The organism is Paenibacillus sp. FSL R5-0623 (genome assembly GCF_037974265.1).
GTDB lineage: Bacteria > Bacillota > Bacilli > Paenibacillales > Paenibacillaceae > Paenibacillus.
Map to the genome: position 1 here is coordinate 3,690,976 of NZ_CP150233.1, position 57,671 is coordinate 3,748,646.

Here is a 57,671-nt window from a genome sequence, read left to right on the forward strand (position 1 = left end):
AGATCAGCTCACACTAGAACAATTCGAGTAGGTTCGGGAGGCGTTATGCTACCTAATCATAGTCCTTTGAAAGTAATGGAGAACTTTACGCTTCTCGAAGGATTGTATCCAGGGCGAGTTGACCTCGGGATTGGCCGAGCATCTGGTACGGATGCCAGAACGATGTGGGCATTATTAAGATCCCAGGCATTAATGGAGGTTAATGATTTTCCAGAGCAACTAGATACTCTGCTTTCCTTCTTTGCCCGTAACTTTAAAGAAAACCACCCATTTAGTCACATCCATCCTCCCGGAGATCGTTCAATGGTTCCAGATATGTTTATGCTGGGATCTAGTGAGGGTGGGTTACAATTTGCTTTGGAAAAAGGATTAGGATTTGTATTTGCAGCTCATTTGGCACCTCAACGGGCTATTCCCATGTTAAAAGCCTACCGTTCTAATTTTAAACCTTCATCTTATTTAGCTGAGCCCCAAAGTATGTTAGCGATGATCGTTATTACAGCTGAGACGGCAGAAGAGGCTAAATATATCGCAGGACCAGCGGAATTAATGTGGGCACAGATGAGCACAGGGACAATAAATCTTACTTTCCCTACACCGGAAGAAGCTAAAAGTCACAAATACACGCCTCATGAAGAGCTGGCTAGGGAACGTAACAAGGATCGCTTTGTCATTGGAAGTGTTGGACAGGTTGCGGAGCAACTTAGACAAATGGCGAAAGCAAGTTTAGTGGATGAAATCATGATTGCTGACTTCTATCCAAATCAAGAGAGTCGGAAGAAAGGGCATAAATTATTGGCTAAGGAATTAGGTGTTCTACAAGGAAAGTAACTGAACTCGTGAAAAGGAGATCATTCAATTATGGAAGAAAGAAAGCAGATCTTTATCCCATGAAAAAAGAGTTTTGGAGATTGTTGAAGGACTTTGGGACTCGTATGAAGATGATGCCTTTATACGTGATAAGGAACGTGGGGTATTTTATGACCCGCGTAAAATGCATCCGCTAGATTATACCGGGAATTACTTTTCCGTGGAGGGTCCCTTAAACATCAGTCGATCGAGGCAAGGAAGACCAGTGGTCTTTCAAGCGGGCACTTCACCGGAGTTCATGGATATTGCTGCACAGCATGCCGAAGTCATCATGGCACCAGGACATGATTTGGAATATCTCAAGGCATTCACTAATGAACTTAAACGTAAAGTTCAAAATCAAGGGCGTTCACCATATGACCTGATGATGATGCCTTCTCACAACCCGATCGTTGGTAGAACGGAACAAGAAGCCCTGGAAAAGCTAAGGGAAATTGAATCATGGATGCCTAAAGGTTATCGAATGCCGAAACCTGGAATGATAGGATCGGCAGAGCAGGTTGCCGAACAAATCGAACATTGGTATCGAGAAGGCATCATGGATATCTTGCTGATTAGACAAGATCAACCTGCAGGATTTAAGGACTTTATCCAATTGGTTGTTCCCATCTTGCAAGATAGAGGCATATTCCGTAAGGAATATGAGGACGACACACTTCGGGGAAATTTAGGTCTACCTTACCCAGAAAATAAATACACGAAGTAATAATATAAAAATTCGTTTAACAAGAGGAAAACAGATCAAAATGGCTAACAGAGTATGTGAAATATTAGATATTAAAAAGCCAATTATACAAGGACCCATGTCTTGGGTTACTAATGCCGAATTGGTTGCAGCAATAAGCAATGCGGTTGGATTAGTATTTCTAGGTCCAAATGCCGGTCAGGTTGATACAACTCGCTCACCTGAAAGAAGTGCGGAAAGAATGAGAACTGAAATACAAAAAAACAAATCTTTAACGAATAAGCCATTTGGAATTCCATTGATCGTGAATCGTGATTTAGCTTACACATGGCCACTTATAGAAACAGTTATTGACGAGAAAGTTCCTGTTGTTCTGGTGAATGATACACTGGATGAAAGAATCTTTAAACCATTAAAAGAAAACAATATGGAATTACACCAATTAAAGCGATTAGAACTGTAAAAGCAGTCATCAATGATTAAATGCAAGATTTTAAATAATTGCCTTGATAGACTTACCCTCACCAAGCAACCGATCATATGATCGGTTGCTTGGTTTATTATTAGTTAGAAAAACTCGATATGAAATAACTCTGACCTACTACGAACCAATCGGACCCTCTCGATCCCATATAAAATGTTTCATTGACTATTCAAAAAGAGAAGAGTAGATTTGGCTTTATGTAAAAAGGAAATAGTACAATATTAATCATATGTGAATTTCATCCATCATTATCGGAACTACATATAGGAAAGAGGCCCGTGCTATGCGCTTTATCCGAATATTAAATGACATCAGACTTAAAAGTAAGCTATCATTGATCTTTATAACCGTGGCCGTACTCCCACTTTTAATAAGTGGCATCTATCTAACAAGCAAGCTGAAAGAAGTCATGATCCTGAATGCCGCTGAACAAGCAGCTAATGACGTAGAGCGTGTTCAGAAAAGGACCGAGGAGGTGATCAATGCAGCCTTAGATATTTCCTATCAACTCTCCAATGATAACCAAATGAAATCTATAGCAAGCCGCAACTATGAAAGTTATAACGAAGTCATTCAAAGCTATCGTCAATACACAGGCATTCGGGATTATATGCGGCTTTATAAAGAGATAAAATCCATTCGGTTATATACGGCCAATCCGACAATGCTCAATAACTGGGAATTTATGCAGCCAGATGACCGAACGCAACAATCCGATTGGTACAGATCCGCATTGAGTCAAAAGGGGCTAGCAGGTTGGGGCTATATTGAAGATGAGCGTGATCAAAAAAAATATCTAAGTCTGGTGCGAAAAATTAACCTTGATGAGTTGAGAAATGAGAGTGTGTTGGTGATTAATGTGAATTCTGATTTGCTAAATTCTATTCTATCGCAAGAGACATTCTCAACGATGATCGTCGACAACAACAATAATATCGTGGCAGCCAACCGGCCCAATCTTTACGGTAAAAACCTTGCCTCTGTGCATGCTGGGAGCAATATGTTGTCTCAAACGGAGGGCAGCTACGAAGCTGTTATGGATGGGAAAAATTCGAAGGTGGTTATAGCAAACATAACTCCACAGAATAGTTGGAACGGACTACGTATCATTTCCGTTTTTACGGTGTCTGAAATTCTACATGATGCAAACGCTATCATTCGCTTGGCTACATTTGTTATAGGTGGATGTCTAATCATCGCAGTTTTGCTTGTTTATGTTTCGGCATCATTTATTGCGAGAAGACTGCTTCGACTTAGTAAGCACATGTCCCGAGTAGGTACGGTGTCCTGGGATACTTATCTTGACCTCGATGGAAAAGATGAAATCGGCCAACTCTCCAGACAATTCAATGATCTGGTTCATCGAATCAGTGAACTAATGTTAGAAGTGGAAGAAAGTAACCAGCAGAAACAGACACTATTGCAAAAACAAAATGATATTAAATTTAAGATGTTAGCGAGCCAGGTCAATCCCCACTTTTTGTTTAATACACTTGAGTCCATTCGAATGGAAGCACATCTTCGCGGGGAAGAGGGCTTGGCCCAAGCTGTGTGGCAGCTTAGCGTGTTGATCCGAAATAGTTTAGAGGTCGGAAGTCGCCAGATCCCACTTTCAGATGAGTTAAACATGGTTCGGTGTTACTTGGAACTTCAAAAATTCCGGTACGAAGACCGACTTCAATACATTATGGAAATCGACCCAACAAGCGAACACATTGAAATTCCCCCACTTATCATTCAACCTTTGGTTGAGAACTCGATACTCCATGGGTTGGATCGCAAAGAGGGTCCAACGTTGATCACTGTTCGAACGAAGGTTAACGATCAGGGGACGTTATTTGTAGAAATCCATGATGATGGTGCGGGTATTCCTCCAAAGAAAATGAATGAGATAAAAAAACAGTTAATGAACTCCGATGAAGCCGGGGATCGTATTGGGCTACGTAACGTGAACGACCGATTAGAACTTACCTACGGTATACGTTCAAGGCTTTCAATTGAAAGCAAAGAGGGCAGAGGCACCTGCATCACATTTTGTATTCCGAAGGAGGGAGGGGAACCTGATGTTCTCCGTGATCATTGTTGATGATGAACCCAAACTACGTTTGGGGTTGCAAACGTTAATACCTTGGAGGGAATTGGGATTTGAAGTGATTGGAACGGCAGCTGGTGGAAATGAGGCTCTCCGAATATTCGAAGAAACGATTCCCGACGTATTGTTGGTTGATATACGTATGCCAGGCATGGACGGATTGGAACTCCTTCAGCAGATCCGTCACCGTGGCTGGATCAGTCATGTCATTATACTCAGTGGTTACGCCGATTTTGAGTACGCGCGGCAAGCTCTTCAATTCGGTGTTGAAGCATATCTACTCAAACCTGTAAACAAGGAAGAACTTTCAGCATCATTTCGAAAGATTCATGAACAGCTCTCAAACGTGCAGAAAAAAAATATGTTACAAAAAACGAATACACCGGAATGGATACTTTATTCTCTACTAACCGGTAATCATGCTTCAGAGGATTCCACTTTGAGTAAGTGGTCAGACTCATTTGAAATCAGCTGGACTACGTATCAGGTCGTTTTAATCGGGTTCTCAGGTTCAGATCCAGAAGAAAGCGAACAAATTCAGAATTTCAAAAATGTAGTCAGCAGAACCTACGCTTCGGAACGTCAAGGGTTCGTTTTATATTTTGCACCATACATTGTTTTATTGCTAAGTAACTCTCCTGTTAGCGAATTGGGATGGACCGAGCTTCACAAGAATCTCCAGCTCTTATCAGGTGAGCTTCGATTTGAGATGGACGTAGCAGTAGGGCAGCCCGTGCGGTCTCTTGAGGAAGTTGTTCATTCGTTTAGAACAGCAAAATCCCTTTTGGAGCGTAGTTTTTTCTATGACAGAGGAAGGCTTCTCACTGAGGAAACACCAGAAAGCTATCGACAGGAAACTGTCCATTCTTCAGTATTATCTATGTCAAATAAAGAGGAAGAAGCTTTCAGGTTGCATTATCTGGTCGATGTTGGGCATGCAAGTGCAATCTCGTCATTTTTGAACGAAATAGCATTACAACAAGTAGCTAATCAGGCTGATGAAAAGGAGATCCGTGACCGTTTCTTCTATCTTGCTAATGAAACAGTTCGAAAAATTCATTCCCGTGTCTGGTCTTTAAGCGATTATCCAGGAGACCCGGCCCAATTCCTTGCTGAAGTATATCATTCCCGATATATTCAGGATCTCGTCGACCGTATTTCTGTTGTTATGGAGAGGCTCGCTCGATGCGCAGATTACAATAGTAAAGACAATGAAATGAAGCGATTGCTGGATTATATAGATCGGCACTATGGGGATAACCTAAGATTAGAAATGCTTGCCATATTGTTTAACTACAGTAGTTCCTATCTGGGCCAACTCTTCAAAAGTTACACAGGGGAATATTTCAACGCCTATCTTGATCGGATACGGATTCAGAAAGCGAAAGAATTACTGGCTCAGGATATGAAGGTTTACGAAGTTGCTGAAAGGGTAGGATATTCAAACGTCAATTATTTCTACACCAAATTCAAGAAGTTAGAAGGGGAGTCGCCTTCTTTTTATCAAAAAAAAGAATAACCTTAAACCATGCTCCTCTACTAACGGAAGTAACGAACAGTAGGGGAGTTTTTTAATTCCCTTATGAAAAGAAATGTATTTTCTGAAAATACAAAGGATTTTAGAATGAAATGATTTAAGATTTGTGATATGTCCGAGAGCCTCCTCAGCCAATATAGTTGATACGAAAGGAGGGACCATCACAATTGAAAGCGATAACAGGAATGTAATGAACGGAGGGGAGGCATAAAATGAAGACTAAATCAGGTTCAATGATAAGGTATGCAGCGTCAAATAAAACCTATTTAATGTTAGGATCGGCCTTTTTCTTTTTGGGCATTATCATGTCGAGTTTCACTCATTCCAGGGTGGAAGCAGCCATTACGGTACCCGGATTTGTTGTTGAACCTAATCAAACACAAGCATTAATAGTAACATTTAAAGATGCTCAGCTAGAAGGCTACGGGATTGAGAAACGGGACGGGACAACTGCCAAAACAATGGACAAGTTATATGGTGGCAAAGGTTACATTTCTTATTTTTTCGAAGAGGATAATTCAGCTAAAGGAAGCGCTGCGTTCAAGGTTGAAGCACCGGAAGATGGCCTGTATGAGTTGAGCTTGGGATATTACATTCCTGAAGGGAATGGGGACAAAACGACCTCTATTCAAGTGAATGGTTCAGGTGCTGGTGAATTGACGCTAAATGCTCCCAACCCAGGGCAGGTCCGCGCTGAAAAAAAGGTGACAAAAGTGCTTCTGAACCAAGGCAGCAACTCCATCCAAATCTTACGGGGGTGGGGATACTATGGTATTGAGTATATCAAGCTCAAACGTGTAGATCCCAATATATCCAAACAGCAAATAAAGATGCATACCTTGAGTAATTCCAAAGCAACTCCGCAAACGAAAGCACTCTTAGATTTTATGACCAGTCAGTATGGAAAGAAAATAATTTCAGGACAGCAAACACTGGAAGATGCGAAGTGGATCTACAAGCAGACAGGAAAATCCCCTGCGCTGGTTTCCAGTGATTTGATGGATTATTCTCCATCCCGTGTTGAAAATGGAAGCACCTCAAACGAGGTGGAGAAGATGATTGAATGGTATGAACGTGGAGGAATAGTATCATTAAGCTGGCATTGGAATGCGCCGAAGGGAATAGGCGGCAACGAACCGGGCCACGAATGGTGGCGAGGTTTTAATACCGAGTTCACGACCTTCGATGTAGAATATGCCCTGAATCATCCGGGATCGGAAGATTACAAGCTTTTAATTCGAGACATTGATGCGATCGCTGTTCAGTTGAAGCGATTACAGGATCATAACATTCCCGTACTTTGGAGACCACTGCACGAAGCAGAGGGCGGCTGGTTTTGGTGGGGAGCCAAAGGTCCTGAACCTGCCAAAAAATTATATAGACTAATGTACCAACGTTTGACCGATCACCATCAGTTAAACAATCTCATTTGGGTTTGGAACTCTGTGAAGGAGGAGTGGTACCCGGGCGATGATATAGTCGACATTGTGAGTGTCGACGTTTACAATCCAGCGGGCGATCATAGCCCGAACATTGCCAAGTATGATGAACTCTTGTTTTTGGGCAAGCACAAAAAGCTTGTAGCGCTTGCAGAAAACGGCCCTATTCCGGATCCTGATCTGCTGAAGACTTACGGCGCACATTGGAGCTTTTTTAATACCTGGACTGGAGATTATCTACGCGACGGAAAAACGAATACAAAGGAATATTTGAAAAAGGTATACAATCATGAAAACGTTCTTACGCTAGATGAACTTCCCAAAGGATTGTATGAAAGTCCCTAAATTGAGAAGCGATACATTTTAGTATGGAACAGAAACAATCTAATTTAACAGGAGTGAATCATGTAATGGCTATTTATATAAACGAGTCACAGCATATTTTTCATCTGCAATCCCGCGTAACCAGTTATGTTATTCAAATCATAGACGGCTATCCGTTACTGGTATATTGGGGACAAAGATTGTCCGAGAAAGGAAACCTTGAAAAACTTGTACCAGGTCTGGAAAAAACGGAGCTAGGCTCCATGCCTCATGAATATCCGCAATATGGAACAGGTGACTTCAGATCGCCTGCCTATCAAGTTCTACTTGAAGACGGGAGCCGCATTACAGAGCTAAGCTTCAAAGGGTACTCAACCGGCGCTGGTAAACCAGCACTTGATGGTCTGCCGTATGTGTATACGGAAACAGACCATGAAGCAGATACCTTGGAGCTGGAACTGGAGGATGCGTATGCAGGAATCACCGTTCTTCTGAAATATTGCATCTTCAGGGATGGAGCTATTACCAGGTCAGTTCATTTTAAGAACAACGGTCAACGCACGATCAAACTTTTACGTGCGCTTAGTGCCAATGTTGATTTGTATGGCAAGAGCCATTATGAATTGTTATACCTTGCGGGTCATTGGGCACGTGAGGCGCATCTTCAACGCAGGCCCCTGGGCCCCGGAGGTACTAGTCTCGGGAGCAGACGTGGAATGAGTAGTCATCAGCACAATCCTTTTGCGGCTGTCGTTAGCCCGGGAGCCGATGAGGATCATGGGGAGGTTTTTGCAGTAAATCTGGTGTATAGCGGTAATTTTCATGCCGAAGCTGAAGTGGATGCTTTTGGTGTCGTTCGTTTGGGCATTGGCCTGAATCCATTTGATTTTGGTTGGCTGCTTCCTCCTGGCCAATCCTTCCAAACTCCTGAGGCTGTATTGGTATATTCAAATGAAGGGATCGGAGGCATGTCCCGAATCTATCATCGACTCTACCGGAACCGTTTATGCCGCGGCGTGCATAGGGACAAGGAGCGACCGATTCTCGTGAACAATTGGGAGGCAACTTATTTTAATTTCACTGCAGAAAAGATTGAAGCGATTGCCGAGGCAGGCTCTCAACTGGGGATTGAACTGTTGGTGCTTGATGACGGCTGGTTTGGCAAACGTGACAGCGACAATAGTTCGCTCGGAGACTGGGTTGAAGATCGGAGAAAGCTTCCTAACGGCTTGCGTGATTTGGCAGAGCGGATTGAACGCCAAGGCTTGCAATTCGGATTGTGGTTTGAACCTGAAATGATCTCACCCGACAGTGATCTGTACCGGAAGCACCCCGACTGGTGCCTGCACGTTGAAGGCCGTCGCCGGACGGAAGCCCGCTGGCAATTGGTATTGGATCTTTCACGGCCGGAAGTCCGTGATTATTTGTATGATGCACTGGCTGAAATCTTCACCAACGTACCTGTTTCTTATGTAAAATGGGACATGAACCGCGCGTTGACCGAAATTGGTTCCGCAACGGCTTTACCCGAGAATCAACAGGAGATTGCACATCGGTACGTGCTTGGGCTCTATGAACTTTTGAATAAACTGACGACTGCATTTCCGGAAATTTTATTCGAAAGTTGTTCCAGCGGTGGAGGTCGGTTTGATCCCGGAATGCTGTACTACATGCCGCAGACTTGGACAAGTGACAACACGGATGCCGTGGAACGCTTAAAAATACAATACGGGACCAGTTTGGTATATCCCGTCAGTACCATCGGAGCTCATGTCTCCGCGGTGCCGAACCATCAAGTCCACCGTGATACCTCACTTAAATTCAGAGGTGACGTTGCGATGTCGGGGAACTTTGGCTATGAACTTGATCTGACCAAATTCACGGATGCCGAAAAAATCCAGGTGAAAGAACAGGTTGCCATGTACAAAGAACATCGTTCTCTCATACAACAGGGTGATCTATTTAGACTTCGGAGTCCTTTTCAAGGCAATGAAACATCCTGGATGTTCGTTTCGGACAATCGATGCGAAGCTATTGTATTTTACTTTCGAGTTTTAGCCAAGCCCACTCCTGCTGCTGATGTACTTCAGCTCAAAGGATTGGATCATTCGTATACTTATGAAGTGACTGGAGAGAGTGGACACATGGGAACTTTCGGCGGGGATCGTTTAATGCAAGCAGGCTTGATGATCCCTCCCCTTACAGGAGATTATACCAGTGCATGGTTCAAGTTGAGCGCTACTTAATAAATATGACGATAATAAAAATTCTCTGCATTGGTTTAATGCAGAGGATTTTTATTATACCAACTTATGAAAACAAAATTGTTTTTTCTGAAAACAGTATAGATTATTGAATGAAATCCTACTAGATCTCCGATATGTCGCCAATATAATAATCGTTTTATGATGAGAGAGGAAAGGGGGGAATGAAATGAAAGCGATAACAGAAGAGAGAAGGTTCCGCACACGCAAACAAAAAAATTCGCAAAAGTGGAAAGTCTTTAAGAATCAAAAATATCTGTACATGATGTCATTTCCGTTTGTGATTTGGGTGTTTGTATTTCAGTATTTGCCTCTGTGGGGATGGACGATGGCATTTCAAAACTACAGACCAGGCAAAGGTTTTTTCGATCAAAAATGGGTTGGATTCGATCATTTCCAAGCACTGTTTCAGGATGAGCATTTCTATTTGGTGCTAAGAAATACGCTGGCAATGAGCCTTATGGGACTTGTGGCTGGGTTCGTGTTTCCTGTATTGTTCGCAGTGGTTCTAAACGAGGTACGGGTTCAGTTTATGAAGCGTTTCGTACAGACTGTTTCTTACCTGCCTCACTTCGTGTCTTGGGTCGTGGCCGCCGGGATCGTCATCAAAATGCTGTCAACCGACGGAGGCGCGATAAACGACTTGCTCTTGGGGCTGAATTTGATTGACCAACCGATACAATTTATGGCCAAGGGTCAACTGTTCTGGGGAATAGTGACCGGAGCCGATGTTTGGAAGGAGACAGGGTGGAACGCCATTATCTATTTGGCTGCCATTTCGGGGATTGGTCCTGAACTGTATGAGGCCGCAAGGGTAGACGGCGCCAGTCGTATGAGACAAATATGGCATATTACACTCCCTGGCATCAGGCCAACAATCATCGTACTGTTTATTATGTCGATTGGCCACCTCGTAGGAATCGGATTTGAAAAGCAATTCTTGCTTGGTAATCACATGGTTAGCGATTATTCCGAAGTGTTGGATCTGTATGCGTTGAACTACGGTTTATCCATGGGGAGATATTCTTTCGGTACCGCTATTAGTATCTTTAACTCGGTCATCAGCGTGATTTTGCTGTTCGTCGTGAATGGACTCTTTAAAAAATTCGCTAACGAAAGCATTATGTAAGGAGGAGGAACAGACATGGAAGCATCCGAGCCGACAACTTCTTCCGTCACACCCAAACGACCGAAGATAGGCGCAAAATCTCCCCAAGACTTGATATTTGACACCTTTGTTTATGTTTTCATCGGAGTCGTTACGATCGCGACGCTATATCCCTTTTTGAATGTGCTCGCCATTTCATTCAACGATTCCGTAGATACTGTTCGAGGCGGTATTTCTATTTTCCCTAGACAATTCACTCTTGAAAATTATAAGCTCATCTTTAGTTATGAGGGGTTGATCACGGGATTCAAAATATCGGTGCTTCGAACTCTAATAGGAACCCTGGCAGGTCTGGTAAGCGGTTCGATGGTTGCTTATACACTTGCTCGTAGAGAGTTTCAGGGAAGACGATTTGTTTCCGTATTTCTGGCGATCACAATGTATGTATCGGGCGGTTTGATTCCTAGTTTTATCTTGATCAAGAATCTGGATCTGATCAATACGTTCGCAGTTTATATTTTGCCAGGACTCGTAAGCGCCTTCAATATATTCATCATCCGTTCGTTCATTGATGGAATTCCTTATGCTCTGCAAGAATCGGCCAAGCTTGATGGGGCAAACGATTTCACCATTTACTGGCGTGTCATACTACCGCTCACCAAGCCTGCACTTGCAACCGTAGCCTTGTTCCTTGCTGTCGGCCAATGGAATTCCTGGTTTGATACGTACCTTTATAATGGTTCCAATGACTCCCTGACCACCTTGCAGTATGAGCTCATGAAAGTGCTTCAGAGTACCACCACAAACTCGAACAATATACGTGGGGAAAACATGTCTCAATTGATGTCACAAGTGTCTCCTGACGCTGTCAAAATGGCGATTACCATCATCGCAACTGTGCCTATTCTCATTGTGTACCCATTCTTGCAAAAGTACTTTGTAAAAGGCATGACACTAGGTGCGGTCAAAAGCTGATGAGACTCTAACCGTAAATGACTTTGTATCCTTAAATTATCTGAGACATGGGGAGTGTTGTTTTTATGAGAAAGCGAACCCGAAAAACAGCAGTAACACTACTTTCAGCTGGTCTGTTGCTCAGTCAACTCGCAGCCTGCAGTGGAAGTGGTGGCGGAGAATCAGCAAGTGAAAACGGCTCGAGTCCTATCAAGCTTACTTATTTTTCAGAAGATGGAAGTCCTAACTGGAACAATATGAATGACCGTATAGGAAAAGTCATCACAGAGAAAACAGGTGTCGTTTTGGATGCTGAATTCGCGGTGGGGGACCCTGTGCAAAAGGTATCCATCATGGCTGCCACCGGTGAAGTTCCCGATCTCATAGCTGCTAAGGCGGATCTTGGCAAGCTAGTGGATGTAGGTGCAGTTCTTGATCTGACGGACTTGATTGAAGAACATGCCCCTAATATTAAAAAGATGCTTGGCGATAAGATTGTTCGTGCCAAATATAGCTTGGAGGATCAAGCCATCTATGCCATTCCGACTTGGTCTGCTATCGATGAACGTAAATTCAAAGCCGACGGCGGCTTCCAACTTCAACATCGTGTTGTAAAAGAAGCTGGTTATCCTGAAATTCGTACGGTAAAGGACTATGAGAAGGTCCTTACAGACTATATAGCTAAACACCCAACAGATGATAACGGCAACAAAAATATCGGACTAACCATTAATGCGGATGACTGGCATATGTATCAGGTGACGAACATGGGATTTTTTACGACAGGTGCACCGGATGATGGAGAATACTATGTGGATCAAGAAACTTTTGATGTAACCTATCATTTCCGCCGTTCAGAGGAAAGAGAATATTTCCGTTGGTTGAACCATATGAACGATATAGGTTTATTGGATAAGGAAAGTTTTGTCCAAAAGACGGATCAATTCAAATCCAAGGTTTCATCTGGACGTGTGCTTGGGCTAATCGATCCTGCATGGGACTATGGAGATGCTCAACAGGCATTGAAGGCATCTGGGAAATTTGACCAGACTTACGGTCATTATCCAGTCACGTTGTCTAAGGATTATAAGGATACAAATTTCTGGTCCGCTGGTTTTGACGGAGGATACGGTATTGCAATCTCCAGCGAATGCAAGGATCCTGTAGCTGCGATTAAATTTTTGGATTACCTGGCTTCTGAAGAAGGACAGATTCTGATGAACTGGGGGATCGAGGGACAAGATTACGTTGTAGAGAATGGAAAAAGAACTGTACCGAAGGATGTTCAAGAAAAGATGGACAAAGAAGGTAGTGCTTACATGAAGGAATCGGGTCTCGGCCTGTATTGGAACCTATCGGTTCATTATGGTGACGGAATTAAGGACTCAACAGGCAATTATTATACGAAAACGAACAGTGACCTTTTAACGGCGACTTACAGTGCACCCGAAAAAGATGCTTTGGCTGCTTACAAAGTCGAGCATTGGAGAGATCTTTTCCCGAAAGAAGAAGAGTTTCCTGAAAGAAAAGCCGGGGCAGTTTACAATATTGCCTTGCCAAGCGATAGCCAGGCGACAATATTAATGGCCAAAATGAAGGATATCACATGGAAACGAATTCCCGAAGCTGTAATGGCCAAACCGGAAAATTTTGATAAAGTCTGGGATGAGTACATGGCTGAATTGGAAAAGGCTGGAGTGGAAGAGATGGAAGAGGCTTTTGGTCAATATGTGAAAGACCGTGTTAAACTGTGGAGCGGTCAATAAGCATTCAATTGAGAATAGACAGAAAGGCAGGATACGATGAAATCGATACCTTGCAATCCTAATGCATCGGAAGAAGTACGTTCTGTGCTCAACTATTTCCACGAGATTCAAGGGAGTGGCATCATTACGGGACAGCACACCCAAACCATGGTGCAAGAGGAATTAAACTACATCTATCAAGTAACAGGGAAGCGGCCGGCACTATGCGGATTCGAGCTTCTTGGGTATTCTCCAAACATTAATTATGACGATAGTGGCGAAGAGTGTTTGCTGGAAATCGCTGAAAACCAGGATACGCTGCAAAAAGCCTGGGAGTGGACGGAGAACAACAGAGGCTTGCTTACGTTCACATGGCATTGGTTTTCACCGCTTGGCGGACGGGATAAAAGCTTCTATTCGGAGCATACAAATTTTAACGTAAGTAAAGCGATTACGGAAGGAACCAAAGAATATGAAGCGCTCTTGTCCGATATGGACCATATGGCCAATATCCTCCGGGAATTTTGCGACAAACGTATTCCGATCTTGTGGAGACCATTTCATGAAGCGGAAGGCACTTGGTTCTGGTGGGGCAGTCAAGGCCCGGAAATCGCAAAACAATTGTACCGTATCATGTATGAGAGGTATACCCATTACCATAATCTAAATAATTTAATTTGGGTGTGGAACTCACCGTTGGTCGAAGGTTACGTTGGGGATGACGTGGTTGACATTATTTCCAGGGATATGTATCCCCCAGCTCACCAACATACTGATTTACGGAAGGAATATGATGAACTGGTTGGTGTTACACGAACTCCAAAACTTGCTGCTATCGGGGAGATTGGTCCGATTCCGAGTATTAGAAGCTTGTCCACCTCGCGCATCCCGTGGCTGTGGTTTATGACATGGTCTCAGGATTTTGGTAGGACGGAGAAGTTTACGACAAATGAGGAGCTGCGCAGCGCCTATCACTGTGACTATGCTATAACATTGGACAAGCTACCAAAGCTATATTAAATATTCAAAAACACCTCTTGGCAGCCGATCAGGCGTGAAACGAAGGAAAAGGAACGCATGTTTGAGTGTGTGTCGTGAGACTAACGAAAAATAAGGGCGGAGTATATCCGTCCTTATTTTATTTTTACGGCTTTAGAAGGTCATATGATGCCCGATCATGTCCACATGCTGGTAGCGATTCCAACGAAGAGTGCAGTCTCAATAAAAGATAATCCGTTCAAGGCAGGTCTCTGTCCTGGATTGTAGGGTGATGTTGCAATGCCAGAGAATATAGTTGATAAGCATTATCATTCATGATATATTGTTCACTAGTAAACTAAATATAAGAGTTTATTTAGAAAAACCCTATTATTTAAATGATATTTTTGTTTATAGGTAAATAAGGAGCGATCAAAGAATGATCTCAAAAGATCGAACAAAACAGTTGCTTTATGACCAATTTATTCGTTTTTTACATGTGTATGAGAACCACAAGGATACAGAAATCGAGCATTTCCTAAGTATCGCCCAGCGAGAAAGCATCGAGAAAATCCCTCAGCATTTGACCGCGGTTCATATGATAGATTGCATAGGCAAGCATGAGCCTATTAACAACACGGGTATTGCTGAGGCGATGAATTTGTCCAAAGCAAGTATCACCAAAATTGGAAACAAACTGCTCGAGGAAGGATTCGTCAAACGTACGAAAATGAACGACAACAAAAAGGAGAGCTATTTCCGGTTGTCACCGCAAGGCAAAAAAATCTTTGAACTGCATGAACGTCTGCATATACATGAGGCTGAGCGCTTCTATCGTACTCTCGACAAATACTCGGAAACGGAGCTGAAAATAATCCATCAATTTCTTCAAGACAGCAGTATGAATATTGAATCCAGATAGAACAAAGGAGAGTGAAGCATTTGAGTCTGGCGGAATTGATCAGGGAGCGCAGGAGTATTCGTAAATGTAACTCTACGCCGGTGGACCAGGAGTTAATTGTAGCATTACTGCGTAAGGCTATAAGGCTTCAACCATCTGTTGAGTCTGGCTCGTGGCGTGTAGTATATGCCGGAACTCCAGAAGCTCGCAAACGGTTGGTGGACTGCATGCTGGAACAGATGTCACAAAGCAAGCTCGGCAAGTTGATTCCAGGGAAACTTCTGGATGTTTTTAAAAAGAGATTTACCGATATTCCTGCCCACGTCATTGTTATGTCGACTGTAGGACCGAATCGTCTGACCAATGACCGCAATTATGCGGCTGCCAGCGGGGTGATGCAGAGCTTCCAACTGTTGGGCTGGGAACGAGGGTTAGGAATGTTATGGGATACAGAGTCCATGATTCAGCATGAAGCGTTCTTCAATGGAATTGGCTTACGTGAGGATGAAAGATTTGTTGGTATTCTTCATATAGGATATTACGACAAAGCGCCAAGAAGTCGGAAAAGAACACCAGCCGAGCAGAAATGGACCGTATTGCGAGGACAGTCTACATAGAAGAGGAGGATATAAAATGAAATTGTCAGATCTGGAAGGAGTCATGGGCGGTCCGAGTGAGTTTTTGGAACAACCGGTATCGCACGACCTCATCCTTGAATTGCTTAATCATGCCGTATGGGCGCCAAATGATGGACTCCGAGAGCCGTGGCGATTTATCTTTGCCGATAACCGGTATGGGGACTTCATGCAGGGATTACAGGAGCCTGCCCCTGCATATCTTCTGGTCTTGGTGAAAGAAGAGGCGGATCAATATAAGCGGGAAGAGGACTTTGCAGCTGTCTGCTGCCTAATTCAGAATTTCCGCTTGCTGGCTCATGAGCAAAGTCTGGGTGTGCGCTGTACCTTGCATGACTGGATGTACGATTCGAGCCGTACTGAAATGTTTGGTGTACTGAATAACGAGCGCATTGCTGCGGTTCTGGAATTGGGATACGGTGCAAATCAGTGGAAAGGAAATACGGAGTTGCCTGAGACTCAACTTCATTTTGAACTGCTGTAGAGTGGAGATCAATTTTTATTGCACCAAAACATCATAACTGATTGAGCTTGCTTTCAGGCTCCTCACCATTTTCTACACGTTTTATATTCTTTATAAAGAAATCATATCTTGTTTTATGAAATTTCCGACCATCAGGCATTCCCGCTGTATGGGGAGTAAGTACCACATTACCCAGATTCCGGAGTTCACTATCAATAGGAAGCGGTTCAGATTCAAACACATCGAGGCATGCGCCTGAAATATCCCCGTTTTTTAATGCATCAATCAAGTCTCTTTCATTGACAATGCCGCCGCGGGCTGTATTGATAAAAAGAGCGGTATTTTTCATTTTTTTGAATGTCGCTTTGTTAATCAGCTGTTTGGTTTGTTCATTCAAGGGTACATGTACACTAACTATGTCCGATGTGCTTACAAGAGTATCAAAATCCGTCTTTTTCACAAAATCGTCCGATTGTACAGTGGCATTTCTCGCATACGCCAGTACATTCATATCAAAAACCCTGCAAAACGCAGCAACTTTTTTTCCAATAGCACCCAAACCGATAATTCCAATCGTTTTGCCCTTTAACTCATTCCCTGTATAGTCCAATTGATTTTCATCCATCTTATTTTTCATGAAAGTATCAAGAGACGGTATGTTTTTATAATAAGACAATAACAGTGCCATGACGTGCTCGGCCACTGCCTGTGCATTCACTCCTGCAGCATTGGCCACCCAAATGCCGCGCTGTGTACAGGCAGGGACATCCACATTATCAAATCCTGCACCCGTCTGTACCAATTTTAATTTTTTTGCGTTAGAAAGCAGGCTGTGATCCACTTTAATATGTTCAGGAATGATTACCTGGCAATCTTCAATATGATGCAGCATTTCTTTTCCGGGCGGAACAATTACAACGTTCCAGTCTTGCGGAAAACTCCCTGCAATATTGGATTTTGAGGTCTCGCTAAAATAGCCAACGATGAGAATCTTCATTGCTAAACCACCTTTCATAAGCTATACCATTTTTCAAATAAAACCGTTGATGCTCGTCATTCTATCCTTTTAATACAATTTTATCAAGAAAATTTCATTACGTTCTATTGAACCGGAATGGAAAAGAATCTCGATAAACAATATACTAGCTATATAGTTTTTTTGTTGAGGAGAATATCAAATGGATGAAATCGATGAGTCAAAACAAATTGTATTACAAATCGGCGGTGCATTAAAAAAGTATAGAAAAGAAAAAAACATGACCTTAGACGACTTATCAGAATTAACGGGTGTAAGCAAACTTACTCTGGGGAATATCGAACGTGGTGAAACAAATCCAACTTTGGCCATCATATGGAAAATTTCAAAAGGAATATCTTTACCGCTATTGGCTTTGTTCACATCAGAGAAACCCGTTAGTTTGTATCGAGCAGGGGAGGGACTGCGGTTTTCTAATGATGAAAAAAATTGGATCATTGAACCCGTCTTTAAAAGCAACGATATTGAAATGTGTCGGGCATACTTACAGCCAAATAGCTCGTATTATCCTGAAGGTCATCATGTGAATACAACTGAAATTGCCACAGTAATGACGGGTTCCATTGAGTTACAAGTCAATGGAGAGATGTACACATTGAATCAATATGATACGATCAGTTTTCGTGCAGATTATCCCCACGCTTATACCAATCATACGAATAACGAAACAGTGCTCCATATATCCTTAAAGTATGGCTTCTAAAAGCCGAAAATCCACTTATTAAATGCAACTCCGAATTCCATGACGGGAATTCAGAGTTGTATTTTTTTAATCAATTTTAGTATATTATAAAATAATTATTGTTTATAAAAGTATATTATAATATACTTTTATTATTCGCGCGGATGTTATAGTAAAGTTTTTCAGCCAACAAGAAGCAAATATAAGACGTAAGAATTCAGGAAGGAGAAATGAAGAATGCCGAATAAACAAAATAAAAAATTCGTGCCATCCTCTGTAGCGCTGATCATTCTCGGCATTATTGTTATTGCAGCTAATTTACGTACTCCCTTAACCTCAGTTGGTCCTTTAGTAGGTTTTATAAGGGATGACGTTCATATTTCAAATACATTAGCAGGCCTGATCACAACGGTACCCTTGCTTGCCTTTGCTGTGTTATCACCTCTTGTACCAAAATTAGGACGGAGGTATGGGGTTGAGCGTATCATTTTGATTGCCCTAATCTTTCTGACTGTTGGTATTGTAATACGATCTTTATCTGGCGCAGTTAATCTGTTTATTGGAACAGCGATTCTTGGATTCGCCATTGCCATATGTAATGTATTATTGCCAAGTATAATCAAAAGGGATTTCCCAAATAACATTGGTTCCATGACAGGAGTTTACTCCATTTCAATGAATTTATGTGGAGCAATCGCATCGGGAATCAGTGTACCGCTAGCCATGAACGCAGGGCTAAAATGGCAGGGAGCATTGGGAATATGGGGGATTCTCAGCTTTGTATCTATCCTCTGTTGGTTACCCCAATTAAGAACTCAAACGAAGCAAACAGCCACGACAAGTCAACAAATGGTAAGCAACGATGTGAATGTTTGGCGATCCCCGCTTGCTTGGCAAGTAACCTTGTTCATGGGTATACAGTCTATGGTTTTCTATGTATTGATCGCATGGTTGCCTGAAATTTTAAAGCAGCAAGGAATTGACTCTAACCAATCTGGATGGTACCTCTCGATCATGCAGTTAGCGATGCTTCCATTTACCTTTATTATCCCTGTTATTGCCGGGCGTATGTCTAACCAACGTTTGTTAGTGGTTATCACAACCATTTTACTTTTGACGGGGACGCTCGGACTTCTTTACGGAAGTTCTAATGTCATTCTGTTGTGGATCGTCATACTCGGAATTGGTGGAGGCTTCGCCTTTAGTTTAGCCATGATGTTTTTCGGGTTACGGACTGAAAATGCGCATCAAGCAGCAGAACTATCTGGCATGGCCCAATCGATCGGATATCTTCTTGCCGCAATCGGTCCAGCCCTTATAGGATATCTGCATGATGCAACAAATAGTTGGCACCTGCCACTTTTCATTCTTCTTGGGGTTTCCGTGTTACTATTTATAGTTGGTATAGGAGCAGCAAGTAATCGTGTTGTAGGTAGTCGAAATGATTACGAATTGCCACGGAAAGGATGATAACTATGTGTGACAAAATTATGGTGACCATTGATAATACCATGAAATAAGATATAAAAGGTACCTGCCTTAAGACAGGTACCATCTCTAAAGAAATCAAGTATACATTACCTGCCGGGAATTTCATTCAGCGAGTGTTCTTGTTCTTCCAGCAGTCGTTTCAGTTTTTGGCGCTGCCGTTTTTCTTTCTGACGGCGCTCTCTGTCCTCAGCTTGCAGAGCCTTGAGCAGGGAGAAACACATACCAATAAGAACAACAGCGAACGGCAGTGCGGCCACAATGGAGGCCGTCTGTAGACCGTTCAACCCCCCGCTGATCAGTAGCACTACCGCGATGGCGGACTGCATGATTCCCCAGGTTAATTTCACTCTCGTACTCGGGTCCAGCTTGCCATCTGAAGACAGCATACCCAGCACAAAGGTAGCCGAATCAGCCGACGTAATAAAGAAGGTCATGATCAGAAGTGTAGCGATGAATGCTATGATCGTACCCAAAGGCAGCTGCTCAAGTGTAAGGAATAAAGCGGTTGTTGTATCTTCTTTGACGGCCTCCGCCAAATGGGCGGCATTAAACAATTCGAGGTGAAGTCCTGTTCCGCCAAAGACGGAGAACCAGATAAATCCGAACAGACTTGGAAAAACCATGACGTAAATTACAAACTCCTTTATGGTTCTTCCTCGGGATACCCTTGCGATAAAAGTACCGACAAAGGGAGCCCATGCGATCCACCATGCCCAGTAAAATAACGTCCATGCTCCAATCCAGGTTTCTTTGGAGAACGGTGTCAGTCTCAAACTCATGTTAATAATATTCTGCATGTAACTGCCCAAGGTTGTCGTGAATGTGTCAAATATAAAAGAAGTCGGTCCAGTCACCAATACAAACACCATCAATAGCACAGCTATAACGAGATTGGTGTTGCTCAGAATCTTAATACCTTTATCCAGACCAGAGGTTGCCGAGATCAAAAACAGTACGGTTACAATTGAGATAATGACAATCTGGGACAGCGTCGAGTTTGGAATACCGAATAAGTAATTCAGACCCCCACCGATCTGAAGCGCACCCAATCCAAGAGAGGTTGCAACACCGAAGATCGTTGCAATGACTGCAAGAATATCAATGATCTTACCAAGCCAGCCTGCAGCAAGACGTTCACCGATCAGCGGAATAAAGGTGGAACTGATCAGTCCTTTGTAGCCTTTCCGGAACTGGAAGTAAGCGAGCGCCAAGCCGATGACGGTATAGATAGCCCAAGGATGAAGCCCCCAGTGGAAAAAGGAATAACGCATTGAAAGTCTTGCTGCTTGCGTTGTTTCGGGTACCGCGCCCTCCGGTGCAGATAAATAGTGGGACAGCGGTTCAGCAACTCCCCAGAAAACCAGCCCAATGCCCATACCAGCGCTAAACAGCATGGACAGCCAGGAAACCGTAGAATATTCCGGCTCATCATCGTCATCCCCCAGCCTAATACCGCCAAATCGGCTGAACGCCAGATAGAAAGCAAAGATCAGGAAGAACAGTGTCGCTAGCAAATAAAACCAGCCAAAATTCTGAATAGAGAAGTTGTAGGCAACATTAGCCACATCCGCCAGCTGAGCAGGAGCGACGGCTCCCCATATTGCAAACAGTACAACGATGATAATTGTGATTGTAAATACCATGATGAGACCTCCATTATGTAAGCTTCAGCCAACTGTTCCTTAGTATGTGCTAGTCCGACTTGTAATATTTCGGAAAGCTAGCTGTTGATAATTTAAAACAAACCGCCGTGTAATGAAACACCCGTCGGTTTATTCGTTCCCTTTTTAGATATGATAGGGTGATAGGGATGAGAAGACTTGAGTCTGGTAAGTCAGTAAACAACGAATTATTTTCTGATATTGTGAGGTATGAACACGAAACGATAAGCGGAACGACTATAATAAACTCGAATGTTGGTTCACCAATATTTTGGAGCTGTAACCTGCAACATATTATATTTGATACCTGCGATCTTACAAATGCGAATTTTCCTCCTGCGATATGAGAGGGATGACATTGGAGAATGCTACGTTTATCGACTGTACTTTTTATAAATGTAGATTCAATGACCGGGTTTTACAAGCGGCGAATATCGTCAATTGTTCCTTTACCGGCAAGCTAGTGGATAATACGTTTGAGGGAATTGGCAACCAAAAGCTAATCGCCAATTTTGAAAACTGCAACCTTGACGGTGTTCGTTTTGTCAGTTGTGATCTGACGCAATGTATTCCGCCAAAATCCAAAAACCATGTGTATGTTGAACAGGTATCCGCACGTGTGAAAAATGCTCTGACGAAGATAGACGATGACCCTAATCTATCTGAAGATGATCGGAAAGTACTGGTACGGAGTCTGCGCAGGCTTGGGCCTATGGAACAATATATTTTTAACACAACGCATATGAAGAAATTATATGGTGATGTTTTTGTTGAACGATTTTTCAGTAGTCTGGATTGTAACATTGCGTAAACCTAAACAACAGAAATTATATAGGATAACAACGGGAACAGTATATATGTATAGAGTAGCCTTTTCCTTGAATCTAGAAACTTGACGTAGAGTAGATGAAGTGTTGTATAAATTATCGCAATAAGGGGAGCGTAGAAGAAAAAAAGGTGGAAGATAAATGTACCGATTATTCATTTTGATACCCTGTTTTTTTCTGTTGCTTGGAACAACTTTTAGTGCCTGGGGAGCAGAGATTACCGGTTCTTCTCTCATAAAAGATCTTCAAAAAGGCGGATACATCCTTTATATCCGACATGGAGATGCAACTGTAGGGGAAGATCAACAAAACTTTAGTTTAACAGATTGCACTACGCAGAGGAATTTAAGTGTTTTGGGAAAGGAACAAGCTGATAAGTATGGCGATGCTATCCGTAAATTAAACATTCCCGTCCAAATACCTTTAGAAGCAAGTCCATTATGTAGAACCCTCCAAACGGCTCAGATTGCTTTTGGTACACAACATATAAAAGTAAATGAATTCTGGTTAAACATATATAATCTCGGTCAAAACCCGAGCACTGAAAAAATAAATAGTACATTGCAAGCATTTACAAATGAAATTGAACAAATACCTCCAACTCATGTTAACAGAGTAATTATAGCTCACTCTTTTCCTCCTGGGATAGGATTAGGAGAACTCGCGAGTATGGAGACCGTAATTCTAAAACCACTGGGAGATCAAAAAGGGTATGAGGTTATTGGGAAATTGACATTAGAAGATCTTTTACAACTAGCCGGATAGCCGGAATGTCAAACTAAATTGAAGATTGTAATTCATGAGGCAAAATTTAAAAAAATGGATTGAAGTGAAAAGAAGGGGGCCGCTTTTGGTGACAAAAGTTGCCCTTCTTTGATTTTCTCTTGAATTTAGCTTATTTCCCGCTGGCCTTATCCAAATCAGTTTGCCCAATATATGGAATCAAGTAATTCGAAATCGATGAAGTATCATCAATGGAGGTACGCATTGCAATGTAACCGTCGGGACGAATCAATATGAGTTCTTTATTTGTTACATCGTAAATTCGATAGGCATTACCTGCTGTGTCTATTAAACCTTCCGCCGCCCCCTCCATGTTGGATGGCAGGATACAATGCATATGGAGTTCGTTGTTGGTGAAGTTCATTAGCGAAGGATCGATGCTGTTTGCAAAAGCCAAAAGCGTCCAGTGTGGGCCTCGCAATAGGTCAAAGAGACTTCCTGCAAATCCCGTGCCTTGCAGGCCCCTAGCATTAGGAGCACGATCCCCAGGAAATGAACGGGTAGCATTTGTTCGAGCAGGATGACGGGTAAGCGAACTTGAGCGATAGGAAATGAGTAGCCCACTCGTCAGATCGTCGGATATGGTGCTCAAAGTTTGGGACAACCCTCCGCCTTCAGTCGCCGTTCCTATGACCACTCCCATCTTCTTCGTGCTGTCCTCAAGAACAGATTGAGCCACAGGGCGGCGCTCCTCATCGTACGTGTCGAGTAAGGCGGTGTCCGCTCCCCGCATCACAGCCCCCAGCTTCCAGCCGAGATTGTACGCGTCCTGCATCCCCGTATTCATGCCTTGACTACCGGCCGGCGAATGAACATGAGCAGCATCGCCGGCAAGGAAGACCCGGCCGTTGCGGTAACATTCGACCATACGAACGTTGACCCGATAGATGGACAGCCAGGAAGCATCCATGAGCCGAACACGTCCGGCCCCGGCGCGACGGTCAAACATGGCTTGATACGCCTCTAGCGACGGCTGCTCTGGTTCTTCGATGTCTTCCGGAATTGTAGCCTGCAGTTGCCAAATATCGGATTTTGGCAGCGGCGTCACCCCGACCATCCCCTCCGAAGAAGTCCAGATATGGATACGGTCACGATCTAACCCTTCCAATCGTACATCGCCAAGATACCATCGCTCATGATCGTGTGTTTCCCCAACCAACGGTAAGTGAACAAATTTGCGGATATTGCTTTTGCCTCCGTCAGCGCCGACTACATAACGAGCGCGAATTTGCTCTTCTCCTTGTGGTGAATTCACGGTTATCGTTACACCATCCTCATCCTGAACAAGCCTTATGGCTTCCATGCCCAACTCAACTTGACCGCCAAGCACTGCATATCGGTCGCGCAATGCTTTTTCCACATCATATTGAGCAATCCAAACCGGATCACGATAGGGTGTTTCAAGTTCGGGGCTGACTGCAACGGTAATAGCCGGCTTGTCCACACTCCTGCCATCTGCGGTATAATAACGAACAGGCAAATCCACAACACCTGTGTCCATAATGTAACGAACGGCCTCCAAATCATCAACAACCTCAAGGGAGCGGGGCTGGATTGCTTTGGCGCGAGAAGCAACGTTAAATAAGGAGCTTCGTTCAATAATACGATGGTCCACGTTTCGACGGGCAAGGTCACAGGCAAGTGTAAGCCCTGTTGGTCCGGCCCCAACAATGAGAACATCAACAAAAGAATGCACGGTTTTCATGAATAGAATCCTCCTTGTTCATTGATTTGATATGCTACATTTGTTATACTACACCGTGCAGTGTAGTTTGTAAACAGAACAGAACTCCAATCAATTTCTGCTGGTATACCTATAAGGGGGCAACGTAAGAATGGATCATACGGAAAACAAGAAAATACGCAAAGGTTCTTCAGACAAAAGAGCTAAAATTATGGCGGCAGCACGAGACCTGTTTCTTTCCGATGGGTTTGATCGATCCAGCGTCGATGCGGTCGCAGCTAAAGCGGGAGTTTCCAAACGGACAGTTTATGATTATTATGGCGACAAACAGAATCTACTGCTTGCCGTTGTTGAAGAATCCAGTTTGGCGGTTCTGGACATGATTGAGCAAGGGATTTCAGATCACCTCTTGGAATTCGAGGATCTGAAGCAGGCGCTCATCTTATTTTGCGAACAAATCGTAGCTTCTGCGAACGGTTCGTCCGATTACATGGCTTTGATCCGTCTGGTTATGGTGGAAGCCGCCAACCTGCCAGACTCGTTTTTTGAAAGGCTGGATAACGCAACTGAAAAGGGGATTATCAGGAGGTTTACAGAGTTTGGACAAACCGGATTGCTCCATGTGCCCGATCCTGAAATGGCTACAAAGCACTTCGCTGCATTAACGTTTTTATTGGTATTTAATCAACCTAGAAAAACAGAGGCATTCGAAGAGGAACAAACCAAACGTATCATCACTGAAGGAGTACGCGTCTTTCTTAGTGCTTATGGACCTCGTACCGTTTAAAACGAAAATCAACCATCATACTGATTGCGATTTTGTTCAAAAAATAAAAAAGGACCGTAAATGTTCATCTTCCATCGATGAATGCTTTCGGTCCTTTTGTGTTTATCCTTAATGAACGACGGTATAGTTCCCGTCTCTCTTTGTTAACGTCTTCGGAAGGCTCCGCCGCGTGCCAGAGCAAAGAAGATGAGCAGGGCAATAATCGAGCCAACGATGGCGGGAATAATATGAAATCCACCAATCACCGGCCCCCTTGGTCCCAGCAATTCCGTTCCTAACCAAGAACCGATAAAACCCGCAATAATGTTCCCAAGTACACCGCCCGGTACGTCCCGCCCAATCAAGTTGCCGCTTAACCAGCCAATAAGTCCACCAACAATGAGCACCCAGAGCAGATCCATGGATTGTTCTCCTTTCTTCGGGGTTATTACAAGTTATGTTGGGTTCGTTTGAATATACCTCATCTTCCTGCTGGTGGAGGAATCTAAATCGCCTGTGCTAAGATAGGTTAATAGTTGATTAAAGCTGGTGAAAACAAGGCTTGATAGGGGTGTACAGTTGAAGAAAATCCTAGTCATTGATGATGAAATCGCAATTCGAGATTTAATTGAGCTGGTGCTAAGGCGAGAAAACTACGATGTGCAGACCGCAGAGGACGGCAAAACGGGCTTGCAGCTGCTCGACTCTTTTCAACCCGATATAGTGGTACTTGATCTGATGCTGCCTGACTGCTCCGGATATGATCTATGCAAGGAAATCACCGGGAAACGTGCCGTTCCTGTGATCATGCTCTCAGCCAAAAACGAGGTAATCGACAAGGTGTTGGGACTCGAGCTAGGGGCGGAAGATTACATGACCAAACCCTTTGACAATCGTGAATTGCTCGCTCGGATCAAGGTGATTCTGAGAAGAAACGAGAGCAAGGAGGAATCAAGTGAAGGAACAGAATTGAAATCTACACGCATCATTCATGAAGAGCTGACATTTGATCTGGAAAGCCGCAGGGTGCTGAAAAACGGTGTACCCGTGTCTTTAACGGCCAAAGAGTTTAAAATTCTGGAAACGTTACTCAAAAGGCCAGACAAAATCTTTACCCGGGATGAGCTGCTGCAGATCGGATGGGGATATGATTTTATGGGAGACAGTCGCAGTGTGGATATGACCATCATGCGATTACGGAAGAAGTTGGAGGATAACGCGGACGAACCGAAGTATGTCAGGACGATTTATGGATTTGGCTATCAACTTGGAGGTGGCGAGGCCTGAAGTATGCAACCCGGTTACTGCTGAATTATTTATTTTTCTCCGTGCTGTCCTTTGGCATCATCATTTTTGCGGTGAATAAAGCCATCGATTACTACAGCTTCATTACCATTGAGAAACAGATGATGGAGAAAGCGGATCTGTCCGAGTTGTCCTTCCGTGAGGTGTTATCACAGCATAGGTCATCCTCAGGAGAGCCCCAGACCAAGGAAATTGTCAGACTTGCTTTGGAGAAGCTGAAAGCTTCGGGCAAGGAAGTACGTATCTATGACAGCTCCAAGCAGTTGCTGGGCCTGGCTGTGGATGGCATCATCATTAATGATGGCAAACCTCTTATTTTCGAAAAAAATATTGAGAAAGCCCTGAACGGCAGTTATGCCTACACCGTCACGGAAGATCATCTGCTTTATTTTGCGACGCCCATTCAGGATCAATTCTACGAAAACGCTTATGTGTATGAGTTCGTGGAGGACATTTCGTACTTTTATGCGATTATGGATCAAATCCGTTATATCCTTTTTGTCGGTGCAGGCGGATTTATTGTACTGATTACGTTATCCAGTCTGTGGATTGCCCGCAACACTACCAAGCCGATTAAGCTGTTGCTTGGCGCTGCGCAAAGTTTCTCTAGACAGGAGTTTCGGAGAGTTCATCTAAACCGGAAGGATGAGCTAGGAATGCTGGCAGATGGGCTGGATTCCATGGGGCGGCAGCTTCATGATTACATTCAATACCAGAAACAATTTGTCTCCAACGTATCTCATGAGTTAAAAACACCCTTGGCAGCCATTCGTGGTTTCTCTCAATACTTGGTTGAAGGGGAGAACGAGAACAAGGAGCTGCAAAAAATCTATGCTCATCTGCTGCAGGAATCGGATCGACTGACACGCTTGATTAATGAACTGTTGTTGTTATCCCGATTCGACAAGGCTGGTTCTAACGAACTGGAAGTCGAGACAACGGAAATGAATGAACTTATTCAGGAAGTCACAATGAATATGGGAGCCAAGGCTAAGGATAAAGGTATCGAGATCAGAATCAGTCAAGTGGAGGAAGAACCAGATGATGAGGGTACGACAAAAGTTTACGCCAACGTGAATCCAATGCTGATGTCCCATGCGATCGCGAACCTTGTGGACAATGCCATCAAATATTCAGGCAGTCCATCGCTAATCGAATTGAAGTTGGAACATACGCCAAGTGAGGTAGTTATACGGATACGTGATCAAGGCATAGGCATCGCGGGCGATGAGCTGGAGCGAGTGCAGGAACGTTTTTACCGGGCGAAAAATGCAAGTACAGCGAACGGTTCAGGTCTTGGACTTTCTATTTGCAAAGAGATTGTAGAGCGGTTTAATGGATATATCGACATGGAAAGTCAAATCGGGGAAGGAACGACCGTTACGATTGTTTTGCCTCGTGCGTAGACTTGCATCTAAACCCAAGCCTAAATAGGTAACGTTACAAGATTGGTACATTTCTGTTATAAGACTAACAAATGTTTTATTTATAATCACTTCATAAGAACAAATCACACATTTATGGAGGGATCATGATGAAGTTAACCAAGAAAGCTGCAGGTTTTATCATACTAGGTGCTCTACTAACGGTGGCATTAACGGGCTGTCAGTCCAGTGATGCTACATCTCCAGCAACCGGACAGAACACAGCGAATGAACAGAGCAAAGGCGAAGGAGCAACAAATGCTAATGCGCCTGCTTCCGAAAGTTCGGAAGAAAAGGGTACTGAAGCTATTAAGGAAGGTTCGATGGAGAAGGAAGGCAATGTGGTGCTGAAGGAGCTTGCTTTTGTCTATAATGAGCACACCATTGCAATTTCGGATACAGCGAATGAAGATCAGATGGAACAGATGCTGGGCAAATCGGATAATCTGAAATCTCATACGTACAGCGCCGACGATGGAACAAACATGGATACGTTAATCGGTTTTACAGAAAAGGTATACACGTATCCTGGTCTGAAGATTAAAACAATCAGTATACCGGAGGGCAAACAAGACTCCATCTTTCATATCGAAATCACAGATCCTAAGTACGCGACAGTACGAAACATTAAAGCAGGAGACAGCCTGGACACACTCAAAAATGCCTACCCTGAGGGGAAACTGCTTGGCGATGGAGCCCCTGATGAGGAAGATGACTACCGTTACGAGCCATCCAATTATGTGGATGTGATGTCGTTTCATATCAAGGATGCCAAGGTAGAGAGCATTCAGATCTACAGCCTTCTGGACTAATATTTAGTCGAAGGACAAGAACATAGTCCTATTGAAGTCGCTAATTTAGCGGCTTTTTTTATTTTATCGGTACAATGGGATGCCATGGCATACACAGGGTAGGATCTGATACCAGTAAAGAAAACGTAACGATTGTCCTAAGTATACGATTGTATAACAAAGCGAAAGGGTCATCCCTCATAGGATGGCTCTAAAACTTGCTGTTACAGACAACACGGAGGACAGTATCGTAAACGAAGAAGGTCGATTGAACTAAAGGGAAACAATAGTTCCATGAAACCAAAGGAGACCGCCGATCAACAGGATCGGTGGCTTTATTCGACTACCGGGCAGTAAAGTTTAGTTATAATCAACTTTTATCACCATAAAATAAAGTTCACTTGGTAAAATTGTGAAGTAAAAATCACATTAACTGGGGTGGATACTATGCTTTCTGAAGAAGATTATGCGAAGGTGGCGAAAGAAGCTTTACAGCAATACCCAATCTATTGGGAAAAACTTGTGTATCTCGGAAAGAGTGATAATGTTACATTTCAAGTTCAGACCAACGATGATCATCAAAAGTTTCTTATCAAAATCCATATCTCAACGATTTCCATTCAATCAAAAGGGAATATCGCATCAGAGCTTATTTGGCTTGAAGCTTTGGTTAAAGATACAAATCTCGTCGTACCTGCACCGGTCAGAAATCTTCAAGGTGATCTGGTAACAGAAATCTCAACTGATTTTAGCGAAAATACAATCATGCTGACTATTCATCATTGGATTCATGGAAGCGTACTTCAAAGAGAGCCAACAAGTAATGAAACTGAAAATTTAGCTCTCTTAATGGCGGCTCTACATAGACATTCTATGCAGTGGAATGCACCTGAAGGCTTTAATAGGCCAATATACAATTCTGATCATTTATATTCATCACTTAATCAATTAAAATGGTTAGTAAATTTAGAGCTTATCTCAAGTGAAGTGTTTGTTCATGTGGAAGAGTCAGCACATAAAATAGCAAATGTGATACAAAATCATAAACGTTTGCCAAGTAACTGGGGAGTTATTCATTCTGACCTTCATGAGAGTAACTATGTATTTTATGACGATACTCCTCAACCTATAGATTTTTCGAATTGTGGCTATGGCTTTTATTTATTTGATATGGCTGAAACATTTTTGCATCTTTCATCTGATAATAGGAAAGTATTTATTTCATCGTATAGCAAAGTAAATCAACTGGAAGAGAATTATGTCGAGTTATTGGAAGCATTTTTTATTTGGTCAATCATTAGGACTTTTGCATTCCATTCTCTAAATCCAAATGAACAACAATCCATAGCGGCAAATTTTCCATCAGTTATTGAAAACTATTTTAGGAAATATCTTAAAGGAGAAATTTTTTTGTTAAACTAAGGAGTAGGTTAGTGTAATTTCCCGTTTTAGATAACGTGATAATATAAACAGAGTTCAAGACATGAATACAATAAATGGAGGGGTAGGATTGAACAAGTATGTGTTACATATAGTTGCAAGTGTAATTTGCATATTGTTACCTGCTGTTGGCCTCTTATATGTTTTGTGGGATAGCAACCAACCCAAAATAGGTCCTTTAGGAGACGGAATACCAAATTATCCTTCAATATCTCAATGGATATCTATTGGCTCTTCTTTTATTCTTGGAGTAGTTAATTTACCTCTTTCCATAATTCGATATAGACAAAAGGCTAAAGAAGATAACGGGCAGGATAGATGAATTTTGTGAATATACGCTAGGTATGCGAACGATAAAAACATAAACATTTTTCAAACAGGATGTAAAATGATCAGTTCTTGACTGTATGGTCAATAACTGATACATTAATCCCATGAGCAGACCAAGAGAATTTGATGTCGATCGTGTATTACAACAGTCTATGGAAGTGTTCTGGAATCAAGGCTTCAAAGCAACTTCTTATGAGGACCTTACGCGTACTACAGGAGTCAAAAAGCAAAGTTTGTACTGTGTTTTTAAAGACAAGCGGTCGTTGTTCCTGAAGGCGCTGGCACTTTACCGTGAACAGGTTATAGCGAAACTGAAACAGATTGAAGCCCTGGATTCGTCTCCCGTTGATAAACTGGATACCTTACGATATTCCCTTTTAGACGATGAAACTAGCTGCCAAGGGTGTCTAATTGTGAATGCATCACTCGAATTCGGAACAGATGACAAGCAGGTCACACGCGAAGCTGAGCTCATGGTAGAAGAGATTCAACTGGTATTAGAGAAGATCATACGTAGTGGCCAGAATCAACAGTTAATTTCCAACCGGTATACGAGTATAGAGCTTGCATCTTATCTAAATAACACCATTCTTGGTGTGAGAGTTATGGAGAAATCAGGTTCATCCCGTGAACAGATCGAGACGGTTCTGCGTACTTCATTTGGCATGATCATGTCTTGATCTTTTTTTTGTGGAATTCTTGACTACGAAGTCAAAAATAATTAAAGGCGGATTAATACACCACGAAACCTTGAAGGAGGTGGGGCTTTTTGATAAAAATCGTGTATTGATTCATTTGGAAATAACGTCTAGCTGTTAACCAGGCTGGTTGCTGTTTAACATCTCCTAGGTCAATTTATATAATACGAAATATGTGGAGGTTATTATGAATTATTCTCAATCCGTAGAAGCATTGTTCCAACCTGTAGAGTTAGGTCACTTGAAGTTATCCAATCGGATCGTGATGGCGCCGATGACGCGTCAATTTTCTCCGGACGGTATCCCGGGTTCGAATGTTGCGGGCTATTACCGCCGCAGAGCAGAGAACGCAGTCGGGCTTATTGTGACGGAAGGGACAATAATTAATCATCCGGATGCATCCAATCAAGCCAATGTGCCTCACTTTTATGGCGAAGCTGCAATGAATGGTTGGGCACATGTTGTATCTGAAGTACATGAAGCTGGCGGTCGAATTATTCCACAGATCTGGCATATGGGAGCCAAAGGTCATGTTAATGATTATTCGGAAGCTGAGATTGCTACAATCGTTCAGGAATTCGCAAAAGCAGCCTCAGAAGCGAAACGCGTTGGGTTCGATGGTGTTGAAATCCATGGAGCACACGGCTATCTGATCGACCAATTCCTGTATGAGAAAACCAACTCTCGTACAGATCGTTACGGTGGAGATATGATGGCTCGCACACGTTTTGCAGTTGAAGTGGTTGAGGCTTGCCGTAAAGTAGTGGGATCGGAATTCCCTATTGTACTGCGTTTGTCTCAGTGGAAGACAGATGATTATCAGGCTAAATTGGCTGAAACACCGGAATTACTAGAGCAGCTTCTTGCACCGTTGGTTCAAGCTGGAGTCGATATCTTCCACTGTTCCACACGCCGTTTCTGGGAGCCGGAATTCGAAGGGTCTGATCTGAATTTTGCTGGTTGGACCAAAAAACTGACTGGTAAACCGACAATCACTGTTGGATCGATTGGTCTTGATGGTGACTTTACAAGTCTGTTCACAGAAGGTAAAGGCGCAAGTAACGTCGGTATCGAGGGATTGGTACAACGACTTCAGAATGATGAGTTTGATCTGGTTGCTGTAGGCCGTGCTCTTCTAGTCGACCCTGAATGGGTTAAGAAAATTCAAGAAGGACGTATTGATGATCTGGTTCCATTCACAAGAGAGGCGATGACTGTACTTACTTAATTGTAGTTATAATCATTAGGAATATGTATTAATCAAACACACCTTCAAGAAAATGAAACCTTGTCGTAAGATAGGGATATCATCTTGGAGGTGTGTTTGTAATGGCAACCAGAGTGAGTTATCCGGTGGAACTAAAGATGAAAGCCATAGAAATGAGACTGGCATTAGAGCAGAACAGGGACTTGCTAGGCCTGACAGACATCCAATGCAATTGACGATCTATTCATTAGTGCTAAGTGACAACAAGTGTTTTAGATTGTCATCAATCAATTGATTATCGGCACTGTTGATTCCACGACCGGCAAAATGGCCCCAGATCGATTGAATTGGTTTCAAGACAGCATTAGGTATACGCTTAGCTTCGTATTCATTATCGGCCGCTGTGCAGAAGAGATCCGTGCTTCCCGGCATGATACAGGCATAAGCTTTTATGCTCTGAAGTGCTTTATCAAAGTCTCCGTTATAAGAGGGGTTTGCACTGATATCTGCATGTTGCCCTGTCCATAACATGGCCAGAACATTATGCGGATCCATATTCATAAAGCTATTTTCCCAGACACCAGCTATAAAATCCTCCAATGTGTCAAATCCCATCTCACGGTAATGCTCTTCTCTATAAAATGCATGTGATAGTCCCCATCCTGCATACACCCGACCAACGGCACGCATGTCTGTCGAACTTAGTTGGTTTAATTTACTTGAGTCGAAACCGACTGCAGAGAGCAGTGAAGCTTTCACGCCTTCCAGAACCACAAATGTGTGTGGCCAAGGTTTGGCGATGCCTCCGAAAGGCGCGATTCGTTCGACCATCTCCGGGTAACTTGCCCCCCATTGAAATGCCTGAATGCCGCCCATCGACCACCCAACGACGAGAGCAATCTTTTGAATACCGAATTTTTCGGTCAGCAGTTGGTGCTGGAATCGAACGTTGTCATAGATGGTTACCTGTGGAAAGTTAGCCTGATCGAATGGAGGAGGCGTGTTACTGGGAGAAGAAGAGAGTCCATTGCCCAGCAAATTGGGAACGATAATAAAATATTTCTCTGGATCCAGTGCCATCCCGCTGCCAATGAGCCATTCATTCTGAATATGCTGATCTCCAAAAGCCGTTGGATAGACAATAACATTATCCTTCTGTTCATTTAATTTCCCGTAAGTTTTATAAGCCAGATAAGCGTTTGGTAACGTCATTCCTGATTGTAAGATGACATCACCCAAATTAAAAATTTCATAATCCATCGTATAGTCTCTCCCTTCAAAATGAAAAACCACATGTTCCCTGTGATCTCTTGTACTCAGTATAGAGCTGTGATACTCTCAATAAAAGTGAATAGAATTCATAATAGAATTCAATAAAATTGAAAGATGAAGGTGGGATCATCGGATGGAATTTCGTCAACTGAATACGTTTTGTACCGTTGCAACAACATTGAATTTCACGCGGGCAGCAGAAGCGCTGAGCTACGTTCCTTCCAACGTCACGATGCAAATCAAAGCATTGGAAGACGAGCTAGGTGTTCGCCTCTTTGATCGGTTGGGTAAGCAACTCGCACTCACAACTGCGGGTAAACGCTTTTTAACACACGCCCAAGGCGTTCTTGAAAAAATGGACGAAGCTCGTAGTGCTGTCCATGATAATGAAAAACTAAGTGGTACCTTAACGATAAGTGCGAATGAGGTTATTTGTTCCTATCGGCTTCCACCTGTCTTCCAACGGTTTCGTTCGCAGCATCCGGGAGTTCGTCTAATCTTCCGCTCAGTTCCGAATCAAGAACTCAAGCAAACGCTCTTTGAGGGAACCACGGATTTGGTTTATATGTTGGATGAACCCATTCGCTCGAGTGGACTTTCCGTGGAGCCTTTGCTGGAAGAACATTTCCGATTGTTAGCTGCTCCAGATCACCCACTCGCCAAACGAACTGTGCTGCAATTGGAAGATTTTCATGAAGAAGTGTTCCTGACAAATGAGAAGGGTTGTCCCTATCGAACGATGTTTGATCGGTCATTTGAGAAAGAGGGCATTGATAACATTACATATTTAGAGTTTCAAAGTGCGGAAGCCATTAAACAATGTGCAATTTCAGGCATCGGTATTGCCTTTCTTCCTGAGATCGTCGTGGAATCTGAAGTTGAACGCGGAGAACTTGTTGTCCTCCCATGGCAAATTCCGGACTTGCAGGTATATACACAGATGTTGTGGCATAAAGACAAGTGGCTTTCACCAATCATGTTATCTTTTATAGAAGCAACCAGGGAAGTTTTTGGATCAAAGAATGAGAATAAAACCATATAGGTTATGTATGAGACATCAAACTGACTGTTGAGCACAGTAAAATGCTGTTGAAAGTGAGGAGACATTATTTATGATTCCATTAGTATATGACCAGATTAACCATTGGGGAAAAGACGATGAATTTTTCCTTTCATTGTTAAAGAGATTACAAGTTGAATCTATAGCTGACCTGGGCTGTGGAACAGGAAGATGGACTACTCATCTTGTTCAGTACGGTTATAAAATTACCGCTATAGATCCCAATGAAGAAGCGATTGAAATGGCGCGAAGTAAAGATAATTCTGGAAATGTGAATTGGATTATAGGTGATAGTGCAGATTTACAAACCAATACCTATGATGCGGTAATTATGACAGCCAATGTTGCACAGGTATTTCTTACAGATGATAGTTGGAAGCGAGTGATCTCAGACGTATTCCGATCCCTAAAAATTGGGGGTCACTTTATTTTTGATACAAGAAACCCTTTGGTAAAAGTATGGGAAGAATGGGAGAAGGACAAAACTCCTGACTTCGCTAAAGATAGACTAAGCGGAGATCCTTTGGAAATTTATACAGAATATGAAGGGTTCGAGGGAGATATTTACACTTTCTATGAAATAGTGAAAAATACCAAAACAGAAAAAGTGTTAGTTCATGAAAAAATGCAGCTGAGGTTTCGAAATCAAGAAGAACTTGATGAGTCGCTGAAACAAATCGGTTTTTCAAAAATTAAAACATATGGTGATTGGGAATTTAAACAAGCAAATTTGGAGAATAGATCGTTTATTTTTCATTGTGTAAAATAGCAGTTAGTAAAAAAATGTCGAGAAACAAGAACATGTTCTCATTGAAAGTCGCTATATTAGCGGCTTTTTTATTCCTAAAATAACTACAGACATTGTTCATTCAAATCCATTCAATGAAATTTGTTCATATATGATGAACTGGAGTATGATGGGGAAGGCAATGCTGATAATCACCATATAATCAATGCCAAGTATAAAGTGTAATTTTATATAGGTCTAAAGCTTTTGGACCCAGCTATACAACACCATACTTCCTTGAAGGGGGACATCTGTTTTGGATGAGCAGTTTCTAGATTTATTGGCCGAGAAATATGATACGGAAGAAAAAATCATAACAGAGATCATCAACCTTGAAGCGATCTCCAATCTCCCAAAGGGAACCGAGCATTTTGTCAGTGATTTGCATGGGGAGTTCCACGCTTTTCAGCATGTACTAAGAAACGGTTCGGGTACTGTCAAAGAGAAAATCAAAGAATTATTCCGGGAGGTTTGGACGGATCAAGAAATCAATGATTTTGCGGCGTTAGTTTATTACCCGGAAGAAAAAATACAGCTGGTTATAGGGGAACTGAGCAATAAACAGGCTTTGAACCAGTGGTATAGACTAACAATTGAACACATGCTTAAGCTTATTTCTTATGCGTCTTCCAAGTATACACGCTCAAAATTGCGTAAAGCTCTGCCGGAGCAATATGTATATATTGTAGAAGAGCTTTTATACAAGACGGATTCGACCAACAATAAGAATCCTTATTACGAGGAAATATATCGGCAAATAATATCCTTGGGCCAGGCGGACAATCTCATTATCGGACTTGCTTATACGACACAGCGTCTGGTCGTTGACCATCTTCATGTGGTTGGAGATATCTATGACCGGGGGCCGTACCCCGATAAAATTATGGATACGCTGATCAACTACCATTCTGTAGACATACAGTGGGGGAACCATGATGTCCTTTGGATCGGAGCCTACGCAGGTTCCCTGGTCTGCCTCGCGAATATTATTCGGATCTGCGCCAGATACGATAATCTGGACATCATTGAAGATGTATACGGAATCAATCTGCGCCCACTGCTAAACCTGGCGGAGAAATATTATAAAGACAATCCGTCCTTCAGACCTAAGCTACAGGCTGGCCATAATGTATCGGAGCAGGAAATTCTGCAGATCACCAAAATTCACCAAGCCATTGCCATGATCCAGTTTAAACTTGAAATCCCGATTATCAAGAGACGCCCATACTTTAATATGTCTGAAAGACTTTTGCTGGAACAGATTGATTACGACAACAATGAAATCAATATCTGCGGTAAAACGTACATGCTGGAAAACACCTGTTTCGCAACCGTTAATCCGCAGAAACCTGAACAATTGCTGGAGGAAGAACGCCAGGTGATGGAAAAGCTGTTGTTTTCCGTTCAGCATTCCGAAAAGATGGCCAGACATATGAATTTTCTCATGAAAAAGGGTAGCCTTTATTTAAAATACAACGGGAATTTGTTAATCCACGGCTGTATTCCTTTGGATGAAGAAGGAAATATGGAAGAACTGCAGATTGAAGACAAGACATATGCGGGCCGTCAATTGCTTGATGTTTTTGAAGATTATTTACGTTACGCCTTTGCGCATCCGGAAGAGACAGAAGATCTGGCGACGGATATGGTATGGTACATCTGGACAGGGGAATGCTCCTCGCTCTTTGGAAAGAGAGAAATGACCACTTTTGAACGGTATTTTATCCAAGATAAAGAAGCACATAAGGAGAGAAAGAATCCTTACTACCATTTACGTGAAAATGAAGAGATCTGTCGAAAAATCTTACAGGAGTTTGATTTGAATCCAGATCATGGACATGTCATTAACGGCCACACACCTGTCAAAGAAATTAGTGGAGAGAGCCCTGTTAAAGCAAACGGAAAAATGATCGTGATTGACGGCGGTTTTTCCAAAGCCTATCAATCCACAACGGGCATTGCCGGATATACCTTGTTGTACAATTCCTTTGGCATGCAACTTGTCGCCCATAAGAAATTTAACTCAAAAGAAGATGTCTTATGTAACGGAACGGACGTGTTATCTCTAAAAAGATTGGTGGACAAAGAACTGGCGCGGAAACTGGTGAGGGAAACCAATGTCGGTGAACAGCTGTTACAGAAAATCTCAAATTTGAAGGATCTATTAGACTATCGCGACATGAAATGAAACGATTGCTAAAAATACACACCTGGATCAACCGTTTGAGTGCAATATGACGTAGACGCTCGTATTGGGCAGGGAAGTAATAATACCCAGCCTGTACGAGCCTTTCTTTTGTAGCAGTGCGATCTAACAACGTAGAGGAAATGTAAATTTGCCTTCAATTTGTGGAGAGGAGGAAGATATGGACTACAATTCACCGAAGGAAACAGTGTTTGAGACGAAACGGTTCCGTAGCTGTACCATAGCGGCAGGTCGTCGTCATACCGTTGCTCTTAAATCTGACGGAACAGTAATAGCTGTGGGTGATCATAAATACGGTCAATGTAAGGTAAACGATTGGTGCCATATTGTCGCAGTTGCTGCTGGTAATGTTCATATGGCTGCGAACACCGGTAATGCACATACCGTTGGTCTTAAATCTGATGGTACGGTAACTGCTATAGGTTGGAATAAGCATGACCAATGTAATGTAAGCGAATGGCGCGATATTGTAACCATTTCGGCAGGTTGGTGCCGTACGGTTGGGATTAAATCAGATGGCACTGTGGTTGCGGTGGGGCGAAATAATGAAGGGGAATGTAACGTGAGCAGCTGGCATAATATTGTATCGGTCACGACGGGTGACTGGCATACAGTTGGTCTAAAATTAGACGGAACGGTAACAGCCGTTGGTAACAATAAGTATAACCAATGTAGCGTAAACGACTGGAGCGACATATTGGCTGTTTCGGCGGGGTATCTTCATACGGTTGGGCTCAAATCGGATGGCACGGTAGTGGCTGTGGGAAGAAATAATGATGGTGAATGCAACGTAAGCGGTTGGCGCGATATTGTGGCAGTTTCAGCGGGGAGTTATCATACTGTTGGTCTTAAGTCTGACGGTACAATGGTTGCGGTGGGTTCGAATAAACATCACCAATGCGACGTACGTGGCTGGCACGATATTCGAGCTGTTTCGGCGGGGTGTGCCCATACGATTGGACTGAAATCGGATGGTACGATGGTTGCTGTGGGTGATAATGATTATGGACAATGTGATGTAAGCAGATGGAGTAGCATCCAACAATAAAAAAGGGAATTTTATATCGAGAGACAAGATCATGACCCCATTGAAGTCGCTATTTTAGCGGCTTTTTTATTTTATCGGTACAAGTTTTCCCAAGTCAAGGACATGAACATGGTCCGATTACCGATCAGCATACAGATAATCGGTTCTTCTCTCCATAAATTCATTGAGCTAACGGGAAAGATAGTTCATATAGGGTGGAGGGGTATAAAAAGATGTTGACTAATATAGGGTAGGGGGGTATTGTATTTAACAAGAGGTCGACTAGACCTGAGGAACTGGCCTCGAGAGTACAGCCCATCGTTTAGGTCAAACTAAACCAAAAAATTACCCACAAGAAGGGACGAAATAAGATGAAAAACATTGTATTGAGCGTACAAGGTATGAGCTGCCAACATTGTGTAAACTCCATCGAAGGTGCTCTGAAAGAAATTGGAGTGAGTGGCAAGGTGAACCTCAGTGATGATTCGGTTGAGGCGACGTATGATGAAAATCAAGTCTCCTTGGAGCAAATTAAAGAAGTTATTGAAGAACAAGGCTACGAAGTAGCGTAAAAGTAATGGACGATAAGGGGAGTGAATTATTGTGGCAACAGCATCGGCTCAGACCAAACAGTCGAGTATACAAATTACAGGTATGACCTGTGCAGCGTGTGCAAACAAAATCGAAAAAGGCCTCGGCAAAATGGACGGGGTCACATCAGCGAATGTTAACTTCGCTTTGGAAAAAGCAAGTGTAACGTATGATCCCACGAAAGTGGAAATGAAAGAACTTGAGGAAAAAATCAAAAAACTTGGATATGGTTCCGTTTCAGAGGTTGCGCAGTTCAATCTTGAAGGCATGACCTGTGCAGCATGTGCGAACAAAATTGAAAAAGGGCTGAATAAGCTGCCCGGCGTGACTAACGCTTCAGTAAACTTCGCCATGGAAACGGCTCGAGTTGAATTTTCTCCTGGTGAGGTTTCCATCGAAGACATGAAAGACAAGGTGAGTAAACTCGGTTATACAGCGATCATCAAGGCAGACGGTTCCAGTGGTGGTGCAAGTGACCATCGCGCCAAAGAACTGAGCAATCAAAAACGGAAATTATTGATTTCGGCCATTCTTTCCTTGCCGCTGTTGTGGGCTATGGTAGGTCACTTCTCGTTCACTTCGTGGATCTATGTACCGGATTTGTTTATAAATCCATGGTTCCAACTAATCCTGGCTACACCAGTACAATTTTATATTGGTAGACAGTTCTATGTAGGTGCGTATAAGGCTCTCCGAAACAGGAGTGCCAACATGGATGTGTTGATATCACTTGGTACCTCTGCAGCCTACTTCTATAGTTTGTATTTAACCATTCAATGGTCAAGTATGGCTGACGGGATGCATCATGGTCCATCCCTCTATTATGAGACGAGTGCGGTCCTTATTACATTGGTTCTTATGGGTAAATTGTTTGAATCACTTGCGAAAGGCCGAACATCAGAGGCAATTAAATCACTGATGAGTCTGCAGGCGAAGACGGCATTAGTGGTTCGGGATGGCAAAGAACTTACCATTCCAGTGGATGAAGTCATTGTAGGAGATGTTGTCCTTATTCGCCCAGGAGATAAAGTTCCTGTAGATGGAGAGGTGCTGGAAGGGATCTCATCTGTAGATGAATCCATGCTTACGGGTGAAAGCCTTCCAGTAGAGAAAAAAGTCGGTGATGCTGTGATTGGAGCTACGATTAATAAAAACGGTATTCTTCGGATCAAAGCAACCAAAGTAGGTAAAGAAACCGCTCTTGCACAAATTATTAAGGTTGTTGAAGAAGCTCAGGGATCAAAAGCACCAATTCAGCGGGTAGCCGATGTGATCTCGGGCATATTCGTCCCGATCGTTGTAGGGATTGCAATAGTTGCTTTCGTGGTTTGGTACTTCTGGGTTACACCAGGCGATTTTGCAGGTTCGTTAGAAAAAGCAATTGCGATTCTTGTTATCGCATGTCCTTGTGCACTTGGACTTGCAACCCCAACATCCATTATGGCGGGGTCTGGTCGTTCGGCTGAACTAGGGGTGTTGTTCAAAGGTGGGGAACATCTGGAACAGACACATAAAATTGATGCGATCCTTCTGGATAAAACCGGTACTGTTACAAAAGGTAAACCTGAATTGACTGACGTCGTCGCTCTTGGCAATGAAAATGAATTCCTGAAACTTGTTGGAGCTGCAGAGAAAAATTCTGAGCATCCACTTGCAGAAGCCATCGTTGTGGGCATCCAGGAACGAAATATTGAACTACCAGGAACTCAATCGTTTGAAGCATTTCCGGGTTTCGGAATCCAAGCAATGGTTCAAGGTAAACAACTGCTCGTGGGTACACGTCGACTGATGGAAAAGTATAATATTGATGCAAAATCAGCTTATCATTCGATGTCAGGTTTGGAAGAAGCGGGCAAAACTGCGATGCTGGTTGCCATTGATGGCCAGTATGCAGGTATGGTTGCTGTAGCAGACACAATTAAAGAATCTTCGAAAGCTGCAGTGAGCCGTCTGAAAGAAATGGGCATTCAGGTCATTATGATTACAGGTGACAATGAACGGACGGCAAAAGCCATCGCTGCTCAAGTAGGTATTGACCACGTTCGTGCAGAGGTCTTGCCTGAAGGAAAAGCGGAAGAAGTGAAAAAACTGCAATCTCAAGGTAAAAAAGTGGCCATGGTTGGCGATGGTATCAATGATGCACCTGCTTTGGCAACTGCAGATATTGGTATGGCGATTGGCACGGGGACAGATGTAGCGATGGAAGCGGCTGATGTAACACTCATGCGCGGCGATCTATCCAGTATTCCTGATGCTATCTACATGAGTCGTAAGACCATGCGCAACATTAAGCAAAACTTGTTCTGGGCACTTGGTTACAACACCTTAGGCATTCCTATTGCAGCTATCGGTCTGTTAGCACCATGGGTTGCAGGCGCAGCGATGGCCTTGAGTTCGGTATCCGTCGTTCTGAACGCCCTGCGATTGCAACGCGTAAAAGTACGTCACTAGTCAAGTACTAGAATAGGAGCGAACATAATGATGATGAGGAGTAAAAAAATCATGCTAATGTTAACCGGTGTTTTAGCTTTTGGTGTGTTGTCTGCTTGCGGAACCCCTAAAGAAAGTGCACATACAGATGGACATGGTGGTATGAATCATACTGAGATGAATTCTGAAACTGAAGGTGCGAGTCATGATCATGCAGCGACTCATGCTGATTCAACAGCAAGTACCCTTAAAGCCTCGTTCTCCTTTGCATCAGATGTGAAGGCCAATGAAAATTCACATCTGACAATCCAAATCAAGGACGTCGATGGTAATCCGGTTAATGAATTTGAAATGGGTCACGAAAAAAGAATGCACCTTATCGTGGTGAGTAAAGACCTTTCTTACTTTAATCACATTCATCCAGATTTTAAAGGCGATGGAACGTTTGTGATTGAAACTTCATTTCCATCTGGCGGAGAATACAAAATCCTTGCCGACTTTGTTCCAAAAGGTGGAGCGAGTACTACACCCAGTGAATGGGTGAACGTTGGGGGTCCAGAAAAAGCCCAAGAGCCTGTTCAAGCGGATCCCAACCTTGTAAAAGAAGTGGATGGTAAAAAAATCGAACTTTCATTGAGTAGCACAAAGGCTAATGAAGACGTAAAACTGACCTTTAATATCATGGATGCGAAAACGGACGAAGGGATTAATAATCTGGAACAATACCTCGGTGCTGTAGGTCATGTTGTTATCCTTTCTGAGGATGCAGAGCAATATCTGCATGTTCATCCAACAGAGGAAAAGGCAACAGGTCCAAAAGCGGAATTTATGACCTCCTTCCCGCATAGCGGAATCTATAAAATCTGGGGCCAATTCCAACATGATGGGGAAGTCTTTACAGTACCTTTCGTCGTGGATGTAAAGTGAGTAGAGAGGTATGAGCATGGGAGATAAAATTAAAATAGCGATTAGTCCAGCAATCCAACTTGGTGGAAGCTTATTCACTCCAGAGCAACTAGTTAAAATTGGCGAGAGTATTGGTCCAGATTCAAAAGTGGAGATGACACCCTTTAAGCAACTCTACGCAGAAGTATCGATTGAACAACGAGATCAGATCAAAAATAAACTTGAGGATCACGGTCTTGAAATAAACCCTGCAGGATTTGTAACCAAAAGTCTGATCGCTTGCAACTTTTGTAGAGGTGCAGAAGAAGCAGGTATGGAAACAGCCAAAAATTTAAATCAAGCCATTTCCGGTATCCATACGTCTGCACCACTCAAGATTGGATATGCAGGATGCGCCTTAGGCACTAGTGAACCGTTGATTAAAGATATTGGGATCGTAAAGATGCGGGATAAGTTCGATGTTTATGTTGGTGGCGAGTCGAAGGGGCTTAAACCCTCCTTCGCCAAGCTGCTACATTCCGGATTAACGGAGGATCAGCTTATTCCTTTCGTTACCGCAATTGTTGATTATTATAAGATGCATGCAAAAGGCAAAGAAAAGTTCAGCAAATTCGTTAATCGAATGACACTGGAAAACTTGAAGTTTATGACTCTTGAAAGGGGGTGAAAACAGTGAAAGAAGCAACTGTAAAAATTCAAGGTATGTCTTCCCGTTCTTGTGTATCTAAAATTGAAGGTGCAATTAGCGCTCTTGGCGCTGAAGGCCACGTTAATTTTGAACAGGGAACAGTAGAAGTTCGATTTGACGATTCTAAAGTTCAAATCGCTGAAATTGAAGAAGCGATCCGTAAAAAAGGATACAACATCGGAGCGTAATATATAATGAAGTACAAGGGAGGGTAATTGTGCATGACGGAACCCATTCAGATTTATTCAATCCCAACCTGTAGCGATTGCAATTATGCTAAACGTTACTTTACAGAGCATGAACTTCCCTATACGGATTACAATTGTGAAGAAGATGCCAAGTACGCTGAGGAAGTCTGGAAGTTGACTGGCAAACAGGTTGTTCCAACCCTTGTCATTGGAGATAAGGTCTTTGTAGGCTTTGCCGAAAATCTCAACGAAATCAGTGAGTTAGTTAAGTAACTCTTACGACCCCGGTCACTTCCGACTGGGGTTATTCTTAATATAAATAGCCCTTTGACTGATATATTGTTGTAGGAACTTCTTGCTCCCTTTACATAGGGTAGGGGGGGATGGTAATGTGTAAATAAAGGAGTTGATCTACTTGGATGATAAGATACTTGAGGCCGCCTCATGTGACCATACATCTTCAAACGAGCGAAAAAGTCATCATTCGGAGAGTACAAAGCGAAAGTTAATTAGCCGTTTGAATCGGATTGAAGGGCAAGTCCGTGGAGTAAAAGGAATGATTGAGAAGGATACGTATTGTGATGACGTATTACACCAAATTGCCTCTATTCAATCCGCGTTGAATGGAGTAGGAAAGCAGCTTTTGGAACATCATATGAAAAGCTGTGTCATTGAACGCATTTCAGAGGGCGATCACAAAGTTTTGGATGAATTGATGATCACTGTAAATAAGTTAATTAAATAAGCTAGAATATTGGTGGTACCTCTTGTAGTAATCAGGCAAATGCCCCATCAAGGTTAATTTTATTAGGGTTAGTGGTGAAAAGAATGTCAGGAACGAGAATATGTTTCCGTTGAGTCGCTATTATAGCGGCTTTTTTTTGTTTTATCGGTACAAGTTCGTATACCGATCCAAGGACAAGAACTTGTACCGTCACATTAATTGACAAGCCAAACAGGAGAATCAAGATTGTTCGGGCAGAAGAGGATTACAGTTGGGCTAAATAAAGCAAAAAAGAAAAGTTGATCCTCAATTAACTCATAGCTATTAATCATCGGAATACACTGTAGCATTGAAACTTTCGGGTCCCAGGCGAACGTTGTTAACACTGAAGCTTGGATTATAGGTGAATGTAGCGTACGCAGAATAAATAAGTTGACCATTTATAGGGGGAGGCACATTGTAATCTGAACCTTCGAAACTTGCGAGTATAGTGTTGGTGGAAGTGAATATAGGCTGGGAAACGACATAAATAGGTTGGCCTGTATTAGTGGCCCCCCTGAAGATTTCCATTCGAATAGTAGAGGGCAACGAAGATAAACTGGCCACTGAGAATCGATAGGTCCCATTAAACTGAGTACGGGTGAGCGGTCCTGGATTAACAATGTTGAGTCCCACGATCCCAAGCAGGGTAGGTGTGTTTGATGGAAGTAGGATGTTGAGCGGAGTAATCCCTGTGGATGCGAGAGAAGTACGAGCGTCGAGTGTACGAACCATTTTCATTCCTCCAATCTATTATACTGAAATATCGTATGTTACTGATTCGAAAGAGTTTTCCGCTTATTGGAAAGAAGTTACAGTCCTAAAGTAACAACAGTTATTTTTGTTACAGCTCCTGAATCAACTCCATTGAGTCCTCAAAACAAAAGACCTATTTCTCAAACACAGATATCCCAAATAAAAATAATTTATGGAGACTTATCCAACGTATTAACTTTGATAGTTAAAAGTAAGTGTCTTTCCCAGTGAAATCAAGTGATTTTGATCAGCCCATAAGATGAAATATGAATACGTAATTCCTTGAATCACAACAGGAGCAGGATATTTTACAATAAGTGCCGCCTGATTTCTCATTTCCACGGGTTGGTCTTCCGAAGGAAATATGAAACAGGCTTCTTGTGCTTGAATAACAGCAGGGAAAATTCGGGGGTTTGCCCCGTAGGGTTTCAACATATGAAAAGCTTCCGCTCTGCATACCTCGTGAATTTCTTCCTCAGAAGAGATCGGGGATATCTGAAAAAATCCGTCCGCTCCTTCGAATCGTTCTTCGGTAACTTTGTGCCAGCTTCGCGGATAATAGAAAGATATCTTGTATACCTGATTGAAATATAATCCATACGGATGAACATCATGCACTCGTGGGGACCATCTAAGAGCTGTAATCCACCTTGCCTCAACAATTTTGATCGGATTATTAGGGTTTCTTATATCAATACTCCACATTTCGGTTGCTTGTTCTTGATTATTGCATCCTGATAAGTAAGCGATTCGGTTCCCATCCGGCGACCAACTTAAAGGGGTAGAGAAGCAGGTGGAGACCGCCCATGTTTTTTGTTGCCCTCCAACTCGGCTGTCGGTCTGGATTAAAGAAACATATTGATTATCCACAAAGTCGGTGGCACTGTATGCGATGAGTGAAGAGTCCGGGGACCATTCAGGGAAATAGTTTTTCGCCTGAGGGCCACCATTAAGTTGGTAGCTTGCTCCTGTTGTCATGTTCACCGTAGTGATCAACGAAATGCTGGCTCCCGGGGATGTATATAGGACAAACTCTCCGTTAGGTGATATTCTGACATTGTGGAGGGGCCCATTATTTTGAGTTAATTGCTGTTTGTTTATGCCATCTCGGTTAATTTTATATAGTTGGGTATTGCCTGCTTCATCCGGAGCTGCAAACAGGAGAGCCTCTCCTGAAGGAAACCACTGGACATCGGTGGCTCCTTGTTGAACGATTGAACCGCTGGCATGGGAGTTGATATTGTAGATCACAATCCGTCCGTTTTTTACATAACTCAAGTATAGACTATCCGGCGACCAGCTCAGTAAAGTATAAGGGTCAATTTGATCAATTTGTGCCCATGTCCTGCTGTTTAGATTGAATACATACACGATATTTTTCTTGCCGATAAAGGCGATGTTCCGGACATCTGGCGACCAGTATGGAATTGTAAATGCCTCACCAAGATCCTGGGTTAGCTTAATGGTCTGACCTGTTAAAGGTTGATAAAGCCAAATGTCGTACGAACCACCCCAAACATTTGAAGTAAAAAGAATCGCTTCATGATAAACAAAATTCATATTTGATGCCGCCCTTCAGGTTTGATTTCACTACAATGTATTCAAGAAAAGGAGATAGGCGAATTATTCGTAAAATTCCTATCAGGAAGTATTTATTCTGCCGATAATGAAGGAGCATATATTTTTTCTTCAGGAGGAATCGTCAATGAAAAAAACAGTCATCTTGCTAACCAGTCTGGCGCTAATGCTAGCCACCGCCGCAGGCACAACCTCAGCCAAACCGGGAAACACTCCCCCCGGACAATCAGGTAAAGAGGTATCGTCAAAAGCACCCAAAGACAAAGAAACTCCAATTGAGGAGAAACAGACCGAGGAAGTCGAGTCTTCTGAAACGGTCAGCACTGAAGATGACAAAGTTAAGGATTCCTCAACATCGGAGACAGAGAATACAACCAACAATACAACCGATCCAACCGAATCCAAGAAAAAAGGCTCCAAAGGATACAAAGGTTTGCTAAATGCTATTCAACATGTGGAAGATAAACCGGCAGGTGCTGTACTAGCCGATATTTTGCTTACAAAATATGCGACTGAGCTGACGGACGAACAAATTAAAGAACTTGAAGCCATCCTTGAAAAGGACAAGGCGTTGGAAACTGCAGCAGAAATGCTCGAAAAAAACGGTAGTGTGACTGACGCGGTGTATTTGCAGGAAGAGGCCATTAAAGCCAATTTTAAAAACCTGGACCTGTACAAAACAATGGGGAAACTCAATGAAAAGGCGGGTAAAAAGAATGGGGTGAAGCTGTATGTGAACGGGGAAGCTTCTGACTCCGAACCTTTTGTCAAAAAGGGCAACACGTTTGTTCCTTTTCGCGCCATAGCTGAGTCTTTGAAAGCCGAAGTGGCATGGAATCCCGAAGAACGCTCCATCATTGTCATGAAGGATGGGGTGAGCATTAAACTTGTGGTTGACAGTAAGACTGCAACAGTTAATGGCAAAAACGTCTCTTTGGATGCGCCAGCAACTATCACAAAAGGCAGTACTTATGTACCCGTACGTTTCATAAGTGAGGCATTGGATGCAACCGTGCAATGGGAAGAAGAAAGTAAAACCGTCGTTGTTTATGAAGAAGAATAATATTGGAATGCATAGCAGCTGAGATTAACCAGTTGCTTCGACATTGTATGTCTGGAGATGACTTGGTTCACCTTCCTTCCAAAACTGCACTATTTAACACTTTTGAATATTTGGAGCAGCATGCTTTATTCTACTCGATTATGCTGAAGAGCAAGGGAAGCATAATATTTCGAAACCAAATGGAAACCATGTTCAGGAAAAGTCTGATTGAGCATCTGGATTCAATCAATCTCGATCAGGACAGGAACAGGGACATTACAGTACAATTTTTAATTTCAGCATCAGTGGGTGTATTGGAATGGTGGATTATCGTTCGATGCCGTATCCGCCATCCGTCATGGTTGAACAATTTTAGAATTTGCTGAACCCAGTTGTCGAAGGACACGAACATCGTTCCACTGGAAGCCGCCAATTTTGCGGCTTCTTTTGTGTTTTCTAATGTTTGAGAAGATAGGAGGTGATGATTGATATGATCTGCATATCATTTAAATGATGTGACAATAATGTCACACTGAAATGAATATTGTTATGCTAATCGATGGGAATATATAGTCATTTACTCTTATACTTGAACTTGTTAAGCGAGTTTATTTTCGTAAAGGGGATATCTTCTAATGACTGATGTAATAAAAGCAATAATACTTGGCATAATAGAAGGCTTAACTGAATTCTTACCCGTATCGTCTACTGGACATCTTATTTTAGCAGGCAATTTACTTAACTTTGAGGGAGACGCGGCAATAACCTTTAAAATTGTTATACAGTTGGGTGCAGTGATGGCAGTTCTAATTCTTTATTGGAAAAGGTATATGGAGATTGGATCAAACTTAATTAAAATGGATTTTTCAAAAAGTAAAGGATTAAACGTAATACATATGATTTTGGCTATGTTACCAGCATTAATCGTATATCTTCTACTAAAGGACACTATAAAAAGTCAATTATTCGGCCCTACATCTGTCTTAATTGGTTTAGTTGCTGGTGGTTTGTTAATGATCATCGCAGCACAGAGTAAGAGAACTACCAGCGTTGATACAATTGATATGATTAGTTACAAACAAGCTTTTGGGATTGGCTTATTCCAATGTCTAGCTTTGTGGCCAGGTTTTTCGAGATCGGGTTCGACGATTTCAGGTGGCCTTTTGCTCGGTACTAGCCAAAAAGCTGCCGCAGATTTTACGTTCATTATTTCTGTACCTGTTATGTTTGGTGCTACCTTGTTGGACTTATATGATAGCCGCGATTTACTTAGTTTAGACGATTTTTATCTAATGTTAATTGGCTTTATGACATCCTTTCTTGTGGCTATGATTGCGGTAGTAACGTTTATTAGACTGATCAAGCGACTTCGATTGGAGTGGTTTGCTCTATACCGTTTTGGATTAGCAGCCCTTTTCTATTTAATCGTCATACTGTAACTGTAAACTATAATTTATAAACTCTCAGTTTCGGAGGTATGTAAGTTTCTCATCTGATCGAGATACGGTAGGGATGTCCTCGCGAACGTTCTCAAACACTGAATTTTGTTCTAATTGATCCGGGTTGAGCGAAAATTACTTCTGGCTGGCGGGGTATGACAAGTAGCGGCTGCAGTCCGTGATAAATGACTCATACGAGGACCAATGTCGTCACGCAAAGCAGACCAATGATGGATTTGGTGAGAACGTTCATTTCTATTAAAACTCCTGTCTTTGTCTTTATAATGCTTATCCACAAAGATGAGAACACAGTTTAATGAGTAAATATTGCCAATGCAAATCGCTAGCGCGTTAGACAATCCTGCACACATGAGACTTATGAAAAGTACATTTGAGGTGGAGAGATAGTACCATCAGGACATTAGATTATTCACCTTAATTTTTGATTTAATCTTTTACGACTACTTATGCTAGGATGTTGAACTAACCGTCTGGTTAGTTGAAGGAGGAGTTTCAAACTTCTCATAGAAAGTTTTTTAACTAGAGGTAACGATAACTAACTCACATTGGCATACGTTTGATACGGGAATAGTTGCAGTGGACAATATACATATTGGAATCCTATGGGCAACAGACCCTTTATAAGTGGATTTAAGACTGATTAATGATGAGCCATATCTAAATTCATGTTCAACTAACGGGCATATCTGAAGTAAGCACTTTGTACACGCTTGGCATGTGAAGTAAATTGTATGCGAGATTTACCATTAACAATAATCTAAACTTGCACTGTTACCTGAATAGGTAAACTGATAAGCTCAGCCACAACCATACAGCCCCATTGTAGTCGCTATTTTAGCGACTTTTTTATATTATCGGTACGGTTATGATATTGCGGATAAATGCTTCGTCAGCCGTGCAAATGTTAGATGTTTGGCACAAAGTTTGGGATATACTCAATCTCCTTACATCACCCCTCAGGGGGTCTTTCTTTTGTCTTAAGTAATCGTTTTTAATACTAGTATGACCTTATCTCGGATGAATATAAATATTTACCTCTTGCATAAAGAACATGCGTTCGGTTTATAATATACAAACATACGTTCTTAAAAGTATAGGAGTGATTTCAGTGTTGACTAAGCAACGAACCATTATGCTCATTGATATGCAGAGCTTTTATGCTTCAGTCGAAAAGGCAAAAATGCCTCAATACAAAAATAGACCACTCGCCGTCGCTGGCGATCCAGCAAGACGTTCTGGCATTATCCTTGCTGCTTGTCCACTAGCCAAAGCGAAGGGTGTATCTACCGCGGAACCACTCTGGCAGTCTCTTCAGAAGTGCCCTGAACTGATCATTGTGAGACCACACATGCAAGAATACATCGAAGTATCCACTCAAATCATGTCCATTATTGAGGAGTTCACCGATCTGGTCGAACCGTACAGTATAGACGAATTATTCGCTGATTTTACAGGGTCTATGCATCTATTCGGTAATGATCCAGTCGATTTAGCCAAGCAAATTCAAGACAAAATCTATAATGAAACAGGCGTTTACGCAAGAGCTGGCATTGGTGAAAACAAAATCATCAGTAAATTATGCTGCGATATGATTGCTAAAAAAGCAGAGGGGGGTATTTTCCACTTAAAGAAAGAGGAGTTACACCTCCATATTGGAGATAAGCCCATCCGCGATATGTGGGGAATAGGCTCAAGAATGGAAAAACATCTGTGGAAGATGGGCATCCGAACCATTAGAGACCTGGCGAATACGCCTCTTTCCAAATTAAGAAGTAAGTGGGGTGTTAATGGAGAAGTCATCTGGCGAGTCGCAAATGGACTCGATAATTCGCCTGTAACCGTCAATACGCACAGTACACAAAAAGATATCGGAAACGGAATGACCCTGCCTAGAGATTTCACAGAGGCTTGGGAGATCGAAGTGGTTATTCTCGATATCTGCACAGAAGTATGCAGAAGAGCCCGACAAAAGGGGTTGATGGGTAGTGTCGTTTCCGTAAGTGTGTCTGCAGCGGATTTTGACCACCCCACTGGTTTTCACAGGCAGGTTAAACTGTCTGATCCTACAAACATAACCGTTGATGTGTGCAAGATAGCCAAACGCATCTTTCATCAACACTGGGATGGGCAACCTGTGCGCCGTGTAGGTGTATCCCTGTCTCAATTATCCAACGCGGATACATATCAACTATCTTTTTTTGATGATCAAGAACAGAAACGGGCCATTGATCAGGTGATGGACGACATTAAGGATCGATTTGGCGACATTGCCATTCTACGAGCGAGCTCCATTACGGCTGCGGGTCAAGCGATCGATCGAGCATCTAAAATCGGGGGGCATTACAAATGAGCAAAAAACTGGAGGCCAATGGATTATGGGAATCGAGCCGCATGATGCTTCCACAACATAAAGAACGAATTATACAGCATCGAACTCAAATTCATGTTCAAACGAAACCACTGATCCATGAAGATGAGTGGGAGATTATTACTCAGAATATAGATATGTCGCTCAATTATACATTGCAAGCCACCTTTGAAATATTTACTGAGTCAGGCAATCGGTATATACACGGGATCGTCACTTCAGTCAGTAGCTTTGGAAAGAAAATCAAAATTGAAATGGAGAATGGATTTGAATGGGTCGATTTTGATCAATTGGTCGCTGTAAAACTTGAAGAAGGAGGCGTGTAAAGTGCGACAGACTTTCGAGGAACTTTCACTCGTGAAGAGGGTGGTGGAGCTCCCTTATCTTTTAGGTGCTCTGGAGGTAGATAAGCATAAAATATACGCTTCAAACTTCAAAATGAAGTCTGTGTATGTTGACTACCTGGACGGTACCCAAAAGAAAATTGCTTTAGAAATGTACAAATCGAAACAAAGGCTAAAGGAACATCATATTAAAATTATAGATGAAGTGAGATCTGAACTGAGTTTAACGGTAGATTATTCGGTGAGGGGTTACATTCATAAAATGACACTATTGTGGAGCAAAGTGAAAGTGGATGTAACCTTAATGCTTACTGAACATATGAACGTTGATATTACTGATTTGCTCAAATGAACATAGAATGGATGCGGCAACAAATACGAGCAGATCTTTCGGCAAACTGGGAAAAGTTTGAACGAATCCTTGGGTAGAATTGATGAAATCTTTACGAATACTCCCGGCTTAATCAAAATTTTCTTGCTCCGCTTCAACTAGAAACCGGAAATCCTTCCGGAGATTTCATTACAACAGTGGGTTATGTAAAACCTCACTCCAAGTGGGAAGAGCTCAAACTTTCCATTATACTCGGCTACAGCGTGTTATTTAGTGAAGGAAGAAGTACTGCATATGCATTGGATACAAAAGGATTCCCGCAACGCGCTATTGAGGATCCTCAGCAGGAGCCCTCACTGAAAGGGGCTCATCAAGGATTTATAGAGACAGGTTCTCACAATATTGCCATGATCCGTCGTTATATTGCGGACAAAGAGTTAAAGGTGAAGCGGTATATTGTTGGACAGCAGGGACAAACGCCAGTATCTTTGCTTTATTTGGAAGATGTGACCCAGCCGGACATCATTAAAGCGCTAGAAGAACGGATTCAGTCTATTGACGTGGATGCCATCATTAACACCGGAGAATTGACTGAATTTATTGAGGACCAACCTCTTGCGTTACTTCCCCAAATGATTACGACAGAGAGACCGGATACAAGCTGCTTCTCAAATACTGCTGGGCCGTTGTGTGGTTGTAGTCGATGGTTCGCCAAGTGTTCTAGTTGCACCGGCTACATTCATGTCTTTTTTTCAGACGGTTGATGATTAAAGTTCCCGATGGCCCGTTTCGTCATTCCTTATTGTGCATTTTTGCCTGGAATTTTTATAGCCATCATTTCGTTTCATTTTGAGATTATACCTTTGAAGCTCCTATTGACGCTTGGTGAGTCACGAGGGCAAGTTCCGTTCCCACCATTTGTAGAGGCGATTATTATGGAAATAACACTTGAGATGCTATTTCATCTTAAAAATTGCCAAAACATAATGTCGATCCTTTCGGGTATGGGTTTTACGCCAGGGCATATCAGTATCCCGTATACAAGGAAGCGCAGGCCGACTGGGGAAAAGAACTATCCCGAGCACATTTTGACGTGGAAGTTGATCTTCGAATCGGCGCCACTGGAGCAGTAGAGTAATCGAGTATCCGGACATTAAAATTCGGGACTAGAACACTAGTTTAATCTTTCATGACTACAAAACAACCGTTCTTGAAACGGTTGTTTTGTTGTTAACACCCAATAGTTACATTCTGGTTCCTATCTAATAAAAAGGTGCCAACTTTTCAAGTAGCATGAAGAGGGACTGCATTTTGCACTCCCTCTTCTTAGTGATTTTACAATTAGGAAATATAAACTACTAGTTTTAGCCTAGTTTTTGCGAACCATTGGACCACACGAATTTGATTGACAAAGTATCTGAAATATTAGTGATCGGATCACCATTTATGAGAATAAGATCAGCACGTGCACCTTCGGTAATCCGGCCACGATCATGTAGACCAAAGCAACGGGCCGGTTTGGAAGTAGCCGACTGAAGAGCTTCGATCGGAGTGAACCCAGCCTTCACCAGCAGCTGCATTTCGTGGTGAACACTGGCCCCATGAGCAAGGCCACCAAGGTTCGGAACGGGAACCGGTGCGACATCCGTCCCTACAAGAATATCAACTCCGGCACGGTGAAGATCCATCACATTTTTAAAGCTGTTCTCCATATTGCCTTGTGGGTACGTATTGAAGCTTGAGTTCAAGATATCGATCCAATCCGGACTTAATTTGGAATGAACTCGTTGATCATTAGCCAATTCTGATGCCGGATTACCAATAATCGATGAATTCAACACCAAGCACGGTGTAACAAAAGCTCCAGAATCAGCTATGCATTTAACCAATTCGGACGTGTACTCGGGTCTGTCGATAAACAAGTGGCCCAAACCGTCGACTCCAAAATCGATGGCTGCTTTTGAGGAAAGAGCCGTCAAGACGTGGGCAATGACCAACTTATCGAACTTGTGGGCTTCAGTAACAGCTGTTTTTAGAATTTCGTCACTTAGAACAGGAAGGCCAGGTGCACCCATAACCGTTCCCTCTTCAATCATGATCTTAATATAGTCAGATCCATTCTCCACTTGGGTATGCACATGTTTGATCGCTTCTTCAACCGTCGTCACTTGAGGTATTTCGTCGTGATCGTGAGCGTAGGCGGCCAACATTGCTTCCCGGTCTTCCTCCGATAACTTCTCTAGTTCCTTTAATACGAATTCAGGTATTTCATCTCCATCAGGCAGTAATTCATCTGGGTGCCCACCAGGAGCGGTAATCGCTGTCCCAGCAGATCGAACGTCTGCGATGTCATCCACATTTTTTAGCTGAATTTCGCGCCCTCTTTTAGTAAAATCGCCGTTCATTTCGAGTTCTGTTGTAACACCAAAGTTTAAGGCATCTCGTAATCCGCCAATTGAGGTATGAACATGTGCATCAATGAGTCCAGGTATTAATGTCGCATTTTCTCCATCGATGATTGTTGCATCGCTTGGGATGTCTCCGCCCACTGAAATAATGGAGACCCCTTTAATGACAATATGTCTGGGAGCAATAATTTGATATCCATCAAAGATTCGTACATTTGTAATCGCCGTAATTTCTTCTAACCCAGCATTTTGATTTAATTTCTCCATCATAAAAAATCCTCCTAATGTGTTTGTGACTGAACACTTCGCAGTATAACTATTAGATATCTAACAGTCAATAGCCTAACAATTGTTTGACAAGCCTACTGATATCACTGTATATTTTAGCTACTTACAATTAGATTCCTAACAATTACAGAGGGGACGATGGACGGTCATGCATTCCCGAGAAGATACGCCTTATATGGATTTGTTTCAAATTATCGGTCTTAAGTTAAAGAAAAGAGCAGATGAGAGTATAAAAGAGCTAGGATTAAGTTCTCAACAAGGAAAAGTAATCGATTATATTTATGAGAATCAAGATAATCATATTATTCAAAAGGATCTTGCAGATCGGTTTCATCTGCGTGGGGCAAGCGTTACAAGCATGCTTCAAGGTCTAGAGCAAAAAGGTTTCATCGAACGTAAAATCCCGGCCAATAATGAACGGCAAAAAAATATTTATGTATTACCAAAAGCGGTTGACTTGATTGAAGACTTCAATAACTCATTTCAAAAAGTGGAAGATGAAATCGTTCAAGCCCTTAATGATGAGGAGAAACACATCTTAAAGAAATTACTGATCAGAATTAATGAACGCATATAAAAGATGGGCAGGCAGAGGTGCCTGAGGGCACGTGACAAGATCATGTTCCCATTCCCGATTAGAAACCAAAGGAAGCCGCCGATCAACAGGATCGGCGGCTTTATTCGACTACCGGGCAATAAAGTTTAGTGTAATCAACTTGTATCACCACAAAATAAAGTTTACTTAGTAAAGTCGTCTCCGCCTGTTAACGTCTTCGGAACGCTCCACCGCGCGCCAGAGCATAGAAAATCAAGAGAGCAATGATCGACCCAACGATCGCGGGTATGATATGAAATCCACCCACCACCGGCCCCCTCGGTCCCAACAGTTCATACCCTAACCACGATCCAACAAAGCCAGCAATGATATTGCCGAGTACGCCTCCCGGCACGTCCCGTCCAATCAGATTTCCACTTAACCAGCCAATTAGCCCACCGACAATAAGTATCCAGATTAAATACACGAATTGGTCTCCCTTCCATTGATTTATTACAAGTTATGTTTCGTTAGGGGGAATGTTGCGGATCATCTGCGAATCGACCACTAAACCATTTCCATTTTAATCCAAGGGTAGTAAAATCGGTTGTACCACCACTCGTATGAATGCTGGTGCAGATGGGGATTGGAGATGGCGAGTATAGAAAGGAGGCGCTTAGGTGTTCATGTTTCGAAGTTCTTTTATTTTAGCCTTGTTGATGATGTGTCTATTGTCAGGCTTGACTGCTTGCTCTGAGTTAGAGCAATCGGAAGATATGGGTACTTCGACAAAGGCTGACTTCACGGAGCAGATACAGAGCCTTAATCTGAATCTGGAAGAACCGTCATGGAAGCTGGATACCACCCCCGTGAATCTAACGTGGTTCGTTGGAGCCGAATGGTACGGGCACACTTGGGGTGAGAGCATGACTTCCAAATATGTCACCAAAAAAACAGGGGTCAATATCGAATTTGACGTATCAACTGGTGAACCAAGCGAGATGTTATCACGGATGTTGACGACCGGTAGTCTGCCGGATTTGATAACCATCGGCTCCTGGGAGAGTGCGGTTAACAAACTTCGGGAGAGTAATCTCATCTATGCCCTGGATGAGCTAGCCAACAAGTATGATCCTTACTTTTACAAGGTAGCAGGTGATGGTGCTCTACAATGGTATCGGCAGGAAGACGGCCATACCTATGTCATCCCCAATGATGCGTACAGTCCCGAACAGATGCGTTCAACCGGCTTGACGGGAGCGAACCAAACCTTTCTCGTACGTAAAGATCTGTATGAGTCGATGGGCAAACCGGACCTTACCACACCGAAAGGTTTTCTACATGCATTGCAATTGCTGAAGAATCAATATTCTGTTTATAAAGGCAAGCTAATCAGTCCGTTCTGGGCACAGGGGAATGCATCCTATGGGATGACTGAATATTTGCAAAATCTGCTTGCGATCCCCCATGAACAGAACGGTAAAGTATACGACCGAATGACAGATCCGGATTATATTGAGTGGCTGAAAACATTTCGTATCGCTTACGAGCAGGGCCTGATTAATGTTGATTTTCTGGTCGACTCCAGTGCACAGGTGCAGGAAAAAACCAACCAAGCCCAATATTTTATGATGATTCGGGAATGGACAGACATATCGGACCTCAATTCGAAATTGGAAGTCCTTACGAATCAGAGTTCATACTATATTGCTGTAGATGGACCCCGGAGCAGCAGGAGAGAATCCGCCAAACTGTTTCCCGGCAGCATGGATGGCTGGATGGTTACGATGATTAGCAGATCCACGGAAAACCCTGAACGGGCCATCCGATTTTTGACCTATCTGGCCAGCGAAGAAGGCCAAAGAGATTTATTTTTGGGCAAAGAAGGTGAAACTTGGACGATGGAGAACGGCATACCGCAGCTGACGGCGGCAATGGTCCAGTTGTATGACACGGATCGGGAGCGGCTGGAAAAAGAATATGGCATTATGGATACCTACTGGATGCTGCGAAACCCTGCTTTCGTTAACCCGTGGAGA

General features: G+C 42.7%; 55 protein-coding genes and 3 pseudogenes (2 of these 58 only partly in view). 50 read left to right on the forward strand and 8 right to left on the reverse strand.

The genetic code is table 11. The features are described from left to right. The 15 genes from MKY92_RS16085 to MKY92_RS16155 form a co-directional block, all read left to right on the forward strand. A protein-coding gene (locus tag MKY92_RS16085) for an MsnO8 family LLM class oxidoreductase (RefSeq protein WP_339296885.1) crosses the window boundary here: on the forward strand, positions 1-831 show its 3' portion. The gene continues 129 nt to the left of window position 1, outside the view; 831 of the gene's 960 nt are visible here — the last part of the coding sequence; its start codon lies off the left edge, out of view; it ends in the stop codon at positions 829-831. Between the two features lie 73 nt (positions 832-904). Further along, positions 905-1,576: an LLM class flavin-dependent oxidoreductase gene (locus tag MKY92_RS16090; RefSeq protein ID WP_339296886.1), complete on the forward strand. Its 672-nt coding sequence runs from the start codon at positions 905-907 to the stop codon at positions 1,574-1,576. Between the two features lie 40 nt (positions 1,577-1,616). Then, positions 1,617-2,018: a nitronate monooxygenase gene (locus MKY92_RS16095; protein WP_339296887.1), complete on the forward strand. Its 402-nt coding sequence runs from the start codon at positions 1,617-1,619 to the stop codon at positions 2,016-2,018. 304 nt (positions 2,019-2,322) lie between these two features. Beyond that, positions 2,323-4,125: a sensor histidine kinase gene (locus tag MKY92_RS16100; RefSeq protein WP_339296888.1), complete on the forward strand. Its 1,803-nt coding sequence runs from the start codon at positions 2,323-2,325 to the stop codon at positions 4,123-4,125. Next, complete coding sequence (locus tag MKY92_RS16105) at positions 4,103-5,650, forward strand: response regulator transcription factor (protein WP_339296889.1); 1,548 nt, start codon at positions 4,103-4,105, stop codon at positions 5,648-5,650. The genes MKY92_RS16100 and MKY92_RS16105 overlap by 23 nt, the downstream gene beginning before the upstream one ends. Before the next feature lie 230 nt (positions 5,651-5,880). After that, complete coding sequence (locus MKY92_RS16110; protein ID WP_339296890.1) at positions 5,881-7,452, forward strand: glycosyl hydrolase; 1,572 nt, start codon at positions 5,881-5,883, stop codon at positions 7,450-7,452. A 65-nt stretch (positions 7,453-7,517) separates the two neighbouring features. After that, positions 7,518-9,677 (forward strand): alpha-galactosidase, encoded by a 2,160-nt coding sequence (locus MKY92_RS16115; protein WP_339296891.1) that lies wholly within the window; start codon positions 7,518-7,520, stop codon positions 9,675-9,677. A gap of 187 nt (positions 9,678-9,864) precedes the next feature. Then, positions 9,865-10,824, forward strand: a complete 960-nt coding sequence (locus MKY92_RS16120) for a sugar ABC transporter permease (protein WP_339296892.1) — start codon at positions 9,865-9,867, stop codon at positions 10,822-10,824. Positions 10,825-10,839: 15 nt separating this feature from the next. Then, positions 10,840-11,778 carry a carbohydrate ABC transporter permease gene (locus MKY92_RS16125; RefSeq protein ID WP_076210480.1) on the forward strand — a complete coding sequence of 313 codons (939 nt, stop codon included), beginning with the start codon at positions 10,840-10,842 and terminating at the stop codon, positions 11,776-11,778. Between the two features lie 65 nt (positions 11,779-11,843). Continuing rightward, complete coding sequence (locus MKY92_RS16130; RefSeq protein ID WP_339296893.1) at positions 11,844-13,523, forward strand: ABC transporter substrate-binding protein; 1,680 nt, start codon at positions 11,844-11,846, stop codon at positions 13,521-13,523. Between the two features lie 36 nt (positions 13,524-13,559). Further along, entirely contained in the window at positions 13,560-14,522 is a 963-nt protein-coding gene (locus tag MKY92_RS16135) for a glycosyl hydrolase (protein ID WP_339296894.1), read from the forward strand. A 120-nt stretch (positions 14,523-14,642) separates the two neighbouring features. Beyond that, a complete protein-coding gene (locus tag MKY92_RS16140; protein ID WP_339301810.1) occupies positions 14,643-14,768 on the forward strand; it encodes a transposase in 126 nt (41 codons plus the stop codon). Positions 14,769-14,919: 151 nt separating this feature from the next. Then, a complete protein-coding gene (locus MKY92_RS16145; RefSeq protein ID WP_237175181.1) occupies positions 14,920-15,402 on the forward strand; it encodes a MarR family transcriptional regulator in 483 nt (160 codons plus the stop codon). An 11-nt stretch (positions 15,403-15,413) separates the two neighbouring features. Then, positions 15,414-15,998 (forward strand): nitroreductase, encoded by a 585-nt coding sequence (locus MKY92_RS16150; RefSeq protein WP_339296895.1) that lies wholly within the window; start codon positions 15,414-15,416, stop codon positions 15,996-15,998. Between the two features lie 16 nt (positions 15,999-16,014). Continuing rightward, on the forward strand, positions 16,015-16,500 hold the full coding sequence (locus tag MKY92_RS16155; RefSeq protein WP_339296896.1) for a nitroreductase family protein: 486 nt from the start codon (positions 16,015-16,017) through the stop codon (positions 16,498-16,500). A 31-nt stretch (positions 16,501-16,531) separates the two neighbouring features. Here MKY92_RS16155 and MKY92_RS16160 read toward each other — a convergent pair whose 3' ends face one another. After that, positions 16,532-17,476, reverse strand: a complete 945-nt coding sequence (locus MKY92_RS16160) for an NAD(P)-dependent oxidoreductase (RefSeq protein ID WP_339296897.1) — start codon at positions 17,474-17,476, stop codon at positions 16,532-16,534. A 181-nt stretch (positions 17,477-17,657) separates the two neighbouring features. On the opposite strand from MKY92_RS16160, the gene MKY92_RS16165 reads away from it, so the two are divergent. Together MKY92_RS16165 and MKY92_RS16170 are read left to right on the forward strand one after the other, a co-directional pair. Beyond that, positions 17,658-18,218 (forward strand): XRE family transcriptional regulator, encoded by a 561-nt coding sequence (locus MKY92_RS16165; RefSeq protein ID WP_339296898.1) that lies wholly within the window; start codon positions 17,658-17,660, stop codon positions 18,216-18,218. Positions 18,219-18,434: 216 nt separating this feature from the next. Next, positions 18,435-19,667: an MFS transporter gene (locus MKY92_RS16170; RefSeq protein ID WP_339296899.1), complete on the forward strand. Its 1,233-nt coding sequence runs from the start codon at positions 18,435-18,437 to the stop codon at positions 19,665-19,667. A 107-nt stretch (positions 19,668-19,774) separates the two neighbouring features. Here MKY92_RS16170 and MKY92_RS16175 read toward each other — a convergent pair whose 3' ends face one another. Continuing rightward, positions 19,775-21,331 carry a BCCT family transporter gene (locus MKY92_RS16175; RefSeq protein ID WP_339296900.1) on the reverse strand — a complete coding sequence of 519 codons (1,557 nt, stop codon included), beginning with the start codon at positions 21,329-21,331 and terminating at the stop codon, positions 19,775-19,777. Between the two features lie 376 nt (positions 21,332-21,707). Between MKY92_RS16175 and MKY92_RS16180 the strand changes: the two genes are divergently transcribed. Together MKY92_RS16180 and MKY92_RS16185 are read left to right on the forward strand one after the other, a co-directional pair. Then, on the forward strand, positions 21,708-22,160 hold the full coding sequence (locus MKY92_RS16180; RefSeq protein ID WP_339296901.1) for a pentapeptide repeat-containing protein: 453 nt from the start codon (positions 21,708-21,710) through the stop codon (positions 22,158-22,160). Positions 22,161-22,317: 157 nt separating this feature from the next. Continuing rightward, a complete protein-coding gene (locus MKY92_RS16185; protein ID WP_339296902.1) occupies positions 22,318-22,941 on the forward strand; it encodes a histidine phosphatase family protein in 624 nt (207 codons plus the stop codon). Positions 22,942-23,071: 130 nt separating this feature from the next. Here the strand turns inward: MKY92_RS16185 and MKY92_RS16190 are convergent, their stop codons facing one another. Continuing rightward, positions 23,072-24,664: an FAD-dependent monooxygenase gene (locus MKY92_RS16190; RefSeq protein ID WP_339296903.1), complete on the reverse strand. Its 1,593-nt coding sequence runs from the start codon at positions 24,662-24,664 to the stop codon at positions 23,072-23,074. Positions 24,665-24,794: 130 nt separating this feature from the next. On the opposite strand from MKY92_RS16190, the gene MKY92_RS16195 reads away from it, so the two are divergent. Continuing rightward, positions 24,795-25,430 (forward strand): TetR/AcrR family transcriptional regulator, encoded by a 636-nt coding sequence (locus tag MKY92_RS16195; protein ID WP_339296904.1) that lies wholly within the window; start codon positions 24,795-24,797, stop codon positions 25,428-25,430. A gap of 143 nt (positions 25,431-25,573) precedes the next feature. On the opposite strand, the gene MKY92_RS16200 is transcribed toward MKY92_RS16195, so the two are convergent. Beyond that, entirely contained in the window at positions 25,574-25,831 is a 258-nt protein-coding gene (locus MKY92_RS16200; protein WP_024630063.1) for a GlsB/YeaQ/YmgE family stress response membrane protein, read from the reverse strand. Between the two features lie 157 nt (positions 25,832-25,988). Here MKY92_RS16200 and MKY92_RS16205 point away from each other — a divergent pair, with 157 nt between their 5' ends. From MKY92_RS16205 to MKY92_RS16235, 7 genes are all read left to right on the forward strand, one after another. Continuing rightward, positions 25,989-26,696 (forward strand): response regulator transcription factor, encoded by a 708-nt coding sequence (locus tag MKY92_RS16205; RefSeq protein ID WP_339296905.1) that lies wholly within the window; start codon positions 25,989-25,991, stop codon positions 26,694-26,696. A gap of 41 nt (positions 26,697-26,737) precedes the next feature. Beyond that, positions 26,738-28,120, forward strand: coding sequence for a HAMP domain-containing sensor histidine kinase (locus MKY92_RS16210; protein WP_339296906.1), 1,383 nt, complete (start codon positions 26,738-26,740; stop codon positions 28,118-28,120). Positions 28,121-28,245: 125 nt separating this feature from the next. Further along, positions 28,246-28,950 (forward strand): hypothetical protein, encoded by a 705-nt coding sequence (locus MKY92_RS16215; RefSeq protein WP_339296907.1) that lies wholly within the window; start codon positions 28,246-28,248, stop codon positions 28,948-28,950. A gap of 426 nt (positions 28,951-29,376) precedes the next feature. Continuing rightward, on the forward strand, positions 29,377-30,351 hold the full coding sequence (locus MKY92_RS16220; protein WP_339301811.1) for a phosphotransferase: 975 nt from the start codon (positions 29,377-29,379) through the stop codon (positions 30,349-30,351). An 88-nt stretch (positions 30,352-30,439) separates the two neighbouring features. Continuing rightward, positions 30,440-30,691, forward strand: coding sequence for a hypothetical protein (locus tag MKY92_RS16225; RefSeq protein WP_339296908.1), 252 nt, complete (start codon positions 30,440-30,442; stop codon positions 30,689-30,691). Between the two features lie 112 nt (positions 30,692-30,803). Next, a complete protein-coding gene (locus MKY92_RS16230; protein WP_339296909.1) occupies positions 30,804-31,379 on the forward strand; it encodes a TetR/AcrR family transcriptional regulator in 576 nt (191 codons plus the stop codon). A 205-nt stretch (positions 31,380-31,584) separates the two neighbouring features. After that, complete coding sequence (locus MKY92_RS16235; RefSeq protein ID WP_339296910.1) at positions 31,585-32,625, forward strand: NADH:flavin oxidoreductase; 1,041 nt, start codon at positions 31,585-31,587, stop codon at positions 32,623-32,625. A gap of 219 nt (positions 32,626-32,844) precedes the next feature. On the opposite strand, the gene MKY92_RS16240 is transcribed toward MKY92_RS16235, so the two are convergent. After that, positions 32,845-33,864, reverse strand: coding sequence for an alpha/beta fold hydrolase (locus MKY92_RS16240; RefSeq protein ID WP_339296911.1), 1,020 nt, complete (start codon positions 33,862-33,864; stop codon positions 32,845-32,847). Positions 33,865-34,009: 145 nt separating this feature from the next. Between MKY92_RS16240 and MKY92_RS16245 the strand changes: the two genes are divergently transcribed. The 11 genes from MKY92_RS16245 to MKY92_RS16295 all read left to right on the forward strand — a co-directional run bounded on the left by MKY92_RS16245 (position 34,010) and on the right by MKY92_RS16295 (position 44,504). Continuing rightward, a complete protein-coding gene (locus MKY92_RS16245) occupies positions 34,010-34,918 on the forward strand; it encodes a LysR family transcriptional regulator (protein WP_339296912.1) in 909 nt (302 codons plus the stop codon). A gap of 70 nt (positions 34,919-34,988) precedes the next feature. Continuing rightward, positions 34,989-35,705: a class I SAM-dependent methyltransferase gene (locus MKY92_RS16250; RefSeq protein ID WP_339296913.1), complete on the forward strand. Its 717-nt coding sequence runs from the start codon at positions 34,989-34,991 to the stop codon at positions 35,703-35,705. Positions 35,706-35,979: 274 nt separating this feature from the next. Beyond that, positions 35,980-37,911 (forward strand): fructose-1,6-bisphosphatase, encoded by a 1,932-nt coding sequence (locus MKY92_RS16255; protein ID WP_339296914.1) that lies wholly within the window; start codon positions 35,980-35,982, stop codon positions 37,909-37,911. Between the two features lie 178 nt (positions 37,912-38,089). Further along, a complete protein-coding gene (locus MKY92_RS16260) occupies positions 38,090-38,977 on the forward strand; it encodes a chromosome condensation regulator (RefSeq protein WP_339296915.1) in 888 nt (295 codons plus the stop codon). Positions 38,978-39,327: 350 nt separating this feature from the next. Further along, a complete protein-coding gene (locus tag MKY92_RS16265) occupies positions 39,328-39,528 on the forward strand; it encodes a cation transporter (protein WP_339296916.1) in 201 nt (66 codons plus the stop codon). A 28-nt stretch (positions 39,529-39,556) separates the two neighbouring features. Then, entirely contained in the window at positions 39,557-41,998 is a 2,442-nt protein-coding gene (locus tag MKY92_RS16270) for a heavy metal translocating P-type ATPase (protein WP_339301813.1), read from the forward strand. A gap of 27 nt (positions 41,999-42,025) precedes the next feature. Continuing rightward, positions 42,026-42,904, forward strand: a complete 879-nt coding sequence (locus MKY92_RS16275) for a hypothetical protein (protein ID WP_339296917.1) — start codon at positions 42,026-42,028, stop codon at positions 42,902-42,904. A gap of 16 nt (positions 42,905-42,920) precedes the next feature. After that, complete coding sequence (locus MKY92_RS16280) at positions 42,921-43,550, forward strand: nitrite reductase (RefSeq protein WP_339296918.1); 630 nt, start codon at positions 42,921-42,923, stop codon at positions 43,548-43,550. Positions 43,551-43,555: 5 nt separating this feature from the next. Then, positions 43,556-43,759, forward strand: coding sequence for a heavy metal-associated domain-containing protein (locus MKY92_RS16285; RefSeq protein ID WP_339296919.1), 204 nt, complete (start codon positions 43,556-43,558; stop codon positions 43,757-43,759). Positions 43,760-43,792: 33 nt separating this feature from the next. After that, positions 43,793-44,032 carry a glutaredoxin family protein gene (locus MKY92_RS16290; RefSeq protein ID WP_339296920.1) on the forward strand — a complete coding sequence of 80 codons (240 nt, stop codon included), beginning with the start codon at positions 43,793-43,795 and terminating at the stop codon, positions 44,030-44,032. A gap of 142 nt (positions 44,033-44,174) precedes the next feature. Further along, positions 44,175-44,504: a metal-sensitive transcriptional regulator gene (locus tag MKY92_RS16295; protein WP_339296921.1), complete on the forward strand. Its 330-nt coding sequence runs from the start codon at positions 44,175-44,177 to the stop codon at positions 44,502-44,504. A 966-nt stretch (positions 44,505-45,470) separates the two neighbouring features. On the opposite strand, the gene MKY92_RS16300 is transcribed toward MKY92_RS16295, so the two are convergent. Further along, on the reverse strand, positions 45,471-46,838 hold the full coding sequence (locus tag MKY92_RS16300; protein ID WP_339296922.1) for a hypothetical protein: 1,368 nt from the start codon (positions 46,836-46,838) through the stop codon (positions 45,471-45,473). Between the two features lie 145 nt (positions 46,839-46,983). Between MKY92_RS16300 and MKY92_RS16305 the strand changes: the two genes are divergently transcribed. The 10 genes and pseudogenes from MKY92_RS16305 (at position 46,984) to MKY92_RS16350 (ending at position 53,539) form a co-directional block, all read left to right on the forward strand. Continuing rightward, a complete protein-coding gene (locus MKY92_RS16305; protein WP_339296923.1) occupies positions 46,984-47,919 on the forward strand; it encodes a copper amine oxidase N-terminal domain-containing protein in 936 nt (311 codons plus the stop codon). Positions 47,920-47,924: 5 nt separating this feature from the next. Next, positions 47,925-48,274: pseudogene (locus tag MKY92_RS16310) on the forward strand (TetR-like C-terminal domain-containing protein); the annotation flags it as partial. Between the two features lie 259 nt (positions 48,275-48,533). Continuing rightward, entirely contained in the window at positions 48,534-49,337 is an 804-nt protein-coding gene (locus MKY92_RS16315; protein ID WP_339296924.1) for an undecaprenyl-diphosphate phosphatase, read from the forward strand. Positions 49,338-50,469: 1,132 nt separating this feature from the next. After that, the gene (locus tag MKY92_RS16320) at positions 50,470-51,708 is read left to right on the forward strand and encodes a DNA polymerase IV (RefSeq protein ID WP_339296925.1); all 1,239 of its coding nucleotides are present in this window, start codon (positions 50,470-50,472) and stop codon (positions 51,706-51,708) included. Next, on the forward strand, positions 51,705-52,052 hold the full coding sequence (locus MKY92_RS16325) for a YolD-like family protein (protein WP_310335784.1): 348 nt from the start codon (positions 51,705-51,707) through the stop codon (positions 52,050-52,052). The genes MKY92_RS16320 and MKY92_RS16325 overlap by 4 nt, the downstream gene beginning before the upstream one ends. Position 52,053: 1 nt before the next feature. Beyond that, entirely contained in the window at positions 52,054-52,422 is a 369-nt protein-coding gene (locus MKY92_RS16330) for a hypothetical protein (RefSeq protein ID WP_091029878.1), read from the forward strand. A 176-nt stretch (positions 52,423-52,598) separates the two neighbouring features. Next, a pseudogene (locus tag MKY92_RS16335) lies at positions 52,599-53,000 on the forward strand (spore germination protein); the annotation flags it as partial. Between the two features lie 91 nt (positions 53,001-53,091). After that, a complete protein-coding gene (locus MKY92_RS16340) occupies positions 53,092-53,172 on the forward strand; it encodes a spore germination protein (RefSeq protein WP_339301814.1) in 81 nt (26 codons plus the stop codon). An 8-nt stretch (positions 53,173-53,180) separates the two neighbouring features. Further along, positions 53,181-53,300: pseudogene (locus MKY92_RS16345) on the forward strand (hypothetical protein); the annotation flags it as partial. A gap of 74 nt (positions 53,301-53,374) precedes the next feature. Next, positions 53,375-53,539, forward strand: a complete 165-nt coding sequence (locus MKY92_RS16350) for a Ger(x)C family spore germination C-terminal domain-containing protein (RefSeq protein ID WP_339296926.1) — start codon at positions 53,375-53,377, stop codon at positions 53,537-53,539. A gap of 226 nt (positions 53,540-53,765) precedes the next feature. Here the strand turns inward: MKY92_RS16350 and MKY92_RS16355 are convergent, their stop codons facing one another. Continuing rightward, positions 53,766-55,076 carry an amidohydrolase family protein gene (locus tag MKY92_RS16355; protein WP_339301815.1) on the reverse strand — a complete coding sequence of 437 codons (1,311 nt, stop codon included), beginning with the start codon at positions 55,074-55,076 and terminating at the stop codon, positions 53,766-53,768. A gap of 169 nt (positions 55,077-55,245) precedes the next feature. On the opposite strand from MKY92_RS16355, the gene MKY92_RS16360 reads away from it, so the two are divergent. Beyond that, on the forward strand, positions 55,246-55,674 hold the full coding sequence (locus MKY92_RS16360; RefSeq protein ID WP_339296927.1) for a MarR family transcriptional regulator: 429 nt from the start codon (positions 55,246-55,248) through the stop codon (positions 55,672-55,674). Positions 55,675-55,861: 187 nt separating this feature from the next. On the opposite strand, the gene MKY92_RS16365 is transcribed toward MKY92_RS16360, so the two are convergent. Continuing rightward, positions 55,862-56,119, reverse strand: a complete 258-nt coding sequence (locus MKY92_RS16365; RefSeq protein WP_074095306.1) for a GlsB/YeaQ/YmgE family stress response membrane protein — start codon at positions 56,117-56,119, stop codon at positions 55,862-55,864. A gap of 199 nt (positions 56,120-56,318) precedes the next feature. Between MKY92_RS16365 and MKY92_RS16370 the strand changes: the two genes are divergently transcribed. Next, a protein-coding gene (locus MKY92_RS16370; protein WP_339296928.1) for an extracellular solute-binding protein crosses the window boundary here: on the forward strand, positions 56,319-57,671 show its 5' portion. 300 nt of this gene lie beyond the right edge of the window; 1,353 of the gene's 1,653 nt are visible here — the first part of the coding sequence; it begins with the start codon at positions 56,319-56,321; the stop codon falls past the right edge of the window.

What these genes read in the sequence shown, in the direction of transcription:
- MKY92_RS16230 (WP_339296909.1), top strand. Translation starts at nt 30,804, where the DNA reads ATGAGCAGACCAAGAGAATTTGATGTCGATCGTGTATTACAACAGTCT.
- MKY92_RS16360 (WP_339296927.1), top strand. Translation starts at nt 55,246, where the DNA reads ATGCATTCCCGAGAAGATACGCCTTATATGGATTTGTTTCAAATTATC.
- MKY92_RS16155 (WP_339296896.1), top strand. Translation starts at nt 16,015, where the DNA reads ATGAAATTGTCAGATCTGGAAGGAGTCATGGGCGGTCCGAGTGAGTTT.
- MKY92_RS16115 (WP_339296891.1), top strand. Translation starts at nt 7,518, where the DNA reads ATGGCTATTTATATAAACGAGTCACAGCATATTTTTCATCTGCAATCC.
- MKY92_RS16250 (WP_339296913.1), top strand. Translation starts at nt 34,989, where the DNA reads ATGATTCCATTAGTATATGACCAGATTAACCATTGGGGAAAAGACGAT.
- MKY92_RS16235 (WP_339296910.1), top strand. Translation starts at nt 31,585, where the DNA reads ATGAATTATTCTCAATCCGTAGAAGCATTGTTCCAACCTGTAGAGTTA.
- MKY92_RS16105 (WP_339296889.1), top strand. Translation starts at nt 4,103, where the DNA reads ATGTTCTCCGTGATCATTGTTGATGATGAACCCAAACTACGTTTGGGG.
- MKY92_RS16300 (WP_339296922.1), bottom strand. Translation starts at nt 46,838, where the DNA reads ATGAATTTTGTTTATCATGAAGCGATTCTTTTTACTTCAAATGTTTGG.
- MKY92_RS16175 (WP_339296900.1), bottom strand. Translation starts at nt 21,331, where the DNA reads ATGGTATTTACAATCACAATTATCATCGTTGTACTGTTTGCAATATGG.
- MKY92_RS16160 (WP_339296897.1), bottom strand. Translation starts at nt 17,476, where the DNA reads ATGAAGATTCTCATCGTTGGCTATTTTAGCGAGACCTCAAAATCCAAT.
- MKY92_RS16130 (WP_339296893.1), top strand. Translation starts at nt 11,844, where the DNA reads ATGAGAAAGCGAACCCGAAAAACAGCAGTAACACTACTTTCAGCTGGT.
- MKY92_RS16135 (WP_339296894.1), top strand. Translation starts at nt 13,560, where the DNA reads ATGAAATCGATACCTTGCAATCCTAATGCATCGGAAGAAGTACGTTCT.
- MKY92_RS16240 (WP_339296911.1), bottom strand. Translation starts at nt 33,864, where the DNA reads ATGGATTATGAAATTTTTAATTTGGGTGATGTCATCTTACAATCAGGA.
- MKY92_RS16170 (WP_339296899.1), top strand. Translation starts at nt 18,435, where the DNA reads ATGCCGAATAAACAAAATAAAAAATTCGTGCCATCCTCTGTAGCGCTG.
- MKY92_RS16165 (WP_339296898.1), top strand. Translation starts at nt 17,658, where the DNA reads ATGGATGAAATCGATGAGTCAAAACAAATTGTATTACAAATCGGCGGT.
- MKY92_RS16305 (WP_339296923.1), top strand. Translation starts at nt 46,984, where the DNA reads ATGAAAAAAACAGTCATCTTGCTAACCAGTCTGGCGCTAATGCTAGCC.
- MKY92_RS16265 (WP_339296916.1), top strand. Translation starts at nt 39,328, where the DNA reads ATGAAAAACATTGTATTGAGCGTACAAGGTATGAGCTGCCAACATTGT.
- MKY92_RS16325 (WP_310335784.1), top strand. Translation starts at nt 51,705, where the DNA reads ATGAGCAAAAAACTGGAGGCCAATGGATTATGGGAATCGAGCCGCATG.
- MKY92_RS16100 (WP_339296888.1), top strand. Translation starts at nt 2,323, where the DNA reads ATGCGCTTTATCCGAATATTAAATGACATCAGACTTAAAAGTAAGCTA.
- MKY92_RS16355 (WP_339301815.1), bottom strand. Translation starts at nt 55,076, where the DNA reads ATGGAGAAATTAAATCAAAATGCTGGGTTAGAAGAAATTACGGCGATT.
- MKY92_RS16125 (WP_076210480.1), top strand. Translation starts at nt 10,840, where the DNA reads ATGGAAGCATCCGAGCCGACAACTTCTTCCGTCACACCCAAACGACCG.
- MKY92_RS16245 (WP_339296912.1), top strand. Translation starts at nt 34,010, where the DNA reads ATGGAATTTCGTCAACTGAATACGTTTTGTACCGTTGCAACAACATTG.
- MKY92_RS16095 (WP_339296887.1), top strand. Translation starts at nt 1,617, where the DNA reads ATGGCTAACAGAGTATGTGAAATATTAGATATTAAAAAGCCAATTATA.
- MKY92_RS16110 (WP_339296890.1), top strand. Translation starts at nt 5,881, where the DNA reads ATGAAGACTAAATCAGGTTCAATGATAAGGTATGCAGCGTCAAATAAA.
- MKY92_RS16260 (WP_339296915.1), top strand. Translation starts at nt 38,090, where the DNA reads ATGGACTACAATTCACCGAAGGAAACAGTGTTTGAGACGAAACGGTTC.
- MKY92_RS16190 (WP_339296903.1), bottom strand. Translation starts at nt 24,664, where the DNA reads ATGAAAACCGTGCATTCTTTTGTTGATGTTCTCATTGTTGGGGCCGGA.
- MKY92_RS16200 (WP_024630063.1), bottom strand. Translation starts at nt 25,831, where the DNA reads ATGGATCTGCTCTGGGTGCTCATTGTTGGTGGACTTATTGGCTGGTTA.
- MKY92_RS16195 (WP_339296904.1), top strand. Translation starts at nt 24,795, where the DNA reads ATGGATCATACGGAAAACAAGAAAATACGCAAAGGTTCTTCAGACAAA.
- MKY92_RS16280 (WP_339296918.1), top strand. Translation starts at nt 42,921, where the DNA reads ATGGGAGATAAAATTAAAATAGCGATTAGTCCAGCAATCCAACTTGGT.
- MKY92_RS16145 (WP_237175181.1), top strand. Translation starts at nt 14,920, where the DNA reads ATGATCTCAAAAGATCGAACAAAACAGTTGCTTTATGACCAATTTATT.
- MKY92_RS16185 (WP_339296902.1), top strand. Translation starts at nt 22,318, where the DNA reads ATGTACCGATTATTCATTTTGATACCCTGTTTTTTTCTGTTGCTTGGA.
- MKY92_RS16275 (WP_339296917.1), top strand. Translation starts at nt 42,026, where the DNA reads ATGATGATGAGGAGTAAAAAAATCATGCTAATGTTAACCGGTGTTTTA.
- MKY92_RS16290 (WP_339296920.1), top strand. Translation starts at nt 43,793, where the DNA reads ATGACGGAACCCATTCAGATTTATTCAATCCCAACCTGTAGCGATTGC.
- MKY92_RS16120 (WP_339296892.1), top strand. Translation starts at nt 9,865, where the DNA reads ATGAAAGCGATAACAGAAGAGAGAAGGTTCCGCACACGCAAACAAAAA.
- MKY92_RS16315 (WP_339296924.1), top strand. Translation starts at nt 48,534, where the DNA reads ATGACTGATGTAATAAAAGCAATAATACTTGGCATAATAGAAGGCTTA.
- MKY92_RS16220 (WP_339301811.1), top strand. Translation starts at nt 29,377, where the DNA reads ATGCTTTCTGAAGAAGATTATGCGAAGGTGGCGAAAGAAGCTTTACAG.
- MKY92_RS16215 (WP_339296907.1), top strand. Translation starts at nt 28,246, where the DNA reads ATGATGAAGTTAACCAAGAAAGCTGCAGGTTTTATCATACTAGGTGCT.